Here is a 57,671-nt window from a genome sequence, read left to right as displayed (position 1 = left end):
CAGGGCGACGCGGAACAGCACGCCGCGCTGGACCGCCTGCTGGCCGAGGACCGGGCCGACCGGCTCGACCCCACCCGGCCGCCGCTGCTGCGCCTGGCCCTGCTCACCTGCGGACCGCAGCGGGCCAAGCTGGTCGTCACGGCCCACCACACCCTGTTCGACGGCTGGTCGTCGCCGCTGGTGATCAAGGATCTGGTCCAGCTCTACGCCGACGACCAGGCCCTGCCGCCGGTGCGCGACTACGGCGACTACCTGGCCTGGCTGTCCCGGCAGGACCGCCAGGAGTCGGCCGCCCGGTGGCAGGACGAACTCGCCGGCTTCGACCAGCCGACCATCGTGGCGCCGGACACCCCGATCGCCGAGGAGGCCTCCGCTCTCGGGCGCGTCGAGGTGCCGTTCTCGATCGACCAGGGACGCGAGCTCGCCGGGCGGGCCGCGCAGCTCGGGGTCACCCTGAACACCCTGCTGCAGGGCGCGTGGGCGATCCTGCTGTCGAAGCTGACCGGCCGGCCGGACGTGGTGTTCGGCGCCGCGGTCAACGGTCGCCCGGCGGAACTGACCGGCTCCGACGAGATGGTCGGCCTGTTCATCAACACCCTGCCGACCCGGGCCTACTGCCGGCCGTACGACAGCATCGGCGAGGTCGTCACCGAGCTGCAGAACCGGCAGGTCGCGCTGCTCGACCACCACTACTACGGGCTGGCCGACATCCAGCGGGGCACCGGGCTGCCCGCCCTGTTCGACACGATCGTCGTGTTCGAGAACTACCCGATCGACCGGGTCGGCATCGTCGAGGCGAACACCGCCGCCGGTTTCACCATCGACCGCATCCGGCCGCTCGCCGGCTCGCACTACCCGCTCACGCTCAACTCCTCCGACCCCTACCTGCGGCTGTCTCTCGACTACCAGACCAACCTGTTCGACCGGGACGCGGCCGAGGTGATCGCCGCGCGACTCGTCCGGGTGCTGGAGCAGATGCTCGACGACCCGACGACCGCCGTCGGCGCCGTGGACGTCCTCTCCGACCAGGAGCGGGACTGGTTGCTGCGGAAGGTCAACGACACCGCACACCCGGTGCCCGCGGACACGCTACCCGGCGCGTTCGAGGCCCAGGTGGAGCGCGACCCGGACCGGCTGGCGCTGATCCACGAGCGGGAGAACCTGACGTACGGCGAGTTCAACCGGCGCGCCAACCAGTTGGCGCACTGGCTGATCGACCAGGGTGCCGGACCCGAGCAACTGGTCGCGGTGCGGATTCCCCGCTCGGTGGACCTGCTGGTGGCGATCTACGCGGTGGTCAAGGCCGGCGCGGCCTATCTGCCGCTGGACACCGAGCTACCGGCCGACCGGGCCCGCAAGGTGTTGGACAGCGCGCGGCCGCTGCTGGTGCTCGACCAGGACCTGCCCGACGTGTCCGGCCACCCGACGGAGAACCCGCGGCGCACGCTGTCGCCGGACCACGCCGCGTACGTCATCTACACCTCCGGCTCGACCGGCGTACCCAAGGGCGTGCAGGTGACGCACCGGGCGATCATGAACCGGCTCAGGTGGGGCCTGGCGCACTTCGACGTCGGCGCCGAGGACCGCGTGCTGCTGAGCACCACCGCGAGCTTCGACGTGTCGGTGCCGGAGTTGTTCGCAGCGCTGCAGGTCGGCGCCGCCGTCGTGATCGCCCGGCCGGACGGACGCCGCGACCCCGCCTACCTCAGTGACCTGATCCAGCGGGAACGGGTGACCGGAGCGGACTTCGTGCCCTCCCTCCTGGACGCCTTCCTCACCGAGCCCACGGCCAAGGAGTGCGACAGCCTGCGCTGGATCGAGGTCGCGGGGGAGGCGTTCCCCGCCGCCCTGGCCAACGCGGCGGTCGACCTGCTGCCCGGCTGCGAGGTGCACAACCTCTACGGTCCGACCGAGGCCGCGGTCGAGGTCACGGCGTGGCGGCACGTGCCGGGCGCGGACCGGGTGCCCATCGGCGCGCCGGTGTGGAACACCCAGGTCTACGTGCTCGACGGGTCGCTGCGCCCGGTCGCGCCCGGAGTGGTCGGCGAGTTGTACCTCGCCGGCGCCGGGCTGGCCCGCGGCTACCTGGGACAGACCGGGCTGACCGCCGGCCGGTTCGTCGCCTGTCCGTTCGGCGCGCCCGGGTCCCGGATGTACCGCACCGGCGACCTGGTGTGCTGGAACCAGGACGGCCAGATCGAGTACCTCGGTCGGTCCGACTTCCAGGTCAAGGTTCGCGGGTTCCGCATCGAGCTGGGCGAGATCGAGCAGGTGCTCACCGCACTCCCGCAGGTCGCCACCGCGGTGGTGGTGCTGCGCGAGGACCGTCCCGGCGACCAACGGCTCGTCGCGTACGTCGTACCGGCCGACGCGGCCGCGGACGCCGCGCGGCTGGACCTGGCGGCGCTCACCGAGCAGGCCCGGCAGAGCCTGCCCGAGTACATGGTCCCCTCGGCGATCGTCCCGCTGGACGGACTTCCCCTGACGTCGAGCGGGAAGCTCGACCGCAACGCGCTTCCCGCCCCGGAACAGTCCACCACGGCGACCGGGCGGGGACCGCGCGACCACACCGAGGAGGTCCTCTGCCGGCTCTTCGCCGAGCTGCTCGGGGTGGACGAGGTCGGCATCGACGTCGACTTCTTCGAGCACGGCGGCCACTCCCTGCTGGCCACTCGCCTGATCGGCCGCATCCGCAAGGAACTCAAGGTCGACGTCAAGGTCACCATGGTCTTCCGCAGTCCGACCGTCGCCCAGCTGGCGGCGCAGATCGAGAAGCTCTCCACCTCAAGTCGCCCTCAGCTGCGCCCGATGAACGTGTAGGAGTGCGTCGATGATCCCGTTGTCCTTCGCCCAACGCCGGATGTGGTTCCTCCACCGCCTGGAGGGCGCGTCCGCGACGTACAACATCCCGTTCGTCCTGCGCCTGAGTGGACCACTGGACACGGCGGCGCTGTGCGCGGCCTTCACCGATGTCATCGCCCGGCACGAGAGCCTGCGTACCCTCATCGTCGAGAACGCGGACGGCACCCCCGAACAGCGGGTGCTGTCACCCGAGGAGGCGGTCTTCCAGAGCCGGTTCCTCACCGTGGCCCGCGACGCCTCGCACGCCGCGGTGCAGGCCGCGGTGCGCCAGGGGTTCGACCTGCAGACGCAGATTCCGCTGCGGGCCACCATCTTTCAGGAGGCTCCGCAGGAGCACCTGGTGGCGTTCGTGTTCCACCACATCGCCGCGGACGGGGCGTCGATGGGGCCGTTCCTGCGGGACCTGGTGACGGCGTACTCGACCCGGCTGCGGGGTGCCGTACCACAGTGGGCCCCGCTGCCGGTGCAGTACAAGGACTACACGATCTGGCAGCAACAGCTGCTCGGTGACGAGTCCGACCCGGACAGCATCGCCGCCGCGCAGGTCGAGTACTGGCGTACGGAGCTGGCCGACGTGCCGCAACCGGTGCACCTGCCGCTGGACCGGCCGCGTCCGACGGCGGCCAGCCACCAGGGCGGTCACGTCGACTTCGAGTTGGACGAGGAGCTGCTCACCGGCGTCGCCAAGATCGCCGCGCAGCACGGCGGCACGGCCCCGATGGTCGCCCAGGCGGTGCTGGCGGTACTGCTGCACCATGTCGGCGCCGGCAACGACCTGACGATCGGCAGCCCGATCGAGGGGCGCGCCGACGAGCAACTCGACGACCTGATCGGCTTCTTCGCCAACACCTGGGTGCTGCGCGTCGACCTGTCCGGGAACCCGACGTTCGAGGATCTGCTCAGGCAGGTCCGGGACCGGGCCCTGGCCGCCTACGACAACCAGGACGTACCGTTCGAGCGTCTGGTCGAGCTGCTGAGCCCGGACCGGACCACCGCCTACCAGCCGCTGTTCCAGGTGATGCTGGCCTGGCAGTTCGAATGGGCGCAGGTCGAGCTTCCGGGGCTGCGGGTCACCCCGGTCCCGGCGGGCACCGGGACCGCGAAGTTCGACCTCTTCTTCAACATCGTCCCGGCCCCGGCCGGCGGTGCCTACGGGCGGCTGGAGTACGCGACCGAGCTGTTCGACCCGGCCACGGCCGAGCACCTGGTCGACCGCTATCTGCGGGTGCTGCGGCAGGTGGTCGCCGATCCCGCGGCGCGACTCGCGGCGGTGGACCTGCTCACCGACGCCGAGCGGGACCGGCTGGCCCGGCTGAACCGGACGACGGCACCGGTGCCGGACGCCACGGTCGCGGAGCTGGTCGCCGCCCAGGTGGTCCGCACCCCCGACGCGACGGCGGTGGTGTGCGGACCGACCACGTTGTCGTACCGGGAACTCGACGTCCGCGCCAGCCGGCTGGCCGCGCTGCTGCGGCAGCACGGTGTCGGACCGGACGTCCTGGTCGCCGTGGCCCTGCCACGATCGGTGGACCTGGTGGTCACGCTGCTGGGCGTGCTCAAGGCCGGCGGGGCCTACCTGCCGATCGACCCGGCCTACCCGGCCGGGCGGGTCGCCCTCCTGCTCGAGGCCGCCCGACCGGCCCTGGTGGTGACCGACGCCGCGACGGCGGCGGTGGTCGCCGGCTCGCCGTCGGTGCTGCGGCTCGACGACCTGTGCCTGGACGGCCCGGTGACGCAGCTGCCGGAGACCGGTGTGCGGCCGGACCATCTCGCGTACGTGATGTTCACGTCCGGGTCGACCGGCGTGCCCAAGGGGGTCGCGGTCACCCACGGCGGTGTGGTCAACGGCGTGTGGGACCTGCGCCGCCGGGTGGGGGTCGAGGCGGGCTCCCGGATGCTGGCCGCGACGTCGGTGAACTTCGACGTCTCGGTCTTCGAGACCTTCACCGCGCTGACCACGGGCGCGAGCATCGAGATCGTCCGTGACGTGCTCGAACTCGCCGAACGTGGCGGCTGGTCGGGAACCACCGTCAGCGCCGTGCCCACGGTGTTCGCCGCCCTGCTGGATCAGCTCGGTTCGAGCCCCGCGGCACGTCCCGCACTCGACGTGGAAACCGTCGTCTTCGCCGGTGAGGCCCTCTCGGCGGATCTGGTCCACGAGGTCCGGCGCGCGCTGCCCGGCGTACGCGTCGTCAACGCGTACGGACAGACGGAGAGCTTCTACGCCACCACCTACCCGGTTCCGCAGCAGCTGGCCGGCTCCGAAGCGGTGCCGATCGGAGCGCCCCTGGCCAACATGCGCGCCTACGTGCTGGGGCCCGAACTCGCTCCGGTCGCGCCCGGCGTGATCGGTGAGCTGTACGTCGGTGGCCGGCTCGCCCGCGGCTACCACCGCGACGGCGGGTCGACCGCCGACCGGTTCGTCGCCTGCCCCTTCGGCCCGGCCGGTGCGCGCATGTACCGGACCGGCGACCTGGCCCGGTGGGACGACGACGGTCACCTGCGGTACGCGGGACGCGTCGACACGCAGGTGAAGGTGAACGGCATCCGGGTCGAGCCGACCGAAGTCGAGACCGTCCTCACCCGACACCCCGAGGTCGGCCGGGCGGCGGTGACCGTGTGCGAGGACCACAGCGGCCGGGCCCGGCTCGTCGGCTACGTGGCGCCGCCGGAGAGCGCCACCGGTAGCGCTGCGCGACGGGTGGCCGACCTGTCCCAGGCGGAGCTGCGCGCGTTCGCGGCCGAGCGGCTGCCGGACTACCTGGTCCCGGCCCAGTTCGTGGTGCTGGACCGGCTGCCGTTGACGGCGAGCGGAAAGCTGGACCGGGGCGCGTTGCCCGTGCCGGAGTTCGCCGGCACCGAGCACCGGGCGCCGCGCAGCGCGGTGGAGCAACTGCTGGCCGAGGTGTACGCCGACGTCCTGGGCGCCGGGCCGGTGGGCATCGACGACGACTTCTTCACCAGCGGCGGCGACAGTATCCGTTCCATCCAGGTCGCCGCGCGGGCCAAGACGCGTGGCCTGGTCGTCAGCCCACGGGAGATCTTCGAGCACCGCACCGTCGCCCGGCTCGCCGAACTGGTCGACGGCCGGGCGGACGAGGAGCCGGTGACCCTGGCCGAGCTCCCGGGCGGCGGCGTGGGCTGGGCGCCGTTGCCGCCGACGGCGGCGCACGTGCTCGCGCTGGGCGGAGGTGTCGGCCGGTTCTGCATGTCCGCGCTGCTCACCCTGCCCGAGGGCATCGACCGGGCCGGACTCGTCGCGACGCTGCAGGCCGTGCTGGACCGGCACGACGTGCTGCGGTCCCGGCTCGACCGGGCCGGGTCCGGCATCGTCATGGCGGCCGTCGGCACCGTGGACGCCGACGTGTTGCTGCGCGACGTCGTCCTCGGCGACGCCGATGTGCGGGTGGAGTTGGACGCGGCCGCGGACCGGCTGGACCCGGACGCGGGCGTGATGGCCCAGTTCGTGCGATTCACCTCAGACACGGACGTGGACCGGCTGCTGATCGTGCTGCACCACCTGGTCGTCGACGGGGTGTCGTGGCGGATCCTGATCCCGGACCTGGCCGCCGCCTGGCAGCGGATCAGTGGCGGCCAAACCACACCACCGGCGGCGGTGGGCACCTCGCTACGGCGGTGGATGTGCGGCCTGGCCGATGCCGCGACCAGCCCGCAACGAGTAGCGGAACTGCCGGCCTGGCAGGAGATCCTGCGGGCCGACGAGCCGGTGCTGGGCGCCCGTCCGCTCGATCCGGCCCGCGACGTCGCGGCCACCGTGGACACGTTGCGCGTCCAGGTGCCGCCCGAGGTCACGCAGACCCTGCTGACCACCGTGCCCACGGTGTTCCGGGCCGGTGTGGACGCCGGGCTGCTGGCCGGCCTGGCGCTGGCGCTGAGCCGCTGGCGTGCGACCCGGGGCGGGTCGGGCACCTCGACCCTGGTGCGGCTGGAAGGGCACGGCCGGGCCGAACACGTGGTCCCCGGCGCCGACCTGTCGAACACCGTCGGCTGGTTCACCGCGATGTTCCCGGTGCGGCTGGACGTGGCGGGCGTCGACGTGGTGGACGCGTTCGCCGGCGGCCCGGCCGCCGGCCGGGCGATCAAGGCGGTCAAGGAGCAGCTACGGGCCGTGCCGGACAACGGCACGGGTTACGGCCTGCTGCGCCACCTGAACCCGGAGACCGCCAGCGCGCTGGCCGGGACGCGGGAGCCGCAGATCGGTTTCAACTACCTGGGCCGCTCCTCCGGCGCGGACATCCCCGAGGACCTGCGCGGCCTGGGCTGGGCGCCGGACACCGCGTACCGGGATCTGATCGCCGCCCCGGACGCGGACATGCCGGCGTTGTCGGCGCTGGAGATCAACGCGGTCGCCGCGAGCACCGCCGACGGTGACGAGTTGACCGCCTACTTCGGTTTCCCCACCGGCGTGCTCGACCGCGACGAGGTGACCGAACTGGCCGGGCTGTGGGTCGACGCGCTGACCGCCCTGGCACGCCACGCGACCACCCCTGACGCCGGGGGGCTGACCCCGAGCGACGCGCCCCTGGTCGAGGTGAGCCAGGCGGAGATCGACGCGTGGGAGACCCGTTTCGGTGCGTTGGCCACCGTCTGGCCGACCACGCCGGTGCAGTCCGGGATGCTGTTCCACACCATGCTGGCCGGGTCGTCGTTCGACGCGTACCACATGCAGTTGGTCTTCCACCTGTCCGGCGCGGTCGACCCGGAGCGGATGCGCCGCGCCGCGCAGGCGTTGCTGGGGCAACATGCCAGCCTCCGGGCCGCCTTCGTCGACCGCGCGGACGGCGGGGTGGTGCAGGTGGTGCCGCAGGAGGTGGCCCTGCCGTGGCAGTACCACGACCTGACCACGTTCGACGAGGCGGAGCGGACCGACAGGTTCGAGCGCTTCCTCGCCCACGACCGGTCCGCGCACTTCGACGTGGGCCGCCCACCGCTGATCCGGATGGCCCTGGTCGTCACGACGCCCGGCCGCGCGGAACTGGTGCTGACCGCCCACCACGTGCTGATCGACGGTTGGTCCATGCCGCTGCTGATGCGGGACCTGCTGCTGCTCTACGCCTCCGGCGGCGACCCGGCCGGGTTGCCCGCGTCCGGTGACTTCGGTGAGTTCCTGCGCTGGCGCGCCCAGCAGGACGACGCGGAGTCCGCGCGGGTGTGGGCGGCCGAGCTGGCCGGAATCGAGGAACCCACCCTGCTCGCTCCCGGCTCGGACCAGGTGGCCGTCGAGGGGGTCGGTCAGCTCGCCGTCGCGCTCGACCCGGACGAGGCGCAGGCCCTCGTGCGGCGGGCAGCCGAATGGGGCATCACCGTCAACACCCTGGTCCAGGGTGCCTGGGCGCTGCTGCTCGGCCAGCTCACCGGCCGCCGGGACGTGCTGTTCGGCGCGACCGTCTCCGGGCGTCCGCCCGCGGTGTCCGGTGTCGACTCGACGGTCGGCATGTTCATCAACACCCTTCCGGTACGCGTCGAGTACGCGCCCGGCGACACCGTCGCGGCGGTCCTCACCCGGCTGCAGGGTCGGCAGGCCCGCCTGCTGGAGCACCACTACTACGGGTTGACCGAGATCCAGCAGGCGGTCGGCCTGTCGTCGCTGTTCGACACGCTCGTCGTCTTCGAGTCCTACCCGGTCGACCGGGACGCGCTCGACGCCGCCACCGACGCCGCGGACGGTGTCGCCTTCACCGGCCTGCGCCCGTCGACGGCCACCAACTATCCGCTGACCCTGATGGCGGCGGCGGATCCGCAGCTCCAACTGCTCCTGCAGTACGCGCGGGGTGTCTTCGGCCCGGAGGCGGTGCAGACGTTGGCGGCGCGTCTCGCCCGGGTCCTGCGGCACATGGTGGCCACCCCGAGCCTGACCGTCGGTCAGCTCGACATCCTGGACCCGGCGGAACGCCACCTGCTGCTCACCGAGGTCAACGACACGGCCACGCCGACTCCGCGGACCACGATCGTCGGGCTCGTCGAGGCCCAGGCGGCACGGACCCCGGACGAGGTCGCCGTGGTCGCCGGGGGCGAGTCGCTCACGTACCGCGAGTTGACCGCCCGGGCCGCCCGCCTGGCGGGCGAACTGTCCGGCCGTGGCGTGGGCCCGGAGTCGTTGGTGGCGGTGTCGCTGCCGCGCTCGGCGGATCTGGTCGTCGCCCTGCTGGCGATCCTGCGGGCGGGTGGCGCGTACCTGCCGGTCGATCCCCGGTATCCCAGCGCCCGCACCGCCGCCATCCTCGGGGAGGCCCGGCCCTGCCTGGTCCTGACCGACGGCGCGACGGTCGCGGTGCTGCCGGAGCACGACGCGCCGGACGTCCTGCTCGACACGCTCGACCTGGCCGGCGAGCACACCGGCGGTGAACCGCGGGTCCAGGCACAGCAGTTGGCGTACGTGATGTACACCTCCGGCTCCACGGGCCGGCCCAAGGGTGTGGCCATCACGCACGCGAACGTGGTCAACGGCGTGCTGCGGCTCGCGTCCCGGGTGGGCCTGGCCCCCGGCAAGCGGCTGCTCGCCGGCACCTCGGTGAACTTCGACGTCTCGGCGTTCGAGATCTTCACGACATTGGCCACCGGTGGCGTCGTCGAGGTGGTCCGGGACGTGCTGGCCCTGGCCGAGCCGGCGGGCTGGCACGGCAGCGTCATCTCCACCGTGCCGTCCGCCTTCGCCGAACTCGTCGGCGAGATCGCCGGCCGTACCAGTGTGGAGACCGTGGTCTTCGCCGGCGAGGCCCTCCCCGTCTCGCTGGTGGAGAAGACCCGGCAGGCCTTCCCAGGGGTACGTGTGGTGAACGCCTACGGGCAGAGCGAGTCGTTCTACGCCACCACCTGCACGGTCGCCGAGGACGCGGCGAACCCGGCGGGGAGCGTGCCGATCGGCACGCCGCTGGGCAACATGCGGGCCTACGTCCTGGGCCCTGGCCTGGCGCCGGTACCGCCGGGGGTGGTCGGCGAACTGTACGTCGGCGGCAGCGTCGGTCGTGGCTACCACGGCCGGGCCGACCTGACCGCCGAGCGCTTCGTCGCCGACGCCTTCGGCCCGCCCGGTGCCCGGATGTACCGCACCGGCGACCTGGCCCGGTGGAACGACGACGGGCAGTTGGAGTACGCGGGCCGGGGCGACGCGCAGGTCAAGGTGAGCGGCTTCCGGATCGAGCCGGGCGAGGTCGAGGCGGTTGTCGGCGCGCACCCGGCGGTCGACCAGGCCGTCGTGGTGTCCCGGCCGGGCGCGGGCACCGGCGCCCGGCTCGCCGCCTACGTCGTGACCGTGGACGAGGTCGACGCCGCGGAACTCAGCCGGTACACCGCCGAGCGGTTGCCGGAGTTCATGGTGCCCGCCGCCTTCGTGCTGCTGGACCGGCTGCCGTTGCTGGCCAACGGCAAGCTGGACCGGTCCGCGCTTCCCGAGCCGGAGTTCAACGGAACCGACTACCGGGCGCCGCGCACCCCGCGGGAGGAGTGCCTGACCCGGCTCTTCGCCGAGGTGCTGGGGTTGGAGCGGGTCGGCGTCGACGACGATTTCTTCGATCTGGGCGGGCACTCGCTGCTCGCCACCCGGTTGATCAGCCGGGCCCGGGCGGAGACCGGAGCGGAGATCCCCATCCGCACGATCTTCGACCGGCCAACGGTGGCCGCGCTCGCCGAATGGCTGGACCGGGCGGGACTGGAAGCACCGGCAGCTTCGCGTCGCCCTCGCTTGCGCAAGATGACCGTAGAGGAGTAAGCACATGATTCCGTTGTCCTTCGCCCAGCGCCGCTACTGGTACCTGCACCAACTGGAGGGTGGCGAGACCTGGAACATGTCGGCGGCCCTGCGGCTGACCGGGGACCTGGACCTGTCCGCGATGGACGCGGCGATCAGGGACGTGGTCGAGCGGCACGAGATCCTGCGCACCACCTACGTGGTGGACGACCAGGGTGAGCCGTACCAGCGGATCCTGCCGGTGGCGGAGGCGCTGGCCCGGGTGGAGACGCCGGTGCTGGAGGTGCCACCGGAGGAGGTGTCCGGTGCGGTCGACCGCGCGGTCGCGCACACCTTCGACCTGGCGACCGAGGTTCCGTTCCGGACCAGCCTGATCCGCTCCTCGCCCCGCGAGCACGTCCTCGTCCTGGCCATCCACCACATCGCCACCGACGGCAGCTCCAGTTTCCCGCTGGCCCGGGACCTGGCCACGGCCTACGGCGCCCGGCGGGCCGGCCGGGCCCCGGCGTTCGAGCCGCTGCCCGTGCAGTACAAGGACTTCACGCTGTGGCAGCGGGAGGTGCTCGGTGACCTGAAGGATCCGAACAGCCTCGCCGCGGCGCAGCTGGAGTACTGGCGCAAGGAACTCACCGGCGTACCCCAGCCGCTGAACCTGCCGCTGGATCATCCACGGACGGCGGACCTGAGCACCGACGGTGACGCCGTGGCCTTCGTGGTGCGGCCCGCCGTCACCGCCGGGCTGGAACGCCTCGCCGCCGAGCGTGGCATGACCATGTCGATGATCGTGCAGGCCGCGCTGGCGGTGCTGTTGAGCAAGCTCGGCGGCGGCGAGGACGTGCCGATCGGGTCCCCGATCGCCGGGCGGACCGACGAGGCGCTGGCCGACCTGGTCGGCTGCTTCGTCAACAACCTGGTGCTGCGCGTCGACCTGTCCGGCAATCCGACCTTCCTGGACCTGCTCGCCCAGGTACGCAACAAGGCGCTCACCGCGTACGAGCACCAGGACGTGCCGTTCGACGTGCTGGTCGAGGAGATCAATCCGGACCGTTCCGCCAAGTACCGGCCGATGTTCCAGGTGATGTGCGGCTGGCAGAACTTCGCCAAGCCGGTGCTCGACTTCCCGGGGCTCACGGCCGAGTTCCAGCAGGCCCTCACCACGAAGGCCATGGTCGATCTCTTCTTCAGCATGACCCTGGACGACGTGGCGGGGGTGCTCTACGGCGACATCCAGTACGGGACCAGGCTGTTCGACCGGGACACCGTCGAGGCCATGGCCGCGCGGTTCGTCCGCGTCCTGGAGCAGGTGGTCGCCGACCCGACCCGGTGCGTCGGCGACGTCGACGTGCTCAGCGCGGCCGAGCGCGAGCGACTGCTGGTGGAGATGAACGACACCGCCGAGCCGACTTTGGAGGGCGGGCTGCTGGCGGCGGTGCGCCGCCGGGTCCAGGAGTCACCCCAGGCACTCGCCGTGCTCACCGAGGACGACTCGATCACCTACCAGGAACTGGACGTCCGGTCGAACCGGCTGGCGCACTGGTTGGTGGAGCGCGGCGTGCGGGCCGAGTCGCTGGTCGCCGTGTGCCTGCCCCGGACGGTGAACCTGATGGTGGCGCTGCTGGCGGTGCTCAAGGCCGGCGGCGCCTACGTACCGCTGGACCCGGAGCACCCGCGCTCCCGCATCGACCACATCCTGGCCCAGGCGAAGCCGGTGCTGGTGCTCGACGACGACACGCTCGCCGGCGCCGACTGCTCGGGCCGTCCGGAGCTGCCGCCGGCGGTGGTCGCGCACCCGGCGAACACCCAGTACGTGATCTACACGTCGGGTTCCACCGGCGCGCCGAAGGGGGTGACGATCCCGCGCGGTGCGGTCGCGAACTTCCTGGCCTCCGTCCAGCGGCGGTTCCCGCTGTCGCCGGGGGAGCGGATGCTGTTCAGCACGACGGTCTCCTTCGACATGGCGAACACCGAGCTGTACCTGCCGTTCGTCACCGGCGCGACGATGGTGATGGCGGCCAAGGAGACCGTCACCGATCCGGCGGCGGTGCTGGCGTACATCCGCCGCAACGAGGTCAGCGTGGTGCAGGCCACGCCGGGTTTCTGGCAGATGCTGCTCGCCCACGACCCGGACGCCGCGCGGGGGCTGCGCATCATGACCGGGGCGGAGGCGGTGCCCGCCCGCCTCGCCGAGACGCTGGCCGCGCAGGCCACCGAGGTGGGCAACTGGTACGGCCCGTCGGAGACGACGACCTGGTCGACCATGGCGCCGCTGACTCCGGGAGCACCTGTGGCGATCGGCACCCCGATCGGCAACACCCAGGTGTACCTGCTCGACGCACGCTTCTGCCCGGTGCCGCGCGGCGTCGCCGGGGAGGTGTACCTCGCCGGCGACGGCCTGGCCCGTGGCTACCAGGGCCGACCGGACCTGACCGCCGAACGGTTCGTGCCCAACCCGTTCGGGCCGGCCGGATCGCGCATCTACCGGACCGGAGACCTGGCGCGGTGGAACCGGGCCGGTCAGCTGGAGTACATCGCGCGCACCGACTTCCAGGTGAAGGTCCGGGGCTTCCGGATCGAGCTGGGGGAGATCGAGCACGTGCTGGCCGGGCACCCCGGCGTGGCGCAGGCCGCGGTCGTGGTGCGCGAGAACCAGCAGGGCGACAAGAGCATCGTGAGCTACGTGGTGCCGGCACCCACCGGAGGTGTCGCGGCTGACCAGCTCCGCACCGAACTCACCACGTACCTGCGCGGACGCCTGCCGGACTACATGGTGCCGGCCACGGTGATTCCCCTCGCCGAGCTGCCGCTCACGCCGAACGGCAAGCTCGACCGTCGGGCGCTGCCCGAGGAGGACACCAGCAAGGCGACCGGTCGACAGGCACGCACCTCGCAGGAGCAGCGGCTGTGCGCGATCTTCGGCGAGCTGCTCGGCCGGGAGACCGTCGGGGTGGACGAGGACTTCTTCGCCCTCGGCGGGCACTCGCTGCTGGCCACCCGGCTCAGCGTGCGCATCCGCAAGGAGTTCGGCATCGAGTTCCCACTCCGTACGATCATCAAGTTCCCCACCGTGGCCGAGCTGGCGTCGCTGCTGCTGATCGGTCAGCCCGCCGGGGAGATCGCCGACCCGCTCGGCGTGGTCCTGCCGCTCAACATCGACCCCGGCACGGGCAAGCCGCCGCTGTGGTTCTTCCACGGGGGAGGCGGGCTGGGCTGGGCGTACTTCAGCTTCGTGGTGCACGTGCCGGACCGGCCGGCGTACGCCCTGCAGTCGCGCGGCTACAACGGCGTGGGTGAGCTGGTGTCGTCGGTCGAGGAGATGGTCGACGGTTACATCGAGGAGATGCTGAAGATCCAGCCGGACGGTCCGTTCCACCTGATCGGCTGGTCCTACGGTGGCACCGTGGCCCAGGCCGTCGCGGCCGGCCTCGCCCGGCGCGGGCACGAGATCGCCCTGACGGCCATCCTCGACTCGCAGCCCGGCGGGCACGGCTGGACCGAGATCCACGCCAACAAGACCGTCGAGGACTACCGGGACGAGCTGGAGGACTTCTTCGGTCAGTACATCGGCACCGACAACCAGCAGGACTCCATCGACGTCATGGCCCGGGTACTGGCCAACAACTCCCAGCTCATGATGACGTTCGAGTCGCCGGTCTACGACGGTGACGTGCTGTTCTTCAACGCGGTGCTCAAGGACGACCTGTACGCGAACCTGTGGCGGCCGTACGTCCGCGGCGCCATCGAGGAGCACGACGTGCACGCCACGCACCACGAGATGAACCTGCCCGGCCCGGTGGCCGAGATCTTCGAGGTCATCAACCGCAAGCTCGCGGCTCAGTGAACCGACAACCGGCGAAGGACAGGAGCTGATCTGAGATGACAGGGCAGGGCGCGACCGATGAGGCGCGGGAACGCGGCACGCTGTTGTGCGTGCCGTTCGCGGGAGCGGGTGCTTCCTTCTTCCACCCGTGGCGCGAGCTGGCGGCCGGCCGGTGGCGCGTCACCTCCGTGGAGCTGCCGGGCCGGGAACGGCGATTCCTGGAGGAGCCGTACCGCAACGTGGTGGAAGCGGCCCGGACCGAGGTCGACACCATCGCCGCCGACCTCGGCGCCGGTACCCGGACCGTGCTGTTCGGACACAGCCTGGGCGCGGTGCTCGCGTACGAGCTGGTGCCCCTGCTGAGCAGCCGGGGCATCGTGGTGGAGCGGCTGATCGTCAGCGGCTCACCGGGGCCGTGGACGCAGCGGGAGCGGCGGGCGGCCGGGCTACCGGACGAGGAGTTCCTCGCCCGGGTCGAGGAGTTCGCCGGCTTCCGGCACGAGGCGCTCGACCATCCGGAGATGCGGGAGCTGATCCTTCCCGCCTTGCAGGCCGACTGCGAGATGCACGAGGCATACCTGCCGAGCTTCGACGGGCCGGTAGCGGTGCCGATCTGCTCGCTGCGCGGTGACTCCGACGGCCTGGTGACCGCCGCCGAGGCCCGGCAGTGGCAGACGGCCACCACCGGCGAGTTCAGCTACGTGGAGTTTCCCGGCGACCACATGTACCTGGTGGACCAGGGTCGGGAGGTGCTCGACGTCATCGAGCAGGTCAGCACCGGCAGGCGCCCGGCACCGGTCTGAGGCCAACGCGACCGACGAACGACAGGGCCCCGAGCGACGCTCGGGGCCCTGTACCGATGTCGGGTGCCTCGTCATCGACCAGGTCGCACCGGACCGAACCAGGTGGCGAGGGCGGCCCGCAGCGCCGCGGTGTCCAGCGGCTCGTCGGCGGAGGCCGCCCAGGCGACGTGACCGTCCGGGCGGACGAGCAGCGCGGCCGGTGCGGGCAGCTCGTCGAGGTCCGGGACGATCCAGTGGTCGTCCCCGCTCGTCGCCTCGACCAGGTCGACCCGATCGGCCCAGCCGTCGGCCGCCGCGGCGACCTCGGTGCTGCCGTGCAGATCGACGAGCACCGGTCGGGCGGCGTGCAGCAACTCGTACATCCGGGTGGCGCCACCGGCCGTCTTGAGGTCGACGTCGGGAACCCGACGGCCGGCCAGCGGGTGATCGCCGTCGACCGGGTAGCGGACGTTCAGCGCGGTCAGCTTGCCGCACAGCTGCCGGTTGACGTCGTCGAACTGCAGCAGCTCGCCGAAGACGTCGCGCAGCGCGTCCGTGTGCGGGCCGGGGCGGGCCAGCGCCGACTGCGCCCGGGTGTTGTGCAGCACCCGCTCGCCGACCGGGTGGCGCTCGTGGTGGTAGGTGTCCAGCAGGCTCTCCGGGGCCTGGCCGTTGACCACCGCGGCGAGCTTCCACCCGAGATTGACCGCGTCCTGCACGCCCAGGTTCAGCCCCTGCCCGCCGGCCGGGAAGTGGATGTGTGCGGCGTCGCCGGCCAGCAGCACCCGACCGGCCCGGTAGCGGTCGGCCTGGCGCGCGGCGTCGCTGAACCGGGAGACCCACCGCGGGTTGCGCATCCCGAAGTCGGTGCCGGCGAGCCTGAGCAGCGACTCGCGGAGCTGCTCGAACGTCACCGGCTCGTCGCGGTCGACGACGCGGTCGTACTCGGAGGCGATGACCCGGTACCAGCCCGGCTCGAAGGCGATCACCGAGTAGTCGCCGGTGGGGCAGCGGCGCACCCAGATGTAGTCCTCGGTCAGCTCGGGAAGCTCGACGTCGCCGATCAGCGCCGTCATCGTCGCCGACGTGCCCACGAAGTCGATGCCCGACAGTTTGCGTACGGCGCTGCGTCCGCCGTCGCAGCCCACCAGATAGCGGGCGCGCAGCGTACGCGTCGGTCCCGGCGCGGTACCCATTTCGACGGTCACCTCGGCACCGTCCTGGCTGATTCCGGTCACCTCGGACGACCGTTGGATACGCACACCCAGCGCGACGGCCCATTCCTCGAGCAGCCGCTCGATGTCGGTCTGCAGGATCATCAACGGATAGGGGTGCCGGGACTCCGCCTCGTCGAACTCCAGATAAAGACCGGAGAAATGGCCTACGGGTTGCGGAACGCCGATGTCCGTGAAGCGATCCAGGATCCCACGCTGGTCCAGCACCTCCAGGGTGCGCGAGTGCATTCCGCCGGCCCGCGACTCGCCCGTCGGCTGGGCGAGCCGCTCCACCACCAGCACATCGACACCCGCCAGGCGAAGTTCGCAGGCCAGCATCAGACCGGTGGGTCCGGCACCGGCGATCACCACGTCCGCATCCACACCGCTGTCTTCCACGTCGTTCCCCTCACGTCCCTGCGCCATGTGTCGTCGAATTACCGTCACGGTCACCCGCCGACGGCCGTGAGGCAACCGGCGGCGGCGCCGACGCGGCCCGCGTTCGGTCCACCTTGTACTGTCCCGCCAGCGGGACGGCTACGCGTTGGTCACCTCGACCGCACCCCCGGTGAACCCCTGTATTCGCCTTTACCGGTGTTCCCGTACGAAGAATCGCGCCACACTCGAACCGGCCACCAAGGAATTGCCTCGTCGCATGAGGCGACTTCCGTCAGTGGCACTTTCCGCACGCCGCATGGTGGTGTCGGCGGTGCCGGCCCGAATCGGGCCGAAAAGGATCGGAAAGACAATCCCGACCGGCGGACCAAAGGGAGCTGAAGAATGGAATCGTCACCACGGACGGACCACCAGAATGGTGGCGGCGGCGCAGCCGTGGCGCGACCCGTCCCGCAGGCGCAGGCCATCGCGGACCTGTGGTCGGAGTATCTCGGCGCCGAGGCCAAGGAGGACGACGACTTCTTCGCGCTCGGTGGCACCTCGCTGGCCGGTATCAAGATCATCGACCGGATGGCCGACGACTACGGCGTACGGCTGTCCGTCCGGGCCTTCTACCTGGCGCAGACACCGGCCCGGGTCGCCGAGCTGATCGCACAGGGCAGGGCCGGGACGTGAGGCTCACCCCGGGTCCCGCCCGCGACATCGACCTGGACACCGTCGATCTGTTCGACCTGGACCTCTACTCCCACGGCGACCCGCATCCCGTCTGGGACGTGATGCGGGCCAAGGCGCCGCTGCACCACCAGGTCCTGCCCGACGGTCGGGAGTTCTGGTCGGTGACCCGGTACGAGGACGTCTGCCGGGTGCTCGGCGACCACCGTGAGTTCACCTCCGAGCGGGGCACGGTCCCCACCCACCTGGGCACCGACGACCCGGCCGCGGGCAGGCTGCTGACCTCGACCGACCCGCCGCGCCACACCCGGGTACGCCGTGCCATCGGCGCCAAACTCACCGCGCGGGCGGTGGCGCCCTGGGCCGAGACCATCCGCACCACCGTGGTGGAGTTCCTCGAGCCGGCGCTCGACGGGGAGGTCTTCGACCTGGCCGACCGGGCGCTGCTGCTGCCGGCGTTGGTCACCGGCCCCCTGCTCGGCATCCCCGAGCGGGACTGGCAGGAGCTGGTGGAGCTGACCGCGATGGTGACGGCTCCCGCCGACCCGCACTTCCAGCACGGCAGCGAGGCCGCGACCCTGGCGATCGCTCACCACGAGCTCATCACCTACGTCACCGAGTGGGTACGGCGGCGGCGGGCGGGCGGTGGCGACGACGGCAGTCTGCTCGACCACCTGATGAACCTCAGCGTGGAGGGCACGCCGCTGACCGACGAGGAGATCGCCCTCGACGGCTACAGCATCCTGCTCGGCGCCAACGTGACCACACCGCACACCGTGTCCGGCACGGTCGAGGCGCTGATCGAGCGGCCGGAGCAGTTCGCCCGGGCACAGGCCGACCCGTCGCTGATCCCGAACCTGGTGGAGGAGGGACTGCGCTGGACGTCCGCGGCGTGCAACTTCATGCGGTACGCGGTGGACGACGTCCAGATCGGCGGCGGCACCATCCCGGCGCGCGCCGCGGTCGTCGCCTGGATCGGTTCGGCCAACCGGGACGAGCTGCAGTTCCCCGATCCGCATGTGTTCGACATCAACCGCGTCGGCGCGAAGCGTCAGGTCGCGTTCGGCTTCGGCCCGCACTTCTGCATCGGCGCGCCGCTGGCCCGGATGACGCTGCGGATCTTCTTCGAGGAGCTGCTCGACCGGTTCGGCGCCATCGAACTAGCCGGTGAGCCGCAGCACCTGCGGTCGTACTTCATCGCCGGGATGACCCACCTGCCCATCGTCGCCCAGAAACGGCCGACATCATGACCGTCAGCACCGTCTCGCCGTGGTTCATCCGGCAACCGTCCACCGCGCATCCGTCCCGGATCTTCTGCCTGCCCTTCTCCGGGGCCGGGGCCTCGGCCTTCAACGGTTGGCCCGCCACGCTCGGCGACGCCGAGATCTGCCCGGTGCAGTTCCCCGGCCGGGAGAACCGGCTGGCCCATCCGCACTACGGCACCTACGAGAACCTCGCCGACGGCCTCGTCGACGCGCTGTCACCGACGCTCGACCGCCCGTTCGCGCTGTTCGGCCACTGTGCCGGCGCCCTGCCGGCCTTCGAGGCCGTGGTTCGGTTGGCCGCACGTGGCCTGCCCGGCCCGGAGTGCCTCTTCGTGTCGGGCCAGCCGGCGCCGCACGACGCGTCGCGCGACCGGATGCTCGCGATGAGCGAGCCGGAGCTGCGCCGGGAGGTGGAGGCGTTCCTGCGTGGGCGGGGCATCGACCCCCGGCCGGACATGATCGACATGGGTCTGTCGGTGCTGCTCGACGACCACGCCGCCGCCGCGCGGTACCGGCGGTCGGAGCCGGCCCGGCTGGCCTGCCCGATCGTCGTCGTGCACTGGCGGGACGACCCCGAGGTGAGCCTCGACGAGCTGGCCGGATGGCGCCACTACTCCGACTCGGTGCAGTTCCGGGTCGTCGCCGGCGGTCACTACGACTTCATGGACGCGCCCGACGAACTTCGAGATCTGTTGACCACCTGGCGGTGACGGCGGCACGGCGCGACGAGAGTCGTCCGCCGTGCGGAGCGGAAGGAAATCGCATGGTTAGGGCAGGAGCGGACATCGCGGTGATCGGGATGTCGTGCCGCTTTCCCGGCGTGCCCGGCTTGACGGAGTTCTGGCGTCTGCTGGTCAACGGCGAGTCGACCGTCGCGACGTTCCCGGAACACCGGCTGACCGGTTCGACGGTCTCGTCCCACCCGGACGCCGCGACCCTGACGACCGGGTCGTTCCTCGACGCCATCGACGGATTCGACGCGGCCTTCTTCGGCACCGGCGGCGCGGAGGCGGCGGCCATGGACCCCACCCAGCGGCTGGGGCTGGAGCTGGCCTGGGAGGCGGTCGAGGACGCCCGCATCCCGGCGACCGCGCTCGCCGGCCGCGAGGTCGACGTCGTGGTGAGCACCGCGCCCTCCGGGTACGACCTGCTCCGCAAGCTGTCCGGCAGCGACCGGGACGACCACTACGCCGCGCTCGGGTCGAGTGGTGCGTTGATCGCGAACCGGATCTCCAGCCTCCTCGACGTCCGGGGCATGAGCTTCTGCGCGGACTCCGGCCAGTCCTCCTCGCTGGTGGCGCTGGCGTTGGCCTGCGACCGGATCCGCAGCGGCGCGGTCGAGCTGGCCATCGCCGGCGGCGTACACCTGATCACCGATCCTGAGGCGGGCATCAGCCTGGCCAATCTGGGCGCGTTGTCGCCCGACGGCCGCTGCTTCACCTTCGACGAGCGGGCCAACGGTTTCGTCCGCGGCGAAGGTGGGGCGATCGTCGTGCTCAAGCGGTTGGACCTCGCCGTCGCCGACGGCGACCACATCTACGCGGTGGTCCGGGGCTGGGGTGTCGCCAGCGGCGGAGCGTCCAGCCGGATGCCGGACCCCAGCCCCAGCGGCCAGGCCGCGGCCACCCGCACCGCGCTGGAGCGTGCCGCCGTCGACTTCGGCGACGTCGACTACGTCGAGGCGCACGGTACCGGCACCCGGCTCGGTGACCCGGCCGAACTCGCCGGCCTGCGCGAGGTCTTCCGGCAGACCGGCCGCACCCGCCCGCTGGCCGTCGGGTCGGTGAAGACCAACGTGGGCCACCTGGAACCGGCCGCGGGGATCGTCGGCTTCGTCAAGACGGCGCTCTGCCTGGACCGCGGGCAACTGGTCCCGAGCCTGAACTTCCGGTCGCCGAACCCCGCCGTCGCCGACTTCGGGCGGGACTTCGAGGTCGCCCGCGCCGCCCAGCCCTGGCCGGGGCAGCCCGGCCGGCCCCGCCGGGCCGGGGTGTCGGCGTTCGGCATGGGTGGCACCACCGCACACGTGATCCTCGAACAGGCGCCCGGGCAACCGGACACTCCCACCGCCGCGCAGACCGCCGGGGTGCTGCCGTGGGTGCTCTCGGCCCGGTCGCCGGAGGCGCTCCGGGCGCAGGCGGCCCGGCTGCGCGAGTTCGTCGCCGCGGACACCTCGCTGTCGGCGGCCGACGTGGCGTACTCGCTCGTGGCGACGCGGACCACGTTCGCGCACCGGGCGGTGGTGCTCGGTGACGGACGCGAGGCGGCGCTGGCCGGTCTCGACCTGGTGGCCGGCGGGCAGAGCGCCGCCCGGGCGGTCCGCGGGGTGGTCGACGGGCCGGTCGGCCCCACCGTCTTCGTCTTCCCCGGCCAGGGATCCCAGTGGCAGGGCATGGGCCGGCAGCTGTACGCGGAGTCCGAGGTCTTCGCCGGTGCCATCGACGACTGCGCCCGGGCCTTCCAGCTGTGGCTCGACTGGTCCCTGGTGGACGTGGTGACCGGCGCCGAATCGGCGGCCTCGCTGGACCGGATCGACGTCATCCAGCCGGCGCTGTTCGCGATGATGGTGTCGCTGGCGCGGGTGTGGCGCTCGCTCGGCGTGGTGCCCGACGCGGTGGTGGGGCATTCGCAGGGCGAGATCGCCGCGGCGTACGACTGCGGGGCGATCTCGCTCGACGACGCCGCACGGATCGTCAGCGTGCGCAGCCAGGCCATGGCCGAGCTGACCGGCTGCGGTGGGATGACCGCGGTGGCCGCGTCGCCGGACTGGGTCCGGGACCGGCTGGCGCGGTGGTCCGGGCGGCTGTCGGTCGCCGCGGTCAACGGGCCCAGCTCCGTCGTGATCTCCGGCGAGGTGCCGGCCCTCGACGAGTTCGCCGAGCTGGCCGGCGCCGAGGGCGTCCGGGTACGCCGGGTCAAGGTCGACCTGGCCGGCCACTCCCACTACCTCGAACCCCTCCGGGAGACGTTGCTCGACGCCATCGCGGACGTCACGTCCCGGGAGTCGGCGGTCAGGTTCTACTCGACCGTCACCGGCGGCCCGTTCGACACCCGAGGGCTGGACAGCGCCCACTGGTACGCCAACCTGCGCTCGATGGTCCGGTTCGGCGAGGTCGTCGAGCAGCTGATGGCGGTGCCCGGGACCATGTTCGTGGAGGTCAGCCCGCATCCGGTGCTCCAGCTGGCGATGGCCGAGACCGCTGACGCGCTGGCCGCCTCTCCGGTGCTGGTCAACACCCTGCACCGGGACGACGCCGGCCTGCTCAAGGTGTACGGCTCGCTGGCCGAGCTGCACGTGCGGGGCCTGCCCGTCGATTGGAGCGCGGCCTGCGGCCTCCGGCCCGCCCGCCGGATCGGCCTACCGACCTATCCGTTCCAGCGGCAGCGGTACTGGCTGACCGCCGACGACGCCGCCACGTCGCCCGGTGCTCCGGCACCGGCCGACGGCGTCCGCCCGGACAGCGAGGCGTCCGCCCTGGGCCTGGTGTGCGCCGAGGCGGCGGCGATGCTGAGCACGACGAAACCGGGCCTGACCCCGGCCGTACTCACGGCGCGGTCGGCACAGACCTTCCGGGACCTCGGCTTCGACTCCGCCATGGTGGTCGGACTCCGCAACCGGCTGGCCGGGGTCACCGGGCTACGGCTCTCTGCCACGGTCGCCTTCACCTACCCAACGCCGCAGGCGCTGGCGGCACACCTCTTCGCTCTGGTCGAACCGCCGAAGCCGGACCCGCCGGCCGAGCCGGCGGAGCTCGACGACCGCGCCGACGACGAGCTGTACGCGCTCATCGACCGCGGATACCTGTAGTCACGTCCGTTCTCGTCCAACCGTAAACGTTAGGGAGGGCCCGGTGGAGGATCTCGACAAGCTCCGGTCCTACTTGCGACGTGCCGTCAGTGACGCGCAGCAGCTGCGCGACCGGGTACGTCACCTGGAGGAGTCCGCTCGCGAGCCGATCGCGGTGGTGGGCGTGGGGTGTCGCTTCCCGGGCGGCGTCGCGTCTCCCGAGGACCTGTGGGACATCGTCTCCGGCGGCGTGGACGCCCTGGGCGACCTGCCGTTGGACCGGGGGTGGAACCTGGCGTCGCTGTCCGGCCCGGAACCCGACGCGGCCGGGACGACGTACCCACGGGCCGGCGGCTTCCTGGCCGACCTCGCCGGGTTCGACGCGCCGTTCTTCGGGATCAGCCCGCGCGAGGCGCTGGCCATGGACCCGCAGCAACGGCTGATGCTGGAGATCTCCTGGGAGGCCCTGGAACGGGCGGGTATCGATCCGACCGGACTGCGTGACACCGACACCGGTGTGTTCACCGGCCTCTACCCCGTCGACTACGGCCCCCGCATGGGTAGCGGCGCCGCCGGCGAGGTCCAAGGGTACACGCTCACCGGAACGTACCCCAGTGTGGCGTCGGGTCGGGTGGCCTACGTGCTGGGCCTGGCGGGTCCGGCGGTGTCGACCGACACCGCCTGCTCGTCGTCGCTGACCGCCATCCACCAGGCGGTGCGTTCCCTGCGCTCCGGGGAGTGCGCGCTCGCGCTGGCCGGTGGGGTGTCCACGATGCCGACGCCCGGCGTGCTCGTCGAGTTGGGCCGGCAGCGGGGTTTGTCGGTGGATGGGCGGTGTAAGGCGTTCGCGGATGCGGCGGATGGTACGGGTTTTTCGGAGGGTGCTGGGGTTCTGGTTTTGGAGCGGTTGTCGGATGCGCGGCGTCATGGTCGTCGGGTGTGGGCGGTGATTCGTGGTTCGGCGGTTAATCAGGATGGTGCGTCGAATGGTTTGACGGCGCCGAATGGGTTGGCGCAGCAGCGGGTGATTCGTGCGGCGTTGGCGGATGCGGGTTTGCGTGTTGGTGATGTGGATGTGGTGGAGGCGCATGGGACTGGTACGCGGTTGGGGGATCCGATTGAGGCGCAGGCGTTGTTGGCGACGTATGGGCAGGGTCGGGATTCTGGTGTGCCGGTGTGGTTGGGGTCGTTGAAGTCGAATATTGGTCATACGCAGGCTGCGGCGGGTGTGGCTGGTGTGATCAAGATGGTGATGGCGTTGCGGTGTGGGGTGTTGCCGCGGACGTTGCATGTGGATCGGCCGTCGTCGCATGTGGACTGGTCGGTTGGTGCGGTGGAGTTGTTGACGCAGGCGCGGCCGTGGGTTGGTGGTGGGGGTCGGGTGCGGCGGGCGGGTGTGTCGGCCTTCGGCATCAGTGGGACGAATGCGCATGTGATTGTGGAGGAGGCGCCGGCTTTGGAGGGGCCGGTGGCTGGTGGTGGGGTGCCGGTTGTCGGTGGTGTGGTGCCGTGGGTGGTGTCGGGGCGTTCGGAGTCGGCGTTGCGGGCGCAGGCGGCCCGGTTGCGGGATTTCGTGGTGGGTGCGCCGGATGTGGATGTGGCGGATGTGGCGCATTCGTTGTTGTCGACGCGGTCGTTGTTCGAGCATCGGGCGGTGGTCCTCGGCCAGACCCGCGAGGAACTGCTCGCCGGACTCACCACGACAGCCGACGGAACCGATGGCCCGTCCGCACCGGCGACGCCGGGTGGCCGGACGGTGTTCGTCTTCCCCGGGCAGGGTTCGCAGTGGGTGGGCATGGGGCGCGAGTTGTACGTGTCGTCGCCGGCCTTCGCGCGCCGCATGCAGGAATGCGCCGACGCACTGTCGCCCCATGTGAGCTGGTCGCTGCTGGACGTCCTCGACGACGCCGAGGCACTGCACCGGGTGGACGTCATCCAGCCCGTGCTGTGGGCCGTCATGGTGTCGCTGGCCGAGGCGTGGCGCTCCTGGGGCGTCGAACCGGCCGCCGTGATCGGCCACTCGCAGGGCGAGATCGCCGCCGCCTGTGTCGCCGGCGCCCTGACCCTGCCGGACGCGGCCAAGGTGGTCGCACTGCGGTCGAGGGCGATTCTGGCGCTGTCGGGTCGCGGCGGGATGGTGTCGGTCGGGCTGCCGGTCGACGCCGTACGGGCCCGCCTGACCGAAGGGCTGTCGGTGGCGGCGGTCAACGGGCCGTCGTCGGTCGTGGTCTCCGGTGAGGTCGCCGCGCTCGACGCGCTCCTGGCCCGGTGCGACGCGGAGGGGGTGCGGGCCCGGCGGATCCCGGTGGACTACGCCTCGCACTCCGCCCAGGTGGACGACGTACGCGACGAGTTGGCCCGGGTGCTGGCGGGAATCACCCCGCGACCGTCCGAGGTGCCGTTCTTCTCCACGGTCACCGCCGACTGGCTGGACACCACCCGGCTCGACGCCGGGTACTGGTACACCAACCTGCGGCACACGGTGCGCTTCGAGGAGGCCACCCGGTCCCTCGCCGACCAGGGCTTCACCTTCTTCATCGAGGCGTCCGCCCACCCGGTGCTGACCGTCGGCATCGCCCAGACGCTGGACAGCACGGACGTCACCGGCACGGTGGTGGGCACGCTGCGCCGCGACGAGGGCGGCCTCGATCGCCTGCTCCGGTCGGCGGCCGAGGCGTTCGTGGCGGGCCTGCCGGTGTCCTGGGACGCCGCCCTGCCCGACCGGGACGGTCGGTGGACGCCGTTGCCGACCTACCCGTTCCAACGACAGCGGTACTGGTTGAACACCCCGCACGACGGTGCCGCCGAGCCCGGACCGGACCAGCGGACCGACCGGCTGTACCAGGTGGACTGGCTGCCCCGCGCCGTCGACACCGCCGAGCCGGCCGGGCGGCACGTGGTCCTGGAGCCGTCCGAGACCGCCCTCGCCGGCCTCGACGACCCACCCCCGGTCGTCATCGTCTCGGTCGCGGGTGCGCCCGAGGCGGGCCCCGACACACCGGCGACCGTCGAGGACCGCCTGCACCGGCTGCTCCGGTGGTTGCCGCGCTGGCTCGGCGACGACCGCTTCGCCGACTCCCGGCTGGCCATCGTGACGCGCGACGCGATCCAGGACGAGCAGGTCGTCGCCCCGGATCTAGCCGCGACCGCGATCTGGGGATTCGTGCGGAGCGCGCAGACCGAGAACCCGGACCGGATCACGCTCGTCGACGTCGACGACCAACCCACGTCGTGGGAGCTCGTCCCGGCGGCCGTCGCGACCGGAGAGACCCAGATCAAGATCCGGACCGGTGTGCTGAGCACTCCGCGGCTGGCCCACGCCGACGGCAACCGCGCCGCGCCGCACCACCCCGGCCGACCGTCGTCGCGCCCGGACGACGCCATGCTCGGAGCCGGCACGGTGTTGATCACCGGCGGCACCAGTGGACTGGGCGCCATGCTGGCCCGCCACCTCGTACGGCGGCACGGCGTCCGTCGACTCCTGCTGACCAGTCGCCGCGGGCCGACGGCCCCGGCCGCGGCAGGTCTACGCCAGGCGCTGACCGAGGCGGGTGCCGAGGTCGAGGTGGTGGCCTGTGACATCACCGACCGGGCCTCGGTGGCCGAGCTGATCGCGGCGGTGCCGGCCGACCACCCACTGACGGCGGTGATCCACTGTGCCGGGATCCTGGACGACGGGGTCGTGGTGACCTTGACCGAGGACCAGATCGACACGGTGCTGGCGCCGAAGGTCCGCGGCGCGTGGCACCTGCACGAGCTGACCAGACACCTGAACCTCTCCGCGTTCGTCCTGTTCTCGTCGATCGCGAGCGTGCTGGGCACCGCCGGGCAGGCGAACTACGCGGCGGCCAACGCCTTCCTCAACGGTCTGGCGGAGGTCCGCCGGGCGGCAGGGCTGCCCGCCAGCTCCCTGTGCTGGGGCTTCTGGGCCGAGCGCAGTGAGATGGTCGCCGAACTCGGCGACGCGGACCTGGTTCGGCTGCGTCGGCAGGGTGTGCTGCCGTTGTCCTCGGACCAGGGCCTCGCGCTCTTCGACGCGGCACTCGACCACGACCGGGCGGTGCTGGTGCCCGCCCGCCTGGGGCAGCCGTCGCCGCACACACCCGACGGCGAACGGCTGGCCTCGCCGCTGCTGCGGGGTCTGCTCGCGGCGCCGGTCGAGGGCACCGACCCGGCAGCCGATGCCGCCGCAGAGCCGGCACTCGTGCGGCGCCTCCGCACGCTGCCGCCGGACGAGGCGGAGACGGTGCTGCTGGACGCCGTCCGCACCCAGACCGCGTTGGTGCTCGGGCACTCCGACGTCAAGACGGCCGGTGCCAGCACGGCCTTCAAGGAACTGGGCATCGACTCGCTGACCGCGTTGGAACTGCGGAACAAGCTGTCGGCGATCGTCGGCGGCAAACTGCCCGCCACGATGGTCTTCGACCATCCGAACCCGCGCGCGCTCACCAAGTTCCTGCTCACCCGGATCGCTCCGGACGCCGGCACCGACACCGGCTCCGTCGTCGATCGGCTGACCAGGGAGATCGAGGCGCTGGGCAACCAGCTCGACGACGTGTACCTCGGTCTCGGGCCCGAGGAGCAGGCGAGCATCGCCGCGCTGCTGGGTGAGTTGCGCGGCCGGGTGACGGCGAAGACGGGCGTTGGCGCACCGGTCGGCATCGTCGACCGGATCAGTTCGGCCTCGGCGGGAGAGCTGCTCTCGCTGCTGGACCACGAGCTCGGCTAGGGGAAGAGCGATGACCGACGACAACAATGCCGACGTCCTGGACTACCTCCGTCGGACGTCCATCGAGCTGATGGAGACGCGCAAGCGGTTGCGCGAGTTGACCGAGGCCGCCAGCGAGCCGATCGCGGTGGTCGGCCTGGCCTGCCGGTTCCCGGGCGGCGCGGTGACTCCGGAGGCGTTGTGGGACCTTGTCGAGTCGGGCGCGGATGTCATGTCTGACTTCCCCACCGACCGGAACTGGGACCTCGACGAGCTGTACGACCCGAACGCCGGCCGACCCGGCACCTGCTACACCCGCACCGGCGGCTTCCTGAGCGACGCCGGAGACTTCGACGCCGAGTTCTTCGGCATCAACCCACGCGAGGCGCTGGCCGCCGACCCGCAGCAGCGGCTCCTGCTGGAGGTGTCGTGGGAGTCGCTGGAACGTGCCGGCATCGACCCGCACTCGTTGCGTGGCAGCCGCACCGGTGTGTTCGCCGGCCTGGCCTACTTCGGATACGGGAACCACTTCGTCACGCCCGAGGTCATCTCCGGGTACGCGCAGACCGGATCGCTGGCGAGCGTGGCGTCGGGCCGGGTGTCGTACGTGCTGGGCCTGGAGGGTCCGGCGGTGTCGACCGACACGGCCTGCTCCTCGTCGCTGGTCACGGTGCACCAGGCGGTGCGTTCGCTGCGCCAGGGCGAGTGTGACCTCGCTTTGGCCGGCGGCGTGACGGTCACCGCGACGCCGCAGGTGTTCCGGGAGTTCGCCCGGCAGCGGGGTTTGTCGGTGGATGGGCGGTGTAAGGCGTTCGCGGATGCGGCGGATGGTACGGGTTTTTCGGAGGGTGCTGGGGTTCTGGTTTTGGAGCGGTTGTCGGATGCGCGGCGTCATGGTCGTCGGGTGTGGGCGGTGATTCGTGGTTCGGCGGTTAATCAGGATGGTGCGTCGAATGGTTTGACGGCGCCGAATGGGTTGGCGCAGCAGCGGGTGATTCGTGCGGCGTTGGCGGATGCGGGTTTGCGTGTTGGTGATGTGGATGTGGTGGAGGCGCATGGGACTGGTACGCGGTTGGGGGATCCGATTGAGGCGCAGGCGTTGTTGGCGACGTATGGGCAGGGTCGGGATTCTGGTGTGCCGGTGTGGTTGGGGTCGTTGAAGTCGAATATTGGTCATACGCAGGCTGCGGCGGGTGTGGCTGGTGTGATCAAGATGGTGATGGCGTTGCGGTGTGGGGTGTTGCCGCGGACGTTGCATGTGGATCGGCCGTCGTCGCATGTGGACTGGTCGGTTGGTGCGGTGGAGTTGTTGACGCAGGCGCGGCCGTGGGTTGGTGGTGGGGGTCGGGTGCGGCGGGCGGGTGTGTCGGCCTTCGGCGCCAGTGGGACGAATGCGCATGTGATTGTGGAGGAGGCGCCGGCTTTGGAGGGGCCGGTGGCTGGTGGTGGGGTGCCGGTTGTCGGTGGTGTGGTGCCGTGGGTGGTGTCGGGGCGTTCGGAGTCGGCGTTGCGGGCGCAGGCGGCCCGGTTGCGGGATTTCGTGGTGGGTGCGCCGGATGTGGATGTGGCGGATGTGGCGCATTCGTTGTTGTCGACGCGGTCGTTGTTCGAGCATCGGGCGGTGGTCCTCGGCCAGACCCGCGAGGAACTGCTCGCCGGACTCACCGCGACAGCCGACGGCGAGGAGTCGGCGGGAGTCGTGCGTGGCGTCGCCACGGAGATCGGCGGCGTCGCCCTCATGTTCCCCGGCCAGGGAGCGCGCTGGAGCGGCGTGGCGCGGCAGTGGTACGACGCCTTCCCCGACTTCGCGCGGAGCCTGGACGAGATCTGCGCGCGCTTCGACGCGTACCTCCCGTTCGCCCTCAAGCCCATCCTGTTGGCCGAGCAGCCCGCGGACCACAACCGGACGGACATCGCCCAGCCGGCCCTGTTCGCCCTGCAGGTCAGCCTGTACCGGCTGGTCACCCGGTATGGTCCGCGGCCGAACTTCCTGATCGGTCACTCCGTCGGCGAGATCGCCGCCGCGCACGTCTCCGGGGCGCTCAACCTCGACGACGCCACCAGGCTGGTGGCCGCGCGGGGCCGGATCATGCAGACGGTCCGCGAACGCGGCGCCATGCTGGCGGTACGCGCGGACGAGCACACCGTGGGCGAACTGCTCGACCGGTACGACCGCGTCACCATCGCCGCGGTGAACGGCCCGGACTCGGTGGTGGCCTCGGGTACCCGTGACGACGTGCACGACCTGCGGGACCGGCTCCTCGCCCGCGGTGTGTCGGCGAAGCTGCTCGACGTCGACCACGCGTTCCACTCCCCGCTGATGGACCCGGTCCTGGCCGAGTTCGCCGACGCGATCCACGAGCTCGCGCCGGGCACGATGACGATCCCGATCGTGTCGACCCGGCTCGGCCGGGAGGCGACCCTGGCCGAGCTGACCTCCGTCGAACACTGGGTGAGCCACGTGCGCGAACCGGTCCGCTTCCACGCCGCCGTGGAGCAGGCCCGCGCCGCCGGCGTCGACGTGTTCTTCGAGGTGGGGCCGGGCTCGACGCTCGCGAGCATCACCACGGACGCCTTCGCCACCGCGAACGTCAACGACGCGCTGGTGGTGTCGTCGGCGCGGCGCGGTCGCGAGGCCGCGGCGGGACTGGCCGACGCGTTGGCGCGGCTGCACGTCCGGGGCGGCGCCGTGGGCTGGGCCGACCTGCTCGGTACCCGCGAGTGGGTCGACCTGCCGACGTACGCGTTCCAGCGCCGACGCTACTGGCTGGACTTCCGGGCCGGGACGACGGCGGACGTGGCGACCGCCGGCCTGACGGCGCCGGACCATCCGCTGCTCGGTGCCGCCGTCGACCATCCCGACACCGGCGAGGTGATGTTCAGCGACCGGTGGTCGGTGCGGACCCACCAGTGGCTGGTCGACCACACGGTGTACGGCCAGGTGGTGGTGCCGGCGACCGCGTACCTGGACCTGGCGCTGTGGGTGGGCGACCAGGTCGGCTGCGCCGCGGTCGAGGAACTCTCCCTGGAGGTTCCGTTGATTCTTCCGGACGCCGGTGACGTGCGGGTGCGGCTGGTCGCCGGCGCACCGGACGAGACCGGACGTCGCCGTCTGACCGTCTACTCGTGTGCCGGCGACGACCAGCCGGCAGCGGCGTGGACCCGCCACGCCATCGGCCGGCTGGCTCCGGTCACCGCGCCGCCGTCCGCCCGGACCGTCACGCAGTGGCCCCCGGCCGCCGCCCGACGGCTCGAGTTCGCGGAGCTGTACGACTCCCTCGCGGACGCGGGATTCGACTACGGTCCGGCGTTCCGGGGGTTGGCCGAGGTGTGGCGGGACGGCGACGACCTGTTCGCCGCCGCCACGCTGCCCGAGGCCGCGATGACCTCGTCGGGTGGCGGGTTCGCGCTGCACCCGGCGCTGCTGGACACGGTGCTGCACGCCCTGGTGGCCGGCGGTGCCATCGAGGTACGCGGCGAGCAGGGCTGGATGCCGTTCGCCTGGTCCGGCGTACGGCTGGCCGGCGACTGCGGACCGTCGGTCCGGGTCCGGCTGTCCCCGGTCGGCGAAGGCGCCTTCTCGGTGACGGTCGCCGACGAGCGCGGCCGTGCGGTCGCCCACGTCGACGCGTTGACGTTCCGGCGGGTCAGCGCGGAGCAGGTGCGCTCGGCCGCCGGCAGTCCGGAGCAGTCGCTGTTCGAGCTGCGATGGCGGCCGGTGGAACCGCCCGAACGGGGACCCCACCGCGGGCAGTGGGCGGTGCTGGGCGCCGAGGACGGCCTGGCGGCCCGTCTCGGGGACGCGGACGGCGACGTCACTCGCTACGAGTCCGTCGACGCGGCGGTCGAGGCCGGTCCGCCACGACACCTCGTGATCGGGGTGGACGACCTGCTCGTCGGCGGCGACCCGGTGGCCGAGGTGAGCCACGCGACCAACGACGTCCTCACGCTGGTCCAGCGGTTCCTGACCGATGAGCGGCTGGCCGCCACGACGCTCGTGGTGATCACCCGATCGGCCGTGGACACCGGCGACGGGGTGGACAGCCTGCCTGGCGCGTCGGTGTGGGGCCTGATCCGGTCCGCCCAGACGGAGCACCCCGGACGGTTCCGGATCGTGGACGTCGACGACGAAGCAGCCGCACGCGCCTGCTTCCCGGCGGTGCTCGCCGCCGGCGACGAACAACTGGCGGTGCGGGGCGAGGCGTATCTCGTTCCCCGGATGGTTCCGGTCACGCCCGCGGAGCACCGGCTCGAACCGCCACCGGACGACGCCCACCGGCTGGGCATGTCCAGCGCCGGCACCCTGGAGAACCTGACCTGGATCCCGGGCCCGCAGGCGCAGGCCCCCCTGACCAGTGGGCAGGTGCGGGTCGCGGTGCAGGCCGCCGGCCTCAACTTCCGGGACGTCACCATCGCCCTCGGGCTGGTGGAGCGAACCGCCTTCGACGCCGGGCTCGGCAGTGAGGGTGCCGGCGTCGTGCTCGAGGTGGCCGACGACGTGACCGGGCTCGCGCCGGGCGACCGGGTGCTGGGCATCTTCCCCGGCGCGTTCGCACCGGTGGCCGTGGCGGACCACCGCCTGGTCACCGCGATCCCCGACGGGTGGAGCTTCGCCGAGGCGGCGTCGATGCCGAGCGCCTTCCTGACCGCCTACCACGCCCTCTTCCAGGTGACCAGGCTCGCGGCCGGACAGCGCATCCTGATCCACGCCGGTGCCGGCGGTGTGGGTATGGCCGCCGTCCAGTTGGCGAAGTATGTCGGGGCCGAGGTCTACGCCACCGCCAGCCCCGGCAAGTGGCCGGCGCTGCGGGCCCTGGGAATCGACGACGAACACCTGGCCTCGTCGCGCGACCTGGAGTTCGCGACGAAGTTCTCGGCCACCACGGGTGGTCGCGGGCTCGACGTCGTGCTGAACTCTCTCGCGCACGACTTCGTGGACGCCTCCCTGCGGCTGCTGCCCCGCGGCGGCACCTTCATCGAGATGGGCAAGACGGACATCCGGGACGCTGGCCAGGTGGCCGCCGAGCATCCGGGCGTCGACTACACGGCCTTCGACCTCTACGAGGCGGGTCCGGACGCGCTCCGGGGCATGTTCGAGAAGGTCATGGAGCTGTTCGCCGACGGGCGGGTGCGGCTGAACCTGGTCTCGGTGCGCGACGTCCGGGACGCGCGCCGGACGTTCCGGGAGATGAGCCAGGGCCGCCACGTCGGCAAGCTGGTCCTCGACATTGGTGGGGGCCTGGGTGGCGGCACCGTGCTGGTCACCGGTGGGACCGGGGGAGTGGGCTCGCTCGTGGCCCGGCATCTCGTCGCCGAGCACGGCGTACGCAGTCTGCTGCTGGCGAGCCGTCGCGGCCGCACGGCGGCCGGGGTGCCGGAGCTGGTCGCGGACCTGGAGGACGCCGGCGCGACGGTCCGGGTCGTGGCCTGCGACGTGGCCGACCGGCAGGCCGTGGCGGAGCTGCTGGCCGCCGTGCCCGGCCGGTACCCGTTGACGGCGATCGTGCACGCGGCGGGTGCGCTGGCGGACGGCACCATCGAGTCGCTCAACCGGGACAGCCTCGACCGGGTGCTCCGGGCCAAGGTCGGCGGTGCGGTGCACCTGCACGAGCTGACCAGGGATCGGCCCCTGTCGGCGTTCATCCAGTTCTCCGCGCTCGCCGGCACGCTGGGCACCGCGGGACAGGCCAACTACGCCGCGGCGAACGCGTTCCTGGACGGGCTGGCGTCACGGCGCCGAGCCGGCGGCCTCGTCGCCACCTCGCTGTGCTGGGGGTGGTGGGAGCAGAGCAGCGGCATGACCGAGAACCTGGACCAGGCCGACCTGTCCCGGCTGCGGCGGATGGGTGTCGGTCCGTTGCCGACGTCCCAGGCGCTGGCCCTCTTCGACGCGGCGTGCGCGCTGGACACGCCGGTGCTGATCCCGGCCCGACTGGACGCCACGGCGCTGCGCGGCAGACCCGCCGACGAACTGCCGCCGGTGCTGCGCGAGCTCGCCGACAGTGGCCGACCGGTACGCGCCAGCTCCCGCCGGGCCTCCGACGGTGGCTCCCGTGGGTTGCGCGACCGGCTGGCGGCGCTGCACGGCGACGAGGCGCAGGCGGCCGTACGGGAGTGGGTCTGCGAACAGGTCGCGGTCGTGCTCGGCTATCCGGCCGGTGCGGTGGTCGACGCCGAGCAGCCGTTCACCGTGCTCGGGTTCGACTCGCTGACCTCGGTGGAGCTGTGCAACCGCCTGGCGTCCGCGACCGGGCTGCGGCTGCCCTCCACACTCGTCTTCAGCTATCCGACGCCGGACGAGTTGGGGCGGCATCTCAACGACCTGCTGCGTCCGGAGCCGCAGTCCGACCCGGCCGAGGACGCGGTCCAGGCCGGTGACGAGGCGATCCGTGAGGCGCTGCGCACGGTCTCCATCGACCGGCTGCGTGACCTGGGCATTCTCGAACAGATTCTGGCCTGCGCCCAACCGGTGCAACCGGACGGTCCGGCGGCCGGTGCCGAGCCGGACGAACTGGCGGAGCTGGACCTGGAGGCGCTGCTGGACCTGGCTCTCGACGGGAGGAACAACTGACATGAGCGACGCCAATGACGGTCCGGCCGTGAGCGCGGGCGGGGACCGGGTGCAACAGGCCCTGCGCGCCCTGCTGGCCGAGCGTGACCGGCTCCGCCAGGAGAACGACGCCCTGAAGGCCGGCCGCGGTGAGCCGATCGCGGTGGTGGCGATGGCCTGTCGCTACCCGGGCGGTGTCTCGTCACCGGAGGAACTGTGGGAGGTGATCCGCGCCGGCCGGGACGTCGTGTCGGACTTCCCCACCGATCGTGGCTGGCGCGACGTCTACCACCCCGACCCCGACACCACGGGAAGCTCGTACGTGCGGCAGGGCGGGTTCCTCACCGACATGGCCGGGTTCGACGCCGACTTCTTCGGCATCTCCCCGCGCGAGGCGCTGGCCGTCGATCCGCAGCAACGGCTGCTGCTGGAGACCTCGTGGGAGGCGTTCGAGCGGGCCGGCATCGTGCCCGCCGAGGTACGTGGTGCCGAGGTCGGCGTGTTCACCGGGGTGAGCTCGTCGGAGTACGGGACCCGACTCCTGGACGGCCCCAGCGAACTGGAGGGTTACCTGCTGCAGGGCAGCACCCTGAGCGTCGCCTCCGGCCGGGTGGCGTACGAGCTGGGGCTGACCGGGCCGGCGGTGTCGATCGACACGGCGTGTTCCTCGTCGCTGGTGGCCCTGCACCTGGCGGCGCAGTCGCTGCGGGCGGGGGAGTGTTCGCTCGCGCTGGCCGGCGGGGCGTTGGTGATGTCGACGCCCTCGATCTTCGTGGAGTTCTCCCGACAGCGCGGGCTGGCGCCCGACGGCCGGTGCAAGTCCTTCGCGGACGGCGCCGACGGGACGGGTTGGGCCGAGGGGGTGGGCGTGCTGCTGCTGGAGCGACTGTCGGACGCGCGCCGCAACGGCCATCCGGTGCTGGCCGTGCTGCGCGGATCGGCGGTGAACCAGGACGGCGCCAGCAACGGGCTGACCGCCCCCAACGGCCGGGCCCAGGAGGAGGTCATCCGGCGGGCGCTGGTCAACGCCGGGGTGTCGGCGTCCGAGGTGGACCTGGTCGAGGCGCACGGTACCGGAACGGTGCTGGGCGACCCGATCGAGGCCGGGGCGCTGCTCGCGACCTACGGCCGGGACCGGGCGGCGGACCGTCCGGTCTGGCTGGGCTCCCTGAAGTCCAACATCGGCCACGCCCAGGCCGCGGCCGGCGTCGCCGGGGTCATCAAGGCGGTGCTGGCGATGCGCCACCGGTACCTGCCGAAGACGCTGCACGTCGGCGCACCCTCCGGGCACGTGGACTGGTCCTCCGGTGCCGTCCAGCTCCTGGTCGAGGGGCGCGAGTGGGAACCGGCGGACGGTCCGCGGCGGGCCGCGGTGTCGTCGTTCGGGGTCAGCGGCACCAACGCTCACGTCATCCTCGAGGAGCCGGCGGCGGCCGAGGCGGACGACCACCGCCCGCGCGCCACGGTGCTCGGCGGGCTGGCGCCGTGGGTGGTGTCGGGCAAGAGCGCCGCCGCCGTGGCGCAGCAGGCCGCCAGGTTGCACGACTTCGTCGCCGGTGATCCCGCCGTCGACGTCGCCGACGTCGCGTCCTCGTTGATCTCGCACCGCACCCGGTTCCCGCACCGGGCGGTCGTGCTGGGCCACGATCGGGACGAACTGCTGCAGGGCCTGAGGGCGGTACGCGACGGCACCGACTTTCCCTCGGTGGTGCGCGGGGTCGCCGGCAACCTGGGCGGGGCCGTCTTCCTGTTCCCCGGGCAGGGCTCGCAGTGGGTCGGCATGGGCCGGCAGTTGTACGACTCCTTCCCGGCCTTCGCCACCAGCTTCGACGAGTGCGCCGCGGCGCTGGCCGAGTGGGTCGACTGGTCCCTGCTGGACGTCATGCGGGGGGTGCCCGGGGCGCCGACGCTGGACCGGGTCGACGTGGTGCAACCGGTGCTGTTCTCGGTGATGGTGTCCATGGCCGCCCTGTGGCGATCATGGGGGGTCGTGCCGGCCGCGGTGATCGGGCACAGCCAGGGCGAGATCGCCGCGGCCCATGTCTGCGGCGCCCTGTCCCTGCGGGACGCCACCCGGATCGTGGCGCTGCGTAGCCAGGCACTCGTGGATCTGATCGGACACGGTGGCATGGGTTCGGTGGTGGCCGGCGTCGATGTCGTGGCGCAGCGCCTGGCCCCGTGGCAGGGCCGGGTGAGCATCGCTGTCGTCAACGGACCTCGCTCGGTGGTGGTGTCCGGTGAGCCGGCGGCGCTCGACGAGTTCATCGACGCGATGAAGGCCGACGACATCCAGGCGCGCAGAATTTCCGTCGACTACGCGTCGCATTCCCATCAGGTGGCCCGGGTACGCGACAAGGTGATCGATGCGCTGGACGGCGTGGCTCCGGTCACCGCCCCGGTGCCCCTCTATTCGACGCTGCACGGCACGCGCCTGGACACCGCCGAACTCGACCGGGATTACTGGTACGACAATCTGCGCGAAAGGGTGCTGTTCGATTCCGCCGTGCGACGCTCGGCCGAGGACGGATTCCGGCTATTCATCGAGATGAGTCCGCATCCGGTGCTGACCGTTCCGGTGCAGGAGATCGTCGAGGACCTCGACGACGCGCTGGTGCTGTCGTCGACCCGCCGCGATCGGGAGGAGGTGGCGGCGTTGCTCGGTTCGCTCGCCCACCTTCATGCCCGTGGCGGGACGGTGGACTGGAGCGCGCTGATCGGGCCGAGCCGTCGGGTGGACCTGCCGACCTACGCCTTCCAGCGGCAACGCTACTGGGTGGACTCCGTACGCCGCGAGGCCGCGCCGGAGCTGCCGGCCACGGTGCCACCGACGGCCGACGAGCCGCAGGCGCCCCTGTCCGACCAGATCTCCGCCCTGCCGGCGGAGGACGCGACGGCACTCGTCCTGGCGCACGTCCTCGACAAGGTCGCCGTCGTGCTGGGCCGCAGCTGCGGCACGAGCATCAACCCGGACCAGCAGTTCAAGGAGATCGGATTCGATTCACTGCTCTCCATGGAGTTGAGTAAGCGTCTCACCACCTCGACGGGTGTCAAACTCCGGGCGAACCTGGTGCTGCGCCATCCGTCACCACGAATGGTTGCCGGGCACATCGTGTCCACCCTTGCGGGCAGCGACCAGCACTAAGGAAAAAAGGGGCTTTCCGGGCTCCGTCGCCGATGCATTGTCCCGCCAGCGGGACGAGACGGGTAAGGGCGGTGAGCTTGCCGCCTCCGCTTTCCAAATGGCTTGTAAAGCTGGATCACCTCACGGAATGTGGGAGGTGGTTGGCGAATTTCTTCGATTCCCGCGCTATTGCTGAGGGGTGATTCGTGTGCGCTCGTTCGATGCTTCGCCCGCACACAAGGGACTGTGGCTGGCGGACGGCATGGCGTCCGCCACGCTCAACCACGCGCTGACGATGTGGGACGTGGCGGGTGAGCTGGACGAGACAGCCATCGCGTCCGCGTTCCGGCACGTCCTCGACGAGGCGGAGATCCTTCGGGTCACCTTCGTCGACGACGGCGCCGGACTGAGGCTGGTACCCCGGGAGCTGGGCGACTGGCGACCGTTCTTCCTGGACCTCGCGGACACCGACGATCCCGAGCGGGCCGCGCGGGACGCCCTGGCCGAAATGATCAGCAAGCCGTTCGACGTGTCGCGCGACGTGCTGTTCCGGCTGGGCGTGGTCAAGCTCGCCGCGAACCGGTCGCTCCTGGTGATCGCCTACCACCACCTCGTCGCCGACGGCTACGGCGCCGGCGGCCTGCTGTCGCGGCGCCTGGCCGAGGTGTACACGGCTCTGGTACGGGGGCAGGAGATCCCGGCGCTGCCGCACCGCTGGGACGTCGAGTCGTTCGCGGCGATCGCCACCGAGTACCTCGCCTCGGATCAGTCGACCGCGGACGCCGAGTTCTGGCGCGACTACCTGAAGGAAGCGCCCCCGCCGGCGCAGGTTCCCCGGATCGTCGTCCCCGATGCGCGGCGAGCCGAGCTGGAAACCCCGATGAGCAGCGCGGACAGCTGGGCCGAGGTGGCCGGCGCGATCGGCATGGCCAGCCGGACGCTTACCGTCGCGCGAGCCGAGGCCGACGCGTGGGCCGCCGCCGCGGATTCGATGGGTGTGTGGATGTCGTCCATGCTGACCACGGCCGCGGCGGCGTTCCTGCGGCACCGCTGCGACCTGCCCGAGTTCCTGCTCTCCCTGGCCGCCGGCAACCGGAGCGGACCGGCGGGCACGACCCCCGGGCTGGCCGTCAACGTGGTGCCGGTGCGGGTCCGCGTCCCGATGAGCACGACCGTCGCCGAGCTGGCCGACGCGATCGTCGAGGAGACCTACGAGATCTCCGGGCACACACTGCGCCACTACTCCGACATCCAACGCGCGGTCGCGGTGACTCCCAGCGAACGCGGGAGCTTCGGCGTGGTCATGAACGTCATCGAGTTCGTCGACCAGATCCACTTCGCCGACCATCCGGCGCGCTACTCCGGGGCGACGACCGGGAGCTTCAACGAACTCTCGATCGGCGTCTACCGCGACGGAACTCCCGACAGCGACCTGTTCATCCGGTTGGACGCGGCGGCGAGCCTGTACTCGCGGGCGGAGCTGCGCCTGATCGGCGAGGACCTGATCGCGTTCATCCGGGCCGTGGTCGCCGCCGGCGCACAGCCGATCGGCGCGTTGGACGTGGCCGGCGACACCGAGCGGGACCGGATGCTGACGGCACCGGAGGAGACGACGGCCCCGGCTCCGACGATTCCGGAGCTGTTCGCCCGACGGGTGGCGCGGGATCCCGACGCGGTCGCCCTCGTGACCGGCGACTCGTCGATCTCCTATCGGCAACTGGACGAGCGATCCGGTCGGCTGGCCGGGGCGCTGCGTGGTCGCGGCATCGGACCCGAGACGGTCGTGGCGGTGGCGATGCCCCGATCGGTGGACCTGGTCGTCGCGCTCCTGGGCGTGGTCCGGGCGGGTGCCGCCTACCTGCCGGTCGACCCGGGCCTGCCGGCCGACCAGCTCCGCTCGCAGCTCGACACGTCCGACGCGGGCATGCTGCTCGTCGACGCCGCGCCGGCCGACCGGCTGCGGGCCGATTCGACGGTGCCGGTGGTGATGTGCCACGACCTCGAGGCGGCCGCCACCGATGGTGCCGAGCCCGCCCGGGCACCCGCCGACGGCGCGGTCGCCGTGCTGTACGGCTGCGCCTCGGCCGACCCGGACACCGGCGTCGTGGTCACCCAGCGGAACCTGGCGCGGTTCGTCCTGGACCGACACTGGCCACGCGACAGCCGCGACACCGTCCTGTGGCACACGTCGCCCGCCTCCGACGCACTCGCCCTCGAACTGTGGCTGCCCCTGCTCACCGGCGGCCGGGTCGTCGTGGCCGAGCAGACCGGGATGGACCTCGACGGGCTCACCGCGATCCGGTCGGCACACCAGATCTCCGTCGTCTGGCTGAGCGCGCAGCTGTTCTCCGCCGTCGCCGCCGAACGCCCCGACGCCCTGGCGGGACTGAGCCAGGTGTGGATCCCGGCCGACCAGGTGACCGCGACCGCCATGCAGCGGGTCCGCGCGGCCTGTCCGGGGCTGTCGATCGTCAACGGTCACGGTCCGGTCGGCGCCACCGCCCTGGTCCGGGCGCGCGGCGCGGCGACCGACGAGCAGCGGCTCGCGGCCGCCGCCGGACTGACCGACGGCGTGGCTCGCTACGTGCTGGGCCCCGGGCTGACGCCGGTGCCGGACGGCGTGGTCGGTGAGCTGTACGTGGCCGGCCCGGCCGTCGCGCGCGGATACGCCCGGCGGTCCGGGCACACCGCACAACGGTTCGTGGCCTGCCCGTTCGGGCCGGCGGGCGGGCGCATGTACCGCACCGGTGACCGAGCCCGGTGGGGCGCCGACGGCCGGTTGGAGTACGTGGGCCGGGCCGGTGGTCGGGCCAGTCTCGGTGGCGCCCAGGTCGACACCGGTCACATCGAGGAGGTGCTCGCCGAGCATCCCCGGCTCGCGCAGTCGTTCGTGGACGTCGGTGCCGACCCCGCCGGCCAGCAGCGCCTGGTGGCGTACGTGGTCCCGGTGCCCGCCCGCGACGCGACGGCCGCCGGCGCCGCGGATTCCGGCACCGATGCCGTCCACGAGGAGCTCAGCCGCTTCGTCGCCGGGCGGGTGCCCGAGTCCCTGGTGCCCTCGGCCTTCGTGGTGCTGGAGCGGCTGCCGGTCACGGCCGGTGGCCGGGTGGACCGGACCCGGCTACCGGTGCCCGAGTTCCGCGACGGTTCGTACCGGGCGCCGCGCAACCATACCGAGCAGGTCCTGGCGAAGCTCTTCGCCGACGTTCTCGAACTGGACCGGATCGGGATCGACGAGGACTTCTTCGATCTCGGGGGCAACTCACTGCGGGCGATCAGACTCGTCGGACTGATCCGCGCGGAGCTGCACCTGGAAGTTTCCATCCGCACGTTGTTCGCCGCGCGCACCGTCGCCGGCCTGTCCCAGCGTTGGGAGAACCTCAACAAGTCGAGCAGGCCCGCGCTGCGCCGGCGGACGAAAGGCGGAGCAATCGTCTGAGCGGGCAGCCGCTCGCTCAGCCGGATCACATCCCAGCGACATCGACATGTCGATGGCGCGAAAGTATAGGAGGACGTGGATGCCAATGAGGATTTCTTCGACAACAGCGGCCGTCACCGGCGTGGCGCTGCTCGCCGCGGCGGTGCTGAGCCCGGCCGTCGCCCAGGCCACCGAGTCGTTCGGCTCGTCGGCTCAGGGGGTGGCGCCGACCTCCGCGCTCCAGCCGCTGAAGAAGCTGAAAGGTAAGTGGACCTGCACCGGGGCGACGACCCTGCCGGACGGCAGCCAGTTGGCGTTCGACACCCAGTCGACCGCCAAGTTCATCCTCGACGGGAACTTCATGCGGTGGCAGGAGACGAACACCATCGACGGTACGCCGATCGCCTCGGCCGAGTACATCTGGGGTTGGGACGCCCAGCAGGGCCTCTTCACGGCGGACCGCTTCGACAGCTCCGGTCAGCGCGGCGCGCAGACGACCCCCGGGTGGGTCGACGACACGCTCACCTCGACCGGCGTGCTGATCCAGCCGGACGGCACCTCGCTGCCGCTGACCACCACGATCACCAAGACCGCCAGGGACGCCTTCACGGTGCAGGCGACGATCAGCCTGGGGGCGGAGCCGGGCGCAGCCAGCGTGCTGTCCGAGTCGTCCTGCGTCCGGTGACGAACGTGTCGTCACCGGTCGACGGTTGCAACCAGGTACCGGGTTTCGCTCACTGACCCGGGGATCCCCGGCGGGCGATCGCCCGCCGGGGATCCCGCAGAGCCACTATTGCCGGCCGACATACGAACAGCGCGTCGTGCGGCCATGCCAGCGGGAGAGTATTCATGACGAATCGTGAACATGAGATCTACGACGTGGTCGGCATCGGGTTCGGACCGTCCAACCTGTCGCTTTCCATCGCCCTGGAGGAGCGCGCACTGGACGAGCCGGAACGTGCGCTCAGCAATCACTTCTTCGAGCGTCAGCCGCAGTTCGGCTGGCACCGCGACATGTTGCTGCCCTCGGCGACCATGCAGATCTCGTTCCTCAAGGACCTGGTGACCTTCCGCAATCCGACGTCGAGCTTCAGCTTCATCTCCTTCCTGCACGCGGCGGGACGGCTCTCGCAGTTCGTCAACAACCAGGACTTCTTCCCGACCCGCCAGGAGTTCCACCAGTACCTCGAGTGGGCGCAGTCCCGGGTGGCCGGCCGCGTCTCGTACGGCTCGGCGGTGACCTCGCTGCGCCTGGCACCGGTCGACCCCACGGCGCGACCGGACCGGCTGCGGCTGACCGTCGCGGATGTCACCGGCCAGGTCAGCCGGGTGGTCGAGGCCCGCAACGTGGTGATCTCGACGGGCCTGGTCCCGAAGATGCTCGACGGGATCACGAGTGACGAGCGGGTCTGGCACAGTTCGGAGTTCCTGCAGAAGTTCCGCCGCATGGACCCGCGCGAGCTGCGCCGGGTGGCGGTGGTCGGGGCGGGCCAGAGCGCCGCCGAGATCACCAGATTCCTGTACGACGAACTTCCGCACGCCCAGGTTTCGGCGATCATCCCGTCCTACGGCTACTCCATCGCCGACGCCACGCCGTTCGCGAACCAGATCTTCGATCCCCGGGCCGTGGACCACTACTACTTCGGCTCCGACCAGACGCGCGAGGCGTTCTGGCGGTATCACCGCAACACGAACTACGCGGTGGTCGACGACGAGGTGATCCGGGATCTCTACCGCAGGGCGTACGACGACGAGGTGCGCGGCGTCGACCGGCTCCACTTCCTCAACCTGACCAGGGTGGACGGGGTGAAGCGCTCGGGCGCCGAGACCCGCGTCTTTCTCCGGGGCGGCCCCGCCGGCGAGAAGGACGAGCTCGAGGTGGACGCCCTCGTCTGCGCGACCGGCTACGACTCGATGGAGCCCACGGGTCTGCTCTGCGCGCTCGACGAGCACTGTCTGCGGGACGAGGCTGGTCGGCTCCGGATGGAACGTGACTACCGCATCGCCACCACCCCGGACGTGCCCTGCGGCATCTACCTGCAGGGCGGCACCGAGCACACCCACGGCCTCAGTTCCTCGCTGCTGTCGAACATCGCCGTACGCAGCGGCGAGATCGTCGACTCGATCCTCGCCCGGAGTGCCGGACGAAACGACAAGCGCTCCATGTACGCCAGGGCCGCGGGCGGAGTCCGTTAGCCGTCGCGTGCGGCCGCCGCGACCTGGAGAGGAGACGGTGTGATGAGAACCCTGACGAAGGACCGGTGGATACGTCGCTTCCACGACGGCGAGGGGTGTACGACGAAGCTCGTCTGTTTTCCCCATGCCGGCGGCTGGGCGAGCGCGTACCGCACCTGGCCGGCGAGCCTGCCGACGAACGTCGGCGTGCTCGGCATCCGGTACCCGGGCCGGGAGGACCGCCTCAGCGAGCCGTTCCCGTCCAGTATCGAGGCTCTGGCGGACGACGTGACCGACGTGCTCGACGGGCTGGCCGGGCAGCGGATCGTGCTGTTCGGGCACAGCATGGGCGCGTCGGTGGCACACGAGGTGGCCGTGCGCCTGCACCGGCGGGGTCGTCCCCCGGCCGCGCTGTGCGTGTCGGCCCGGCTTCCTCCTGCGGCGCTGGTCGACCAGCCACGGTTCAGATACACCGATGACGAGATCATCGCCGAGATCGTCCGCCACGACGCGAGCCGTACCGAGGTCTTCGCCGACCTGGAGCTGCGGGAGTTCGCGTTGCCCGCCATCCGCGCGGACCTTGAGCTGGTGAACGACTACCGAGGCGGGCGTCGGCCGCCGCTCGACTGCCCGGTGTTCGGGTACCTGGGTGAGCAGGACTCCGCGATCAGCCCGGAGCAGATGCGGGGGTGGGCGGCCGTCACGCGCGGTCCCTTCCAGCTCCGGCTGTTCCCCGGTGGGCACTTCTATCTCAGGGACGAGGAGAGCGGGCTGCTGACGGACATGGCGCGGATCTGGGCGCCGGGAGGCCGTGATGGCGATCCGCGATGACGGCGGTGGCCGCAGAGCACTCACCGAACGCTGGTCGCGCACGACGGTGAGCAGTTACGGCACCCCCGGTCTGGCTCTGGTCAAGGGCAGTGGCGCGGTGGTGACCGACGACGCCGGCCGGGAGTACCTCGACCTGATGGGCGGCGCCGCGACGAACGTGCTGGGGCATGCCCACCCGGCCGTCGTGAACGCGGTGTCCAGGCAGGCCGCGACGCTCGGCCACGTATCCAGCCGGGACGTGGCCGAGCCGACCGTGCTGCTCGGCGAACTGCTGCTGGCCCTGACCGGGCCGGGGCGGGTGGTGTTCACCGACTCCGGTGCCGAGGCGAACGAGACGGCGTTCCAGGTCGCGCGGCTCACCGGCCGGTCCGAGGTGGTCGCGACGACCGGGGCCTTCCACGGCCGGACCATGGGGACGCTCGCGTTCACCGGTCAGCCGGGCCGGGCGCATCCGTTCCGGACGCTGCCGGACGCCGTCACCCATGTCCCGTTCGGTGACGTCGAGGCACTGCGCGGCGCGGTCAGCGACAGCACGGCGATGGTGATCCTGGAGGCGATCCAGGGCGAGAACGGCGTGCTGGTACCGCCGCCCGGTTACCTCGCGGCGGCTCGCACGATCTGTACGGCGACCGGGGCGTTGCTGGTGCTGGACGAGGTGCACACCGCCCTCGGCCGCACCGGGTACTGGTTCCACCACCAGAGCGAGGGGATCGCGCCGGACTTCGTCACCCTGGCCCAGGGCCTCGGCGGCGGCCTGCCCCTCGGGGCCTGCCTGGCGTTCGGGACGGCGGCGGACCTGCTGGCCACCGGTGCCCACGGGACCACCGTCGGTGGCAGCCCGCTCAGCTGCGCGGCTGGGTTGGCGGTCATCCGCACCATTGCCGGCATGGGCCTGCTCGACCACGTCAAGCGGGTCGGCGACCGGCTGCGCGCCGGCATCGAGGCGGTCGCGCACCCGCTGATCGCCGGGGTGCGTGGCGCCGGGCTGCTGCTCGGCATCGCGCTCACCGAACCGGTCGCCGTGCCGGTGACCGACTGGCTGCGGACGGCCGGCTTTCTGGTCGACGCCGTTCAGCCCGCCGTGATCCGGCTCGCGCCGCCCCTGGTGCTCACCGCGGCTCAGGCCGACGCCTTCGTCGACGCGCTCGCGCGGGCACTTGTCGCCGATCCCGGGCCGAGACCACCGGCGCGGTTGCTGGTGCCCGAGGCGGCCTGAGCGGCACTACCTTCCCTGGCTCGACACCACCGACGGGCGGCGTACGCCGACGGTGGTGTCGGCGCACGCCGCCCGGGACGGGGGAGTGGGAAGCAGGGGTGGTGCGGGTGGCTCGGCTCGTCACCGCCGGGTCGGCCGTGGCCGGCGACCCCTACAGGCTGCGGGCGGCGATGTCACCGTAGGCGGTGGTCGCGTGGATGTTCAGGCCGGCGGCGGCGCCGTCGGTGTTGCGGAGCTCGTTGCGCACGCGGCCGTACGTGGTGCCGGCGTCCAGGGTGGCCGAGCTGTCGCGGGCGGCACCGATCGTGATGTTGCCCTGCTCGGTGCGCAGCGTGACGGTGCCGGCGACGGCCTCGGCGACGGTCAGGTTGCCCCGCTGGGTGCTGATCTGCCCGGGCCCGCCGAGACGGCCGACGGTGATGTCGCCCGACTGCAGGGTCAGGCGGGCCTGCGCGGTCTCGTCGAGCTTCACCGCGCCCTCCGCGCCGTCGAAGGTGACGTCGCCGAGGCGGCCGACGCCGCGGAACTCGACGCTGGCGGCCTCCGCCTCGACCCGTGAGCCGGCGGGCAGCTGCACCGTCACCTCGACGGACCCGGACGAGCCGAGGATCCGCCGTGCCGGCTCCGCCGCCTGGACGCGCAGGACACCGTCGTCGAAGGTGACCACGACGCGCTCGGCCGCGGTCACGTCGCGGGACTTGCCGGCGTCGGTGGGCAGGATCTCCACGGTCGTGTCGGTGCGGTCGGCGGCAATGATCTGGATGCGTCCCGCGGGGATGTCGAGCACGGCCGAGATGGCGGCGGGGGTGTCGAACCTCTGCATCATGACTCCTCCTGACTGATGTTTCCGATGCAGGAAACACTACGTTGCTTTCAGCTGGACGGCAACACTGCCGTTGCACTCCCAGGTCGTATCAGCAGCTCAGAGCAGCTATTTCGTTGCAATGGGACAGCGTTCAATGCAACTTGGCTCGGTGAATCCGTTGCAATAGCAGGCAAGTGAACGCTATGCTCGGGGCCGGTGCGGAGCACGGAAGGAGGCCATGATGCCGGGAGGTAGGCTCACTCAACCCGAGCGCCAGCAGATCGCCCTCGGGTTGGCCGACGGCCTCGCCTACGCGGCGATCGCCCGGCGGCTCAACCGGCCGACCTCGACCATCACCCGCGAGGTGATGCGCAACGGCGGTCCCACCGCCTACCGCGCCGACCTCGCTCACCACGCCACCGAGCGACGCGTCCGGCGCCGCCGGAAGGCCACTCCCGGGCGTGCCGACACACCGCCGCAGGCGCACGGTCGTGACGCCGAGGCCGTGCAGGAGTACGAGGAGACCTTCGCCACGGTCTTCATGCAGTCGGGGCTGCCCCGGATGACGGCCCGGACGCTGGCCTGCCTCTTCACCACCGACAGCGGCAGCCTCAGCGCCTCGGAGCTGGTGGGGCGTCTGCGGGTGAGTCCGGCGTCGGTCTCCAAGGCGGTCGCCTTTCTCGACAACCAGGGCCTGGTCCGCCGGGAACGTGACGAACGACGTCGCGAACGCTACGTCGTCGACGACGACGTGCTGTACGAGTCGGTGATGGCCAGCGCCCGAGCCACCGCCCACCTCGGCGAGATCGCCCGGCAGGGTGTGGGTGTCCTCGGCCGTGGCACCCCGGCCGCCACCCGGCTGGAGAACATCGCCCGCTTCGTCGACTTCGTCTCGGAGAGCATCGCCCGGGCCGCGGGTCAGGCCCGCGACATCCTGCACACGAAACTGGAGACCACCCGGAGCGACGCCTGATGAGCGTGGTGGTTTCCGACCCTCCCGGCGCATTCCCGTGGCTTCAGCGGGGAGCGCTCGGCACCGCGACGAGCCGGCGTTCGATCTCGGATACGACCGCGTCACGGTGGGTGGCCACGAAGAAGTGCCGGCCCGGGAAGGTCAGACACTCGAAGCCGCCGAGGGTGTGCCCCTGCCAGGCGGCCGCTTCGGCGGCGCTGACCACCGGGTCGTCGCGGCCGGTGAGCACGGTGATCGGGCAGCGCAGCGGCGGGCCGGCCGTGACCGGGTAGGTCTCCACGGCGCGGTAGTCGGTCCGCAGCGCGGGTAGCGCCATGGCGCGCACGTCGGGATCGTTGAGCGCCTCGGCGACGCCGGCGTCGCCGTCGAGTTCCTGCACGTGGGCGACCAGCCCGTTGTCGCTGAGTCGATGGACCGCCTCCGGCCGGCTCGTCGACGGGGCCCGCCGGCCGGACGCGAACAGGTGTGTCGGCTGGTGGCCGGCCTGTTCCAGCAGCAGCGCGGTTTCGTAACCCACGAGCGCGCCCATGCTGTGCCCGAACAGCGCGACCGGTCGCGGGCCGAAGGCGGCCAGTTGCTCGGCCACCGCCGCGGCGAGCGCCGCCACGCTGTCGACCTGCGGTTCGTCGTGGCGGTCCTGGCGGCCCGGGTACTGCACGGCCACCACGTCGACCGAGCGGGACAGGGCTGCCGAGAACGGGTAGAAGAAGCTGGCCGAGCCACCGGCGTGGGCCAGACAGACGAGGGTGACGCCGGCTTCCGGCCCGCGGTGGTACCGCCGGATCCAGCGTGGATCGGGACCGTTCATGCCGCGCACCCGGCCGGCGGCCGGAACCGGTTGATCGCGGTCAGCTGCCGCTCCCGCAGTTCGGGGTCCTCGACGCCGCCGCCCTCGGCGGCTGCCAGGCAGAGCACGCCGACCTTGCCCTGATGTCGGTTGCGGTGCAGGTCGTCGACGGCCCGACCGACGTCGTCGAGGGGATAGGTGACGGACAGCGTCGGGTGGATGCGGCCCCGCACGACGAGCCGGTTGGCCTGCCATGCCTCACGGTAGTTGGCGAAGTGCGTCCCGACGATCCGCTTGAGACTCATCCACAGATGGCGGTTGTCGAACTGGTGCTCGTACCCGCTGGTGGAGGCACAGGTCACCACGGTGCCGCCACGGCGGGCGACATAGACGGACGCGCCGAACGTCTCGCGCCCGGGGTGCTCGAAGACGATGTCGGGATCCTCTCCTCCGGTCAGCTCCCGGATTCGCTGGCCGAACCGGCGCCACTCGCGCGGGTCCTGGGTGGTCTCGTCGCGCCAGAACCGGTAGGCCTCGGCCTCCCGGTCGATGACCGCCTCGGCACCCATGCGCCGGCACACCTCAGCCTTCTCGGGGCTGGAGACCACGCATATCGGAGTGGCACCCCCGCACAGCGCGTACTGCACGGCGAACGAGCCCAGGCCGCCAGCCGCGCCCCAGATCAGCACGTTGTCGCCGAGGCGCATGCCCGCGCCGTGCGGTGACACCAGCTGCCGATAGACGGTGGAGTTGACCAGCCCGGGCGACGCGGCCTCCTCCCAGGTCAGGTGCGTCGCCTTCGGCATGAGTTGGTTCGCGTTCACCAGCGCCAGGTCGGCGAGCCCACCGAAGTTCGTCTCGTACCCCCAGATGCGCTGTTCCGGGTCCAGCATGCTGTCGTCGTGGCCGTCCGGGTGCTGTAGCTGTACCGACAGGCAGTGCGCGACCACGCGATCACCCGGGCGCCAACGCTGCACCCCCGGGCCGGTGCGCAGGACGACGCCGGCGAGGTCGGAGCCGATCACGTGGTACGGCTGGGCGTGCCGGGCGGCGAGATCACCGGTGCGGGCGTAACGGCGCAGGAAGCTGAAGGTGGGCACCGGTGCGAACAGCGCGCTCCACACGGTGTTGTAGTTGACCGCACTCGCCATCACGGCGATCAGCGCCTCACCGGGCCCTGGCTCCGGGGTCGGCACGTCGCGCACGTGCAAAGCCTTGGCCGGTTCGCGCTCGGCGAGCGGGATGTCGTCGAACATGTGCTGGTCCTCTTCGAGCAGCACGGCTCCTCGGTAGTACTCCGGTACCGGTATGGCGGCCACCGCCGCGGCGTCGGGCGCGGCCACGACCGCCGCGGCGAAGTTCGCGTTCATCGGACACCACCTGTGGCGACGGCGTTGCCGGCCATCGCCGTCTGCCGTGGCCGGGTTCGAGGGATCTCGCTCAGGAAGCCGGTGCCGGTCTTGCGACCCAGCCGCCCGGCGGCGACCAGCGCGGACAGGGCCGGCGCGGGGGCGAAGCAGGGCTCGCCGAATTCGTCGTGGAGCCGGCGCAGAATGGCCAGCGACACGTCGAGTCCGATGGTGTCGAGCAGCGCGAACGGGCCCATCGGATAGCCGAACTCGGCGCGGATCGTGGCGTCGAACTCCTCGGCCCGCACCGCACCGCGCTCCAGCAGGGTGATGGCGCGGTTGAGATAGCCGAACAGCAGGTAGTTGACGATGAATCCGCACCGGTCCGCACTGTGCACGGAGACCTTGCCCAGGCGCCGCACCAGGGCGTGCGCCGTCGCCACCGTCTGCGCCGAGGTGGTCGCGGTGGCGGCGATCTCGACCAGCCGCATCGCCGGTGCCGGGTTGAAGAAGTGCAGACCGAGCACGTCGGCGGGACGGCCGGCGGCGGCCGCGCACGCGGCGACGGACAGGCTCGAGGTGGTGGTGGCGAGCACCGTGTCGGTCGGGCAGGCGGCGGCCAGCGCGGCGAACACCCGCCGCTTGATGTCGGCGTCCTCGGCCACCGCCTCGACGACGACGTCGCAACCGGCGAGTGCGGCCTGGTCGGCCGAGGTGGTCAGGCACTCCTCGGCGGTCATCCGGGTCGGCTCGTCGAGGCGGCCGCGCGACACCGCGGCGGTGAGCGAGCGGCCGATCTGCGCCCGGGCCAGGGCGGCCCGCTCGTCGGTCCGGGCCACCACCGTGGTGTGCAGGCCGGCGACGGCGCCGACCTGCGCGATGCCGCGTGCCATGGTGCCCGACCCGACGACGCCGAGTCGGCGCGGTGGACGCGGGGCACCCGACGGACCGGAGTCCTGCGGGGCGCCGGTCTGGCCGATGTCCGGTCGGTCGTAGTCGTAGAAGCCGCGGCCGACGCGGCGGCCCAGCCGACCGTCGCACGCCATCCGGATGAGAATCGCCGCGGGCCGGATCCCGGCGTCGTCGAGCATGGCGATGGCGACGTCGATGCCGAGGTCGTCGAGATGAGCGAGTGGACCCTGCGGCAGGCCGCAGCCGAGGCGCATGGCGGTGTCGACGTCGTCGCGGGTCACATGGCCCTCACCGTGGTGAGCGGCGGCGCGGTTGAGATACTCCACCACGAGAGCTGTCGCCGTTTGATCCTGCATGCCCGCTACGCTAAGAGCGGGTCTGATGCCGGCGGCACCCCTTTTCTCCGCCTGCCGGAAAATCCGGGGCTGCTAAGGGTTAGGCGGTGTCCATTCGGGTCGACTGCCGCGAATCACCGAGCAGCGCTGCGTTCCGTCACCGGGCCCACACCGTACGTCGTAGCACAATCGATTGAACGGACAGTCCTGATTGGACGAAGTGCTCTGGTTATGAGGTAGCGGCGACCATGGATGCGTTCGTAATCTCAATGTGACACACGGTCGAGGGGTGCATTGTGGTGTGGCCACCGAAATTGGGGCAGATATGTTGATTCGCAGGGCAGGCGTCGACAAGTCGTGAGTATGGCTACCCCATCGGGACGAATACGTCACGGTGGCGCAGGGTAGGCGGGCCGATGGAATTCCGGGTACTCGGTCCGCTGGAAGCGGTCGACGACGACGGGGGTCGCCTCGACCTGGGGGGTCATCGCCAGCAGATCGTCCTGGCCAGCCTTGCCCTGGAACCGCGCCGGGTGATCTCGGTCGGGCGACTGGTGACCGCGGTCTACGGCGAGCGGCTGCCCAACAGCGCCCGTGCCCAGGTGCAGATCTGTGTGTCCGCGCTCCGCCGGCTGCTGGCGGCCAACGGGCGCCCGGAGGCGATCACCACGCGGCACCAGGGGTACGCCCTGGAAGTGCCCGATGACGATGTCGATCTGCAACGGTACGAGTCGTTGCTCGGCCGGGCGGGCGCGACCGCCGACAAGGACGAGGCCGTGCGGCTCTACCGCGAGGCGCTGCGCATGTGGCGCGGCGCGCCGCTGGAGGGCCTGGACAGCGAACCACTGCGCGCGGCCGCCGACCGGCTCGTCGAGCGCCGGCTGGCCGCCACCGAGGAGTGCATCGACTTCGAGCTCGCCCTGGGTCGACACGATGACGTGATCGCCGAGCTGACCGGGCTGGTCGCCGCCCATCCGCTGCGCGAACGGCTGCGCGGGCAGCTGATGCTCGCGCTCTACCGGTCCGGCCGGCAGGCCGAGGCGCTGGAGTGCTACCGCTCGGCCCGCCGGATTCTGATCGAGGACCTCGGCCTGGAGCCCAGCGAGCGGTTGCAGCGGTTGGAACGCTCGATCCTCGGCTCCGACATCGGGCTCGACGCGCCGCTGCCCCCGGAGCGGATCGAGATCGGGCGACCCGTCGTGGCCGAGCCGGTGGGGATCCCGCCGCCGGTCGTCATCGCCGAGCAGGCGGCGCCCGACGGCGTCGGCCCGCCCCTGCCGGCCGCCGACGGCAAGATCCTGCCGGTGACCGGCGTCGATCCGATCCTGCCGGTGGCCGGCGTCGATCCGATCCTGCCGGTGACCGGCGGCGGCCCGAAGCTGCCGGTCACCGGCGTCGGCGTGCCCCTGCCGGTCACCGGTGGCGGCCCGAGCCTGCTGCCCACTGACATCGCGGACTTCACCGGTCGCACCGACCAGATCCAGGAGATCCAGGAACGCCTCGCCGAGGCCGCGGAGAATCCAGCTCAGTTGGCGGTGCCGATCGTCGTGGTCGCCGGCAAGCCCGGCATCGGCAAGACCTCGCTGTGCGTACACGTCGCGCACCGGATCGCCTGGCGCTATCCGGACGGCCAACTCTTCGCCGACCTGCACGGCGGTGCGTCCCGGCAGGCCAGTCCGACCCAGGTGCTGGAACGCTTCCTGCGCGGCCTCGGCGTGCCGGGCAACGCGATCCCGGACGAGCTGGAGGAGCGCGCGGAGATGTACCGCGATCTGCTGGCCGACCGGCGCATCCTGGTCGTGCTGGACAACGCCGGCAGCGAGACGCAACTGCTGCCGCTGCTGCCCGGCAACCCCAGCTCCGCGGTGCTGGTCACCAGCCGGCGGCGCCTGGCGGGGCTTCCGGGCGCGGTGCACATCGAGGTGGATGTCTTCGACTCGGTCCAGTCGATCGCGCTGCTGTCGCGGATAGCCGGCGGCGACCGGGTGCAGGCCGAGGCGGACGCGGCGGCCGAGTTGGCCGAGCTGTGCGGGCAGCTGCCGCTGGCGTTGCGAATCGCCGGCGCGCGGCTGTCGGCGCGTCCGCACTGGACGGTGGAGCAGCTCGCCAGCCGTCTGGAGAACGAATCCCGCCGACTCGACGAGCTCAAGCACGGTGCCCTGGGGATCCGGGTGAGCATCTCGCTCACCTACGACAACCTGGCCGATGAGGCCCGCCGGCTGTTCCGCCGGCTGGCCCTGCTCGACTTCCCGGCCTTCGGTGGCTGGGTCAGCGCCGCGTTGCTCGACCAGCCGCTGGCCGACGCGCAGGACCTGCTCGATGAGCTGGTCGACGCACAGCTGGTCGAGATCACCGGCACCGAAGGGGGGCTGCGCGCCCAGTACCGGCTCCACGATCTCATCCGGGTGTTCGCCCGGGAACGGCTGGCCGTGGAGGAGGGCGCCACCGATCGCAGCGCGGCGCTGTCACGGGTGCTCGGCGCGCTGCTCTTCCTCGCCGAGCAGGCGCACGAGCGGTTGCACGGTTGCGACACCCGGCAGGTGCACAGCCAGGCCGAGCGGTGGACGTTCGCCCCGGAGGTGGTGGCGCGGGTCGTCCGTGATCCGCTGGGCTGGCTGGAGCGCGAGCGCCTGAACCTGGTCGCCGCGGTGCGCCAGACGGTCAAGGTCGGCCTGGTCGAGCTGTGCTGGGACCTCGCGTTCACGTCGGTGACCCTGTTCGAGTCACGGATCTATCTCGACGACTGGCGAGAGACCCACCGGGTGGCCCTGGCCGCGTGCCGATCCGTGGGCGATCAGCGCGGCGAGGCGGTGATGCTGTACTCCACCGGCTCGCTCGGCGTCGTCGAGAAGCGCTTCACCGACGCGCGGGAGAACCTGGAGCAGTCCGAGCGGCTGTTCAAACAGCTCGGCGCCGAGCACGGGGTCGCCCTGGTCAGCCGCCAGCTGGCCTACCTGGACCGGATCGCCAGCGACTTCGACAACGCGACGCGTCGCTACGAGAGTGCGTTGCACGTGCTGCTCGCCGCGGGTGACCTGACCGCGGCGGCCTACGTGCTGAACAGCATGGCGCAGACCGCGCTGGAACGCGGCAACCCGGAGGAGGCCAAGCGGATGTTGCCGCGCGCGCTGGAGCTGAGCAGGCAGGCCGGCAGCCGGCGCGTCGAGGCGCAGGTGCTGCACCGGCTGGCCGACGCCCACCTGAGCGCCGGGGACCATGCGGCGGCCGTGACGGCGTTCGACGAGGCCCTGACAGTGGTGCGCGACCTGGGTGATCCGATCGGCCAGGCCTACGCGCTGCACGGACTGGGCCTGGCCCACCTGTGCTCCGGCGATCACGATCAGGCTGGTCGCGCGCTCACCGAAGCGCGGGGGCTGGCGGCCAGCACCGGCGAGCGGATGATCGAGGCGCGGGTCGAACGCAGCCTGGGCGAGTTGGACCTGGCGGTCGGAAAGGCGCCGCAGGCGGTGGTGCACCTGCACCGGGCCCTGAGCCTGTTCCGCAGCATCCAGGCGCCGAGGTTCGAGGCGCGGGTGCTGGTGATGCTCAGCGAGGCGTACGCCGCCGCGGGTGGTGGCGACCAGCCGTACGCCGAGCCGGCGGAGAGCGAGGCGACGGCCGCGCCGGCTCACCGCGAGATGACCGCGACGTAGCCGCTGCCGCCTCGCGGTCGACACCGGGCGACTGGTCGCCGGCGGTGTCGGCCTTTTCGCTCGGCGGGGCATGGTGGTTCCGGTCGCGACACCGAATTGCAGAAGGACGGTGTGCGGGCGATTAGCCTGCACACCGTCCTTCTACGATATGGCGGGTCGTTCGGCAGCGCGGATCCGTAGTTGTGAGGCGTTCCGCTGGTGCGGCGTCGATCAGGTCCAGGGCCAGTTGTCCAGCGTGGTCGAGTTCACGGTCGTCTCGCCGGCGGAGAGCGTGGTGTCGGCTTGTGCGGCGGAGGCACCGGCCAGCGCGAGCCCGATACCGAACAAACCGGCGACAATGGCCTTGGCGATGTGAGCAGCAGTCGAACGCATGGTTAATCCTCGTTTCTTAGCGGATTACCGGCTGCCTTGAGAGCGGTGCGGCAGCGGTTCTGGAAACGAAGTTATGGCCCCGGTCCATTGGCGCACTATTGACTTCTTTTCTGCCTCCGATGCTCGGCCACGGCCGCGACGATAGGCATTCGAATGCACGGCGATAGCGGCCCATTCGATGATCGCGGAAACCAGGCGCCCGCGCAGTCGCGGGCTGAACAGGAGCAAAATTCGATGAAGGTCACTGCGCAGGCCCTTGATGTGGTATACGGCCGACCTGCTGCCGGAGTTCCGGCGCGGCTGGAGCGGCGTACGACCAGAGGCTGGGAGCCGGTGGCCGGCACGGCGACCGACGACGCCGGCCACATCCTCGACTGGACGGACAGTCGACTGGTCAAGGGTGACTACCGCGTCGTTTTCGACAGCGGCTCCTATTTCGCCAACCTCGGAGTCAGCACCACCTACCCCGAGATCGCGGTTGTCGTCGGGCTCCTCGACGACACGGACGCCTGTGAGATCCAGGTGCTGCTGGCGCCGTACTCGTGCTCGATGTTTCTCGGTGCTCGCAGCTGACATCGAAGGGCGCGCCGCGCGCGCCGTCGTGCTGAAGCGCCGCGACGAACCACCACGCCGCGGTGATGATCAAGGAGGACAGCATGCATTCCTTTTCCAACGCGGTGAAGCGCTACCGGCCGGCCGTCCATGAGCCGCTGCCGGACCGCACCTGGCCGGATCGGGTCATCGCCGCGGCCCCCCGCTGGCTCTCGACCGACCTTCGCGACGGCAACCAGTCGCTCGTCAACCCGATGGACCCGGCCCGGAAGCTGAGCATGTTCCGGTTGCTGGTGACGATGGGTTACCGGGAGATCGAGGTCGGCTTTCCGTCGGCGAGCAGGGACGACCACGACTTCCTGCGGCTGCTCATCGAGAAGGACCTGATCCCCGACGACGTACGGATCACCGTGTTGGTCCAGGCGCGCGACGACCTGATCCGGCGCACCGTGCAGAGCCTGGTCGGCGCGGCGCGCGCCACCGTGCACCTCTACAACGCGACCTCGCCGCTGTTCCGCCGGATGGTGCTCGGCGTCGACCGGGACGGGTGCCGGCAGCTCGCCGTGCACGGCACGCAGCTGATGATGAAGTACGCCGAGGAGAGCCTCGCCGACTGCGACCTGGGCTACCAGTACTCGCCCGAGCTGTTCAACGACACCGAGGCGGACTTCTCCCTGGAGGTCTGCGAGGCGGTGATGGACGTGTGGCAGCCGGAGCCCGGCCGGCCGATCATCCTGAACTTCCCGACCACCGTCGAACGCACCATGCCCAACGTCTTCGCCGACCGGATCGAGTGGATGGACCGGCATCTGAGCCGGCGCGAGCACCTGTGCCTGTCGGTGCATCCGCACAACGACCGGGGCACCGGGGTGGCCACCGCGGAGATGGCCGTGCTCGCCGGTGCCGAGCGCATCGAGGGCTGCCTGTTCGGCAACGGCGAGCGGGCCGGCAACGTCGACCTGGTGACGCTGGGGTTGAACCTGTTCAGCCAGGGTGTCGACCCGGGCATCGACTTCTCCGGTCTGGACCGGATCCGGCGCACCGCCGAGCGGTGCACCGACCTGCCGGTGCACCCCCGGCACCCGTACGCCGGGGACCTGGCCTACACCGCCTTCTCCGGCTCCCACCAGGACGCCATCAACAAGGGCTTCGCCGAGCAGAGCCGGGTCGCGGCCGAGCAGGGCGTCCCGGTGGACGAGGTCGCCTGGGAGATTCCCTATCTGCCGATCGACCCGCAGGACGTGGGTCGCGCCTACGAGAGTGTGGTGCGCATCAACAGCCAGTCCGGCAAGGGCGGGGTGGCGTACGTGTTGAGTTCCCGGCTCGGGCTGCATCCGCCGCGGGAGCTGCAGCTGGAGTTCGCCGGCCTGGTGCAGTCCTACGCCGATGCCGAGGGCGGCGAGATCGACCCCGAGCGGGTGTGCGCCCTGTTCCGCGACGAGTACGTGTCCGGGTCGCTGATGGTGGTGCCGGTGGCGACGGCCCGTCCGGTGTCCGCGTATCTGCACATCGACGGTGCCGCGTTCACCGTCGGTGGGCAACGCACCGACGAGCTGGAACGGATCGGGCGGTCGTTGGCCCGCTGGGGCGTCGAGGTGCGGGCGGTGCACCGCACCGGCACCGGGCTGGCCGACTCGACCGGCCTGGTCGTGTACGCGGAGCTGCGGGTGGGCGAGGAGACCCTGTGGGGCGCCGGCATCGAGGCCGACCTGCCGGCGGCGGTGTCGGCCGCGGTGCGCTCGGCGGTGGCCCGGGTCGGTCGGACCCCGCTGGCGTCGCCACCGCGGCAGGACCAGGCACCGGCGGTCACGCCACGCTACGCCCGGGTCGGGTGAGCACAATCGACGGATGGCGCGGCGATAGGGGTACGACAGCGGCCGTCCGTAGCGTCTGGAGTACCGGCCGATCCCAGGTGAGCGAGCCGGAGCTGCGATCGTATCGAAAGGATGATCATGAAGTTGGTCGAGCGCGCGGACGCGATCGCCACGCTGGACGGCCTCCTTGCCTCGGCCGTCGCCGGCAAAGGGCGGATCGCCGTCATAGCGGGCGCGGTAGCGTCCGGCAAAACCGAGTTGTTGAACACCTACGCCGACCGGGCGGTGGACCGCGACGCCCTGGCGATCACCGCGATCGGCGCGGACGCCGAGCGTGACCTGCCGCTCGGTGTGCTCACCCAGCTGCTGCTCGACGCGCCGCTGGTGCCCGAGGAGCAGCGGCGCGCGATGAACCTGCTGTACGAAGGGGTCCGCGCCGACGACTGCGACAACCAGATCGACCCGCAGATCGTGCACGCCCTCTGCACGATCCTGTTGGAGCTGTCCCACCGCTATCCGCTGATCATCGCGGTCGACGACATCGACCGCGCCGACCGGTTGTCGATCGTCTGCCTGTCCTACCTGGCCCGGCGGGCGCGCTTCGCGCCCATGCTGCTGCTGTTCACCCAGACCGAGCAGGGTCGCCGGGACGACGTCGCATTCGACACCGAGGCGTTCTGGCGGCCGCCGCACGGCTCCCGGATCGTCCTGTCGGCCCTGTCGGCCGACGCGATGCGCGAACTGGCGGCCAGCTACGTCGGCGAAGCCGACGCCGAGCGGCTGGCACCGGCCTGGCAGCAGGTCAGCGGTGGCAACCCGCTGCTGCTGCGTGGCCTGCTCGACGATCACCGGGAGGCGTCGGCCGCCGGCGCCGGGGTCGGCGGCGAACCGGTGACCGGGGAGAACTTCGCCCGGGCGGTGGTCTCCTGCCTGCACCGCACCAGCGCCCGGGTGCGGCGGGTGGCCCAGGGGCTGGCGGTCTGCGGCGATCTCGCGCTGCTCGAACAACTGGTCCCGGACGACGGCGGGCAGATCGGCCCGGCGGTACGCACGCTGACCACGATGGGCCTGCTGTCCGGTACGAACTTCCGGCATCCGGCCGCGCGCGCGGCGGTGCTGGCCGACATCGACGAGCTGGACCGCGCCGACCTGTTCAGCCGGGCCGCGGTGCTCGCTCATCGCGGTGGCGCGTCCAGCGCCGTGGTGGCCGAGCACCTGGTCGGCGCCGGCGACGTCAACGAGGCGTGGGCCGTGCCGGTGCTCGAGGACGCGGCCCGGCAGTCGTTGCGGGAGGGCCAGGTGGCGGCGGCGGTGCGCTACCTGCAACTCGCGTTGGGTGCCTGCACCGACAGCCAGCGGCGTGCCCGGATCACCGCCGCCCTGGTCCGCGCCGAGTGGCGGATCAACCCGAGCGCGCCGACCGGGTACCTGCCCGAGCTGGCCGCCGCCCTGCGTGGCGGGCACCTGCGCGGGGTGGACGCGCTGGTGCTCACCAAGGCGTTGCTCTGGCACGGCCAGTTCACCGAAGCCCGGGAGGCGTTCGAGCTGATCAGCGCGCACAGCGGCAAGGCCGACGCGGAGACGCTCGCCGAGTTGG

General features: G+C 71.6%; 27 protein-coding genes (2 of these 27 cut by a window edge). 21 read left to right on the top strand and 6 right to left on the bottom strand.

The features are described 5' to 3' along the window. The 4 genes in view from O7597_RS30145 to O7597_RS30130 are tightly spaced (at most 35 nt apart) and all read left to right on the top strand, a layout consistent with a single transcriptional unit that may run on beyond the window. Positions 1 to 2,820 carry the end of a non-ribosomal peptide synthetase gene (locus O7597_RS30145; protein ID WP_281581474.1) on the top strand. It extends 4,935 nt beyond the left edge of the window, so only the last 2,820 of its 7,755 coding nucleotides appear in the window; its start codon lies off the left edge, out of view; the stop codon is at positions 2,818 to 2,820. 10 nt (positions 2,821 to 2,830) lie between these two features. After that, complete coding sequence (locus O7597_RS30140) at positions 2,831 to 10,591, top strand: non-ribosomal peptide synthetase (protein ID WP_281581473.1); 7,761 nt, start codon at positions 2,831 to 2,833, stop codon at positions 10,589 to 10,591. 4 nt (positions 10,592 to 10,595) lie between these two features. After that, on the top strand, positions 10,596 to 14,408 hold the full coding sequence (locus O7597_RS30135; protein ID WP_281581472.1) for a non-ribosomal peptide synthetase: 3,813 nt from the start codon (positions 10,596 to 10,598) through the stop codon (positions 14,406 to 14,408). Positions 14,409 to 14,443: 35 nt separating this feature from the next. Then, positions 14,444 to 15,190, top strand: coding sequence for an alpha/beta fold hydrolase (locus O7597_RS30130; RefSeq protein WP_281581471.1), 747 nt, complete (start codon positions 14,444 to 14,446; stop codon positions 15,188 to 15,190). Positions 15,191 to 15,261: 71 nt separating this feature from the next. On the opposite strand, the gene O7597_RS30125 is transcribed toward O7597_RS30130, so the two are convergent. After that, on the bottom strand, positions 15,262 to 16,782 hold the full coding sequence (locus tag O7597_RS30125) for an FAD-dependent monooxygenase (RefSeq protein ID WP_281581470.1): 1,521 nt from the start codon (positions 16,780 to 16,782) through the stop codon (positions 15,262 to 15,264). A gap of 381 nt (positions 16,783 to 17,163) precedes the next feature. Here O7597_RS30125 and O7597_RS30120 point away from each other — a divergent pair, with 381 nt between their 5' ends. The 12 genes from O7597_RS30120 to O7597_RS30065 all read left to right on the top strand — a co-directional run bounded on the left by O7597_RS30120 (position 17,164) and on the right by O7597_RS30065 (position 44,522). After that, entirely contained in the window at positions 17,164 to 17,454 is a 291-nt protein-coding gene (locus O7597_RS30120; RefSeq protein ID WP_210823779.1) for an acyl carrier protein, read from the top strand. Next, a complete protein-coding gene (locus tag O7597_RS30115) occupies positions 17,451 to 18,701 on the top strand; it encodes a cytochrome P450 (RefSeq protein ID WP_269742068.1) in 1,251 nt (416 codons plus the stop codon). The genes O7597_RS30120 and O7597_RS30115 overlap by 4 nt, the downstream gene beginning before the upstream one ends. Then, on the top strand, positions 18,698 to 19,426 hold the full coding sequence (locus tag O7597_RS30110; RefSeq protein ID WP_281581469.1) for an alpha/beta fold hydrolase: 729 nt from the start codon (positions 18,698 to 18,700) through the stop codon (positions 19,424 to 19,426). The genes O7597_RS30115 and O7597_RS30110 overlap by 4 nt, the downstream gene beginning before the upstream one ends. A gap of 53 nt (positions 19,427 to 19,479) precedes the next feature. Continuing rightward, the gene (locus tag O7597_RS30105) at positions 19,480 to 22,524 is read left to right on the top strand and encodes an acyltransferase domain-containing protein (protein ID WP_281581468.1); all 3,045 of its coding nucleotides are present in this window, start codon (positions 19,480 to 19,482) and stop codon (positions 22,522 to 22,524) included. A gap of 43 nt (positions 22,525 to 22,567) precedes the next feature. Continuing rightward, complete coding sequence (locus O7597_RS30100) at positions 22,568 to 27,232, top strand: type I polyketide synthase (RefSeq protein WP_281581467.1); 4,665 nt, start codon at positions 22,568 to 22,570, stop codon at positions 27,230 to 27,232. A gap of 10 nt (positions 27,233 to 27,242) precedes the next feature. Further along, a complete protein-coding gene (locus O7597_RS30095) occupies positions 27,243 to 33,782 on the top strand; it encodes a type I polyketide synthase (protein WP_281581466.1) in 6,540 nt (2,179 codons plus the stop codon). Between the two features lies 1 nt (position 33,783). Next, entirely contained in the window at positions 33,784 to 36,903 is a 3,120-nt protein-coding gene (locus O7597_RS30090) for a beta-ketoacyl synthase N-terminal-like domain-containing protein (RefSeq protein ID WP_281581465.1), read from the top strand. A gap of 187 nt (positions 36,904 to 37,090) precedes the next feature. After that, entirely contained in the window at positions 37,091 to 40,321 is a 3,231-nt protein-coding gene (locus tag O7597_RS30085; protein WP_281581464.1) for an AMP-binding protein, read from the top strand. Between the two features lie 85 nt (positions 40,322 to 40,406). Continuing rightward, positions 40,407 to 40,985 carry a DUF1579 family protein gene (locus O7597_RS30080; RefSeq protein WP_281581463.1) on the top strand — a complete coding sequence of 193 codons (579 nt, stop codon included), beginning with the start codon at positions 40,407 to 40,409 and terminating at the stop codon, positions 40,983 to 40,985. A gap of 164 nt (positions 40,986 to 41,149) precedes the next feature. Continuing rightward, entirely contained in the window at positions 41,150 to 42,496 is a 1,347-nt protein-coding gene (locus O7597_RS30075) for a SidA/IucD/PvdA family monooxygenase (RefSeq protein WP_269742060.1), read from the top strand. A gap of 42 nt (positions 42,497 to 42,538) precedes the next feature. Further along, the gene (locus O7597_RS30070; RefSeq protein WP_281581462.1) at positions 42,539 to 43,306 is read left to right on the top strand and encodes an alpha/beta fold hydrolase; all 768 of its coding nucleotides are present in this window, start codon (positions 42,539 to 42,541) and stop codon (positions 43,304 to 43,306) included. Next, positions 43,290 to 44,522 (top strand): acetylornithine transaminase, encoded by a 1,233-nt coding sequence (locus tag O7597_RS30065; protein WP_269742058.1) that lies wholly within the window; start codon positions 43,290 to 43,292, stop codon positions 44,520 to 44,522. The genes O7597_RS30070 and O7597_RS30065 overlap by 17 nt, the downstream gene beginning before the upstream one ends. 151 nt (positions 44,523 to 44,673) lie before the next feature. Here O7597_RS30065 and O7597_RS30060 read toward each other — a convergent pair whose 3' ends face one another. Then, positions 44,674 to 45,348, bottom strand: coding sequence for a DUF4097 family beta strand repeat-containing protein (locus tag O7597_RS30060; protein WP_332317158.1), 675 nt, complete (start codon positions 45,346 to 45,348; stop codon positions 44,674 to 44,676). A gap of 220 nt (positions 45,349 to 45,568) precedes the next feature. Here O7597_RS30060 and O7597_RS30055 point away from each other — a divergent pair, with 220 nt between their 5' ends. Further along, entirely contained in the window at positions 45,569 to 46,300 is a 732-nt protein-coding gene (locus tag O7597_RS30055) for a helix-turn-helix domain-containing protein (RefSeq protein WP_281581461.1), read from the top strand. A gap of 43 nt (positions 46,301 to 46,343) precedes the next feature. Here O7597_RS30055 and O7597_RS30050 read toward each other — a convergent pair whose 3' ends face one another. Genes O7597_RS30050 through O7597_RS30040 form a run of 3 tightly spaced genes read right to left on the bottom strand, consistent with a single transcriptional unit; the run spans position 46,344 to position 49,704 of the window. Next, positions 46,344 to 47,108 (bottom strand): alpha/beta fold hydrolase, encoded by a 765-nt coding sequence (locus tag O7597_RS30050; protein ID WP_269742056.1) that lies wholly within the window; start codon positions 47,106 to 47,108, stop codon positions 46,344 to 46,346. Further along, positions 47,105 to 48,457, bottom strand: a complete 1,353-nt coding sequence (gene ccrA, locus O7597_RS30045) for a crotonyl-CoA carboxylase/reductase (protein ID WP_269742055.1) — start codon at positions 48,455 to 48,457, stop codon at positions 47,105 to 47,107. The genes O7597_RS30050 and ccrA overlap by 4 nt, the downstream gene beginning before the upstream one ends. Further along, positions 48,454 to 49,704, bottom strand: a complete 1,251-nt coding sequence (locus O7597_RS30040; protein WP_281581460.1) for a 3-hydroxyacyl-CoA dehydrogenase NAD-binding domain-containing protein — start codon at positions 49,702 to 49,704, stop codon at positions 48,454 to 48,456. The genes ccrA and O7597_RS30040 overlap by 4 nt, the downstream gene beginning before the upstream one ends. A 395-nt stretch (positions 49,705 to 50,099) precedes the next feature. Between O7597_RS30040 and O7597_RS30035 the strand changes: the two genes are divergently transcribed. After that, positions 50,100 to 53,336, top strand: coding sequence for a BTAD domain-containing putative transcriptional regulator (locus tag O7597_RS30035; protein WP_281581459.1), 3,237 nt, complete (start codon positions 50,100 to 50,102; stop codon positions 53,334 to 53,336). Between the two features lie 210 nt (positions 53,337 to 53,546). On the opposite strand, the gene O7597_RS30030 is transcribed toward O7597_RS30035, so the two are convergent. After that, positions 53,547 to 53,708 (bottom strand): hypothetical protein, encoded by a 162-nt coding sequence (locus O7597_RS30030; RefSeq protein ID WP_269742052.1) that lies wholly within the window; start codon positions 53,706 to 53,708, stop codon positions 53,547 to 53,549. A 234-nt stretch (positions 53,709 to 53,942) separates the two neighbouring features. Between O7597_RS30030 and O7597_RS30025 the strand changes: the two genes are divergently transcribed. From O7597_RS30025 to O7597_RS30015, 3 genes are all read left to right on the top strand, one after another. Continuing rightward, positions 53,943 to 54,281 (top strand): hydroxyisourate hydrolase, encoded by a 339-nt coding sequence (locus O7597_RS30025; protein WP_281581458.1) that lies wholly within the window; start codon positions 53,943 to 53,945, stop codon positions 54,279 to 54,281. An 83-nt stretch (positions 54,282 to 54,364) separates the two neighbouring features. Then, on the top strand, positions 54,365 to 56,095 hold the full coding sequence (locus O7597_RS30020; RefSeq protein ID WP_269742050.1) for a 2-isopropylmalate synthase: 1,731 nt from the start codon (positions 54,365 to 54,367) through the stop codon (positions 56,093 to 56,095). A gap of 117 nt (positions 56,096 to 56,212) precedes the next feature. After that, positions 56,213 to 57,671, top strand: the 5' portion of a protein-coding gene (locus O7597_RS30015) for a LuxR family transcriptional regulator (RefSeq protein ID WP_281581457.1). 1,304 nt of this gene lie beyond the right edge of the window; 1,459 of the gene's 2,763 nt are visible here — the first part of the coding sequence; its start codon is at positions 56,213 to 56,215; the stop codon falls past the right edge of the window.

This window comes from Verrucosispora sp. WMMC514, from assembly GCF_027497295.1.
Taxonomy (GTDB): Bacteria; Actinomycetota; Actinomycetes; order Mycobacteriales; family Micromonosporaceae; genus Micromonospora; species Micromonospora palythoicola.
Note: the sequence above shows the minus strand (reverse complement) of the source record. Positions and strands in the feature narration are given on the sequence as shown.

Bases quoted from the DNA above. Each gene is read 5' to 3' on its own strand.
- O7597_RS30090 (WP_281581465.1), top strand. From the start codon at position 33,784: ATGAGCGACGCCAATGACGGTCCGGCCGTGAGCGCGGGCGGGGACCGG.
- O7597_RS30130 (WP_281581471.1), top strand. From the start codon at position 14,444: ATGACAGGGCAGGGCGCGACCGATGAGGCGCGGGAACGCGGCACGCTG.
- O7597_RS30065 (WP_269742058.1), top strand. From the start codon at position 43,290: ATGGCGATCCGCGATGACGGCGGTGGCCGCAGAGCACTCACCGAACGC.
- O7597_RS30060 (WP_332317158.1), bottom strand. From the start codon at position 45,348: ATGATGCAGAGGTTCGACACCCCCGCCGCCATCTCGGCCGTGCTCGAC.
- O7597_RS30135 (WP_281581472.1), top strand. From the start codon at position 10,596: ATGATTCCGTTGTCCTTCGCCCAGCGCCGCTACTGGTACCTGCACCAA.
- O7597_RS30105 (WP_281581468.1), top strand. From the start codon at position 19,480: ATGGTTAGGGCAGGAGCGGACATCGCGGTGATCGGGATGTCGTGCCGC.
- O7597_RS30020 (WP_269742050.1), top strand. From the start codon at position 54,365: ATGCATTCCTTTTCCAACGCGGTGAAGCGCTACCGGCCGGCCGTCCAT.
- O7597_RS30095 (WP_281581466.1), top strand. From the start codon at position 27,243: ATGACCGACGACAACAATGCCGACGTCCTGGACTACCTCCGTCGGACG.
- O7597_RS30050 (WP_269742056.1), bottom strand. From the start codon at position 47,108: ATGAACGGTCCCGATCCACGCTGGATCCGGCGGTACCACCGCGGGCCG.
- O7597_RS30075 (WP_269742060.1), top strand. From the start codon at position 41,150: ATGACGAATCGTGAACATGAGATCTACGACGTGGTCGGCATCGGGTTC.
- O7597_RS30070 (WP_281581462.1), top strand. From the start codon at position 42,539: ATGAGAACCCTGACGAAGGACCGGTGGATACGTCGCTTCCACGACGGC.
- O7597_RS30025 (WP_281581458.1), top strand. From the start codon at position 53,943: ATGAAGGTCACTGCGCAGGCCCTTGATGTGGTATACGGCCGACCTGCT.
- O7597_RS30040 (WP_281581460.1), bottom strand. From the start codon at position 49,704: ATGCAGGATCAAACGGCGACAGCTCTCGTGGTGGAGTATCTCAACCGC.
- O7597_RS30080 (WP_281581463.1), top strand. From the start codon at position 40,407: ATGAGGATTTCTTCGACAACAGCGGCCGTCACCGGCGTGGCGCTGCTC.
- O7597_RS30120 (WP_210823779.1), top strand. From the start codon at position 17,164: ATGGAATCGTCACCACGGACGGACCACCAGAATGGTGGCGGCGGCGCA.
- O7597_RS30055 (WP_281581461.1), top strand. From the start codon at position 45,569: ATGCCGGGAGGTAGGCTCACTCAACCCGAGCGCCAGCAGATCGCCCTC.
- O7597_RS30030 (WP_269742052.1), bottom strand. From the start codon at position 53,708: ATGCGTTCGACTGCTGCTCACATCGCCAAGGCCATTGTCGCCGGTTTG.
- ccrA (WP_269742055.1), bottom strand. From the start codon at position 48,457: ATGAACGCGAACTTCGCCGCGGCGGTCGTGGCCGCGCCCGACGCCGCG.
- O7597_RS30035 (WP_281581459.1), top strand. From the start codon at position 50,100: ATGGAATTCCGGGTACTCGGTCCGCTGGAAGCGGTCGACGACGACGGG.
- O7597_RS30140 (WP_281581473.1), top strand. From the start codon at position 2,831: ATGATCCCGTTGTCCTTCGCCCAACGCCGGATGTGGTTCCTCCACCGC.
- O7597_RS30110 (WP_281581469.1), top strand. From the start codon at position 18,698: ATGACCGTCAGCACCGTCTCGCCGTGGTTCATCCGGCAACCGTCCACC.